The sequence below is a fragment of the Streptomyces sp. NPDC091280 genome, assembly GCF_044768565.1.
Lineage (GTDB): Bacteria > Actinomycetota > Actinomycetes > Streptomycetales > Streptomycetaceae > Streptomyces.
In genome coordinates, this window is sequence record NZ_JBIVUZ010000015.1 from 227,029 (window position 1) to 283,481 (window position 56,453).

General features: G+C 71.7%; 50 protein-coding genes (1 of these 50 running past the window's edge). 23 read left to right on the plus strand and 27 right to left on the minus strand.

The genetic code is table 11. The annotated features are described in order from the left end of the window. Nucleotides 1-699, minus strand: partial view of a type III polyketide synthase gene (locus tag ACIQPR_RS38950; RefSeq protein ID WP_403658722.1) — the 5' portion only. The gene continues 366 nt to the left of window position 1, outside the view; the window shows 699 of its 1,065 coding nt (coding positions 1-699); it begins with the start codon at nt 697-699; its stop codon lies off the left edge, out of view. Nucleotides 700-881: 182 nt separating this feature from the next. On the opposite strand from ACIQPR_RS38950, the gene ACIQPR_RS38955 reads away from it, so the two are divergent. Then, a complete protein-coding gene (locus ACIQPR_RS38955) occupies nt 882-1,478 on the plus strand; it encodes a transcriptional regulator (RefSeq protein ID WP_403658724.1) in 597 nt (198 codons plus the stop codon). A 21-nt stretch (nt 1,479-1,499) separates the two neighbouring features. Here ACIQPR_RS38955 and ACIQPR_RS38960 read toward each other — a convergent pair whose 3' ends face one another. From ACIQPR_RS38960 to ACIQPR_RS38980, 5 genes are all read right to left on the minus strand, one after another. Beyond that, nucleotides 1,500-1,736 (minus strand): DUF6213 family protein, encoded by a 237-nt coding sequence (locus ACIQPR_RS38960; protein ID WP_019070910.1) that lies wholly within the window; start codon nt 1,734-1,736, stop codon nt 1,500-1,502. A gap of 25 nt (nt 1,737-1,761) precedes the next feature. Then, complete coding sequence (locus ACIQPR_RS38965; RefSeq protein ID WP_403658727.1) at nt 1,762-3,147, minus strand: NADP-dependent succinic semialdehyde dehydrogenase; 1,386 nt, start codon at nt 3,145-3,147, stop codon at nt 1,762-1,764. A gap of 74 nt (nt 3,148-3,221) precedes the next feature. Next, nucleotides 3,222-3,692: an NUDIX domain-containing protein gene (locus tag ACIQPR_RS38970; protein WP_403658730.1), complete on the minus strand. Its 471-nt coding sequence runs from the start codon at nt 3,690-3,692 to the stop codon at nt 3,222-3,224. Next, complete coding sequence (locus ACIQPR_RS38975; protein ID WP_403658733.1) at nt 3,689-5,227, minus strand: ATP-dependent DNA ligase; 1,539 nt, start codon at nt 5,225-5,227, stop codon at nt 3,689-3,691. Before ACIQPR_RS38975 ends, ACIQPR_RS38970 begins: the two co-directional genes overlap by 4 nt. Nucleotides 5,228-5,256: 29 nt before the next feature. Further along, a complete protein-coding gene (locus tag ACIQPR_RS38980) occupies nt 5,257-6,192 on the minus strand; it encodes an NAD(P)/FAD-dependent oxidoreductase (RefSeq protein ID WP_403658736.1) in 936 nt (311 codons plus the stop codon). Nucleotides 6,193-6,270: 78 nt separating this feature from the next. Between ACIQPR_RS38980 and ACIQPR_RS38985 the strand changes: the two genes are divergently transcribed. The 6 genes from ACIQPR_RS38985 to ACIQPR_RS39010 all read left to right on the plus strand — a co-directional run bounded on the left by ACIQPR_RS38985 (nt 6,271) and on the right by ACIQPR_RS39010 (nt 11,561). Further along, nucleotides 6,271-6,852 carry a helix-turn-helix domain-containing protein gene (locus ACIQPR_RS38985; RefSeq protein ID WP_403658739.1) on the plus strand — a complete coding sequence of 194 codons (582 nt, stop codon included), beginning with the start codon at nt 6,271-6,273 and terminating at the stop codon, nt 6,850-6,852. A gap of 84 nt (nt 6,853-6,936) precedes the next feature. Beyond that, entirely contained in the window at nt 6,937-7,914 is a 978-nt protein-coding gene (locus ACIQPR_RS38990) for an NADPH:quinone oxidoreductase family protein (protein ID WP_403658742.1), read from the plus strand. Further along, nucleotides 7,911-9,098, plus strand: a complete 1,188-nt coding sequence (locus ACIQPR_RS38995; RefSeq protein WP_403658745.1) for an acyl-CoA dehydrogenase family protein — start codon at nt 7,911-7,913, stop codon at nt 9,096-9,098. The genes ACIQPR_RS38990 and ACIQPR_RS38995 overlap by 4 nt, the downstream gene beginning before the upstream one ends. After that, the gene (locus ACIQPR_RS39000; protein WP_403658748.1) at nt 9,095-10,168 is read left to right on the plus strand and encodes an acyl-CoA dehydrogenase family protein; all 1,074 of its coding nucleotides are present in this window, start codon (nt 9,095-9,097) and stop codon (nt 10,166-10,168) included. Before ACIQPR_RS38995 ends, ACIQPR_RS39000 begins: the two co-directional genes overlap by 4 nt. A 179-nt stretch (nt 10,169-10,347) precedes the next feature. Beyond that, a complete protein-coding gene (locus ACIQPR_RS39005) occupies nt 10,348-11,211 on the plus strand; it encodes a phosphatidylinositol-specific phospholipase C/glycerophosphodiester phosphodiesterase family protein (protein ID WP_403658750.1) in 864 nt (287 codons plus the stop codon). A gap of 155 nt (nt 11,212-11,366) precedes the next feature. Further along, nucleotides 11,367-11,561, plus strand: a complete 195-nt coding sequence (locus ACIQPR_RS39010; RefSeq protein ID WP_403658753.1) for a hypothetical protein — start codon at nt 11,367-11,369, stop codon at nt 11,559-11,561. Nucleotides 11,562-11,563: 2 nt separating this feature from the next. Here ACIQPR_RS39010 and ACIQPR_RS39015 read toward each other — a convergent pair whose 3' ends face one another. From ACIQPR_RS39015 to ACIQPR_RS39030, 4 genes are all read right to left on the minus strand, one after another. Further along, entirely contained in the window at nt 11,564-12,730 is a 1,167-nt protein-coding gene (locus ACIQPR_RS39015; RefSeq protein ID WP_403658932.1) for a phosphodiester glycosidase family protein, read from the minus strand. A 192-nt stretch (nt 12,731-12,922) separates the two neighbouring features. After that, entirely contained in the window at nt 12,923-13,282 is a 360-nt protein-coding gene (locus ACIQPR_RS39020) for a DUF779 domain-containing protein (RefSeq protein WP_403658756.1), read from the minus strand. Between the two features lie 109 nt (nt 13,283-13,391). Next, the gene (locus ACIQPR_RS39025) at nt 13,392-14,393 is read right to left on the minus strand and encodes a MerR family transcriptional regulator (protein WP_403658759.1); all 1,002 of its coding nucleotides are present in this window, start codon (nt 14,391-14,393) and stop codon (nt 13,392-13,394) included. After that, nucleotides 14,380-15,069, minus strand: a complete 690-nt coding sequence (locus tag ACIQPR_RS39030) for a HEAT repeat domain-containing protein (protein ID WP_403658762.1) — start codon at nt 15,067-15,069, stop codon at nt 14,380-14,382. The genes ACIQPR_RS39025 and ACIQPR_RS39030 overlap by 14 nt, the downstream gene beginning before the upstream one ends. Nucleotides 15,070-15,281: 212 nt before the next feature. Here ACIQPR_RS39030 and betA point away from each other — a divergent pair, with 212 nt between their 5' ends. Together betA and ACIQPR_RS39040 are read left to right on the plus strand one after the other, a co-directional pair. Continuing rightward, nucleotides 15,282-16,949: a choline dehydrogenase gene (gene betA / locus ACIQPR_RS39035; RefSeq protein ID WP_403658765.1), complete on the plus strand. Its 1,668-nt coding sequence runs from the start codon at nt 15,282-15,284 to the stop codon at nt 16,947-16,949. Nucleotides 16,950-16,955: 6 nt separating this feature from the next. Continuing rightward, on the plus strand, nt 16,956-17,792 hold the full coding sequence (locus tag ACIQPR_RS39040; RefSeq protein WP_403658768.1) for a 5,10-methylenetetrahydrofolate reductase: 837 nt from the start codon (nt 16,956-16,958) through the stop codon (nt 17,790-17,792). A 28-nt stretch (nt 17,793-17,820) separates the two neighbouring features. On the opposite strand, the gene purU is transcribed toward ACIQPR_RS39040, so the two are convergent. Next, nucleotides 17,821-18,693 carry a formyltetrahydrofolate deformylase gene (gene purU, locus ACIQPR_RS39045; RefSeq protein WP_403658771.1) on the minus strand — a complete coding sequence of 291 codons (873 nt, stop codon included), beginning with the start codon at nt 18,691-18,693 and terminating at the stop codon, nt 17,821-17,823. Between the two features lie 220 nt (nt 18,694-18,913). Between purU and ACIQPR_RS39050 the strand changes: the two genes are divergently transcribed. The 9 genes from ACIQPR_RS39050 (at nt 18,914) to ACIQPR_RS39090 (ending at nt 33,751) form a co-directional block, all read left to right on the plus strand. Next, entirely contained in the window at nt 18,914-20,383 is a 1,470-nt protein-coding gene (locus ACIQPR_RS39050; protein WP_403658774.1) for an aldehyde dehydrogenase family protein, read from the plus strand. A gap of 20 nt (nt 20,384-20,403) precedes the next feature. Further along, entirely contained in the window at nt 20,404-21,492 is a 1,089-nt protein-coding gene (locus tag ACIQPR_RS39055; RefSeq protein WP_403658777.1) for a glycine betaine/L-proline ABC transporter ATP-binding protein, read from the plus strand. Next, nucleotides 21,492-23,498: an ABC transporter permease gene (locus ACIQPR_RS39060; RefSeq protein ID WP_403658780.1), complete on the plus strand. Its 2,007-nt coding sequence runs from the start codon at nt 21,492-21,494 to the stop codon at nt 23,496-23,498. The genes ACIQPR_RS39055 and ACIQPR_RS39060 overlap by 1 nt, the downstream gene beginning before the upstream one ends. Before the next feature lie 14 nt (nt 23,499-23,512). Further along, nucleotides 23,513-24,490, plus strand: coding sequence for an ABC transporter substrate-binding protein (locus ACIQPR_RS39065; RefSeq protein WP_403658783.1), 978 nt, complete (start codon nt 23,513-23,515; stop codon nt 24,488-24,490). Between the two features lie 216 nt (nt 24,491-24,706). Beyond that, on the plus strand, nt 24,707-27,145 hold the full coding sequence (locus ACIQPR_RS39070) for an FAD-dependent oxidoreductase (RefSeq protein WP_403658786.1): 2,439 nt from the start codon (nt 24,707-24,709) through the stop codon (nt 27,143-27,145). A 207-nt stretch (nt 27,146-27,352) separates the two neighbouring features. Then, nucleotides 27,353-28,636, plus strand: a complete 1,284-nt coding sequence (gene glyA, locus ACIQPR_RS39075; RefSeq protein WP_403658789.1) for a serine hydroxymethyltransferase — start codon at nt 27,353-27,355, stop codon at nt 28,634-28,636. Continuing rightward, the gene (locus tag ACIQPR_RS39080; RefSeq protein ID WP_403658792.1) at nt 28,633-29,865 is read left to right on the plus strand and encodes a sarcosine oxidase subunit beta family protein; all 1,233 of its coding nucleotides are present in this window, start codon (nt 28,633-28,635) and stop codon (nt 29,863-29,865) included. Before glyA ends, ACIQPR_RS39080 begins: the two co-directional genes overlap by 4 nt. Nucleotides 29,866-29,877: 12 nt before the next feature. Then, a complete protein-coding gene (locus ACIQPR_RS39085; protein WP_403658795.1) occupies nt 29,878-33,147 on the plus strand; it encodes a sarcosine oxidase subunit alpha family protein in 3,270 nt (1,089 codons plus the stop codon). Further along, the gene (locus tag ACIQPR_RS39090; protein ID WP_403658798.1) at nt 33,140-33,751 is read left to right on the plus strand and encodes a sarcosine oxidase subunit gamma; all 612 of its coding nucleotides are present in this window, start codon (nt 33,140-33,142) and stop codon (nt 33,749-33,751) included. The genes ACIQPR_RS39085 and ACIQPR_RS39090 overlap by 8 nt, the downstream gene beginning before the upstream one ends. A gap of 64 nt (nt 33,752-33,815) precedes the next feature. On the opposite strand, the gene ACIQPR_RS39095 is transcribed toward ACIQPR_RS39090, so the two are convergent. Next, on the minus strand, nt 33,816-35,276 hold the full coding sequence (locus ACIQPR_RS39095; protein ID WP_403658801.1) for an MFS transporter: 1,461 nt from the start codon (nt 35,274-35,276) through the stop codon (nt 33,816-33,818). 334 nt (nt 35,277-35,610) lie between these two features. Between ACIQPR_RS39095 and ACIQPR_RS39100 the strand changes: the two genes are divergently transcribed. Continuing rightward, on the plus strand, nt 35,611-35,943 hold the full coding sequence (locus ACIQPR_RS39100) for a DUF2218 domain-containing protein (RefSeq protein ID WP_403658804.1): 333 nt from the start codon (nt 35,611-35,613) through the stop codon (nt 35,941-35,943). A 19-nt stretch (nt 35,944-35,962) separates the two neighbouring features. Here ACIQPR_RS39100 and ACIQPR_RS39105 read toward each other — a convergent pair whose 3' ends face one another. From ACIQPR_RS39105 to ACIQPR_RS39130, 6 genes are all read right to left on the minus strand, one after another. Continuing rightward, nucleotides 35,963-36,490 (minus strand): NUDIX hydrolase family protein, encoded by a 528-nt coding sequence (locus tag ACIQPR_RS39105; RefSeq protein ID WP_200691501.1) that lies wholly within the window; start codon nt 36,488-36,490, stop codon nt 35,963-35,965. A 24-nt stretch (nt 36,491-36,514) separates the two neighbouring features. After that, nucleotides 36,515-37,654, minus strand: coding sequence for an amidohydrolase family protein (locus ACIQPR_RS39110; protein WP_403658807.1), 1,140 nt, complete (start codon nt 37,652-37,654; stop codon nt 36,515-36,517). Nucleotides 37,655-37,656: 2 nt separating this feature from the next. Then, nucleotides 37,657-39,060: a glutamine synthetase gene (locus ACIQPR_RS39115; protein WP_403658810.1), complete on the minus strand. Its 1,404-nt coding sequence runs from the start codon at nt 39,058-39,060 to the stop codon at nt 37,657-37,659. 36 nt (nt 39,061-39,096) lie between these two features. Continuing rightward, a complete protein-coding gene (locus tag ACIQPR_RS39120) occupies nt 39,097-39,909 on the minus strand; it encodes an SAM-dependent methyltransferase (RefSeq protein ID WP_403658813.1) in 813 nt (270 codons plus the stop codon). Between the two features lie 93 nt (nt 39,910-40,002). After that, nucleotides 40,003-40,848, minus strand: a complete 846-nt coding sequence (locus ACIQPR_RS39125) for a hypothetical protein (protein ID WP_403658816.1) — start codon at nt 40,846-40,848, stop codon at nt 40,003-40,005. Nucleotides 40,849-40,943: 95 nt separating this feature from the next. After that, nucleotides 40,944-41,330, minus strand: a complete 387-nt coding sequence (locus tag ACIQPR_RS39130) for a hypothetical protein (RefSeq protein WP_403658819.1) — start codon at nt 41,328-41,330, stop codon at nt 40,944-40,946. Nucleotides 41,331-41,456: 126 nt separating this feature from the next. On the opposite strand from ACIQPR_RS39130, the gene ACIQPR_RS39135 reads away from it, so the two are divergent. After that, on the plus strand, nt 41,457-41,924 hold the full coding sequence (locus ACIQPR_RS39135) for an ion channel (RefSeq protein ID WP_403658822.1): 468 nt from the start codon (nt 41,457-41,459) through the stop codon (nt 41,922-41,924). A 19-nt stretch (nt 41,925-41,943) separates the two neighbouring features. Here the strand turns inward: ACIQPR_RS39135 and ACIQPR_RS39140 are convergent, their stop codons facing one another. From ACIQPR_RS39140 to ACIQPR_RS39155, 4 genes are all read right to left on the minus strand, one after another. Further along, the gene (locus tag ACIQPR_RS39140) at nt 41,944-43,497 is read right to left on the minus strand and encodes a carboxylesterase/lipase family protein (protein ID WP_403658825.1); all 1,554 of its coding nucleotides are present in this window, start codon (nt 43,495-43,497) and stop codon (nt 41,944-41,946) included. Nucleotides 43,498-43,613: 116 nt separating this feature from the next. After that, on the minus strand, nt 43,614-45,095 hold the full coding sequence (locus tag ACIQPR_RS39145) for an MFS transporter (protein WP_403658828.1): 1,482 nt from the start codon (nt 45,093-45,095) through the stop codon (nt 43,614-43,616). An 83-nt stretch (nt 45,096-45,178) separates the two neighbouring features. Further along, nucleotides 45,179-46,390 (minus strand): sensor histidine kinase, encoded by a 1,212-nt coding sequence (locus tag ACIQPR_RS39150; RefSeq protein WP_403658831.1) that lies wholly within the window; start codon nt 46,388-46,390, stop codon nt 45,179-45,181. Nucleotides 46,391-46,473: 83 nt separating this feature from the next. Further along, nucleotides 46,474-47,511, minus strand: coding sequence for a zinc-binding dehydrogenase (locus tag ACIQPR_RS39155; protein WP_403658935.1), 1,038 nt, complete (start codon nt 47,509-47,511; stop codon nt 46,474-46,476). 249 nt (nt 47,512-47,760) lie between these two features. Here ACIQPR_RS39155 and ACIQPR_RS39160 point away from each other — a divergent pair, with 249 nt between their 5' ends. Further along, the gene (locus ACIQPR_RS39160; RefSeq protein WP_403658834.1) at nt 47,761-48,264 is read left to right on the plus strand and encodes a MarR family winged helix-turn-helix transcriptional regulator; all 504 of its coding nucleotides are present in this window, start codon (nt 47,761-47,763) and stop codon (nt 48,262-48,264) included. 113 nt (nt 48,265-48,377) lie between these two features. Here ACIQPR_RS39160 and ACIQPR_RS39165 read toward each other — a convergent pair whose 3' ends face one another. Beyond that, nucleotides 48,378-49,970 carry a hypothetical protein gene (locus ACIQPR_RS39165; RefSeq protein WP_403658837.1) on the minus strand — a complete coding sequence of 531 codons (1,593 nt, stop codon included), beginning with the start codon at nt 49,968-49,970 and terminating at the stop codon, nt 48,378-48,380. A 143-nt stretch (nt 49,971-50,113) separates the two neighbouring features. On the opposite strand from ACIQPR_RS39165, the gene ACIQPR_RS39170 reads away from it, so the two are divergent. Then, nucleotides 50,114-51,277: a hypothetical protein gene (locus tag ACIQPR_RS39170; protein ID WP_403658839.1), complete on the plus strand. Its 1,164-nt coding sequence runs from the start codon at nt 50,114-50,116 to the stop codon at nt 51,275-51,277. A 51-nt stretch (nt 51,278-51,328) separates the two neighbouring features. Here the strand turns inward: ACIQPR_RS39170 and ACIQPR_RS39175 are convergent, their stop codons facing one another. Genes ACIQPR_RS39175 through ACIQPR_RS39190 form a run of 4 tightly spaced genes read right to left on the minus strand, consistent with a single transcriptional unit; the run spans nt 51,329 to nt 55,121 of the window. Then, a complete protein-coding gene (locus ACIQPR_RS39175) occupies nt 51,329-52,018 on the minus strand; it encodes a response regulator (RefSeq protein ID WP_403658842.1) in 690 nt (229 codons plus the stop codon). 37 nt (nt 52,019-52,055) lie between these two features. Then, complete coding sequence (locus ACIQPR_RS39180; protein ID WP_403658844.1) at nt 52,056-54,053, minus strand: FtsX-like permease family protein; 1,998 nt, start codon at nt 54,051-54,053, stop codon at nt 52,056-52,058. A gap of 16 nt (nt 54,054-54,069) precedes the next feature. After that, nucleotides 54,070-54,753, minus strand: coding sequence for an ABC transporter ATP-binding protein (locus ACIQPR_RS39185; RefSeq protein ID WP_403658938.1), 684 nt, complete (start codon nt 54,751-54,753; stop codon nt 54,070-54,072). Continuing rightward, the gene (locus tag ACIQPR_RS39190; RefSeq protein ID WP_403658847.1) at nt 54,750-55,121 is read right to left on the minus strand and encodes a DUF4333 domain-containing protein; all 372 of its coding nucleotides are present in this window, start codon (nt 55,119-55,121) and stop codon (nt 54,750-54,752) included. The genes ACIQPR_RS39185 and ACIQPR_RS39190 overlap by 4 nt, the downstream gene beginning before the upstream one ends. Nucleotides 55,122-55,274: 153 nt before the next feature. Between ACIQPR_RS39190 and ACIQPR_RS39195 the strand changes: the two genes are divergently transcribed. Further along, nucleotides 55,275-56,438, plus strand: a complete 1,164-nt coding sequence (locus ACIQPR_RS39195) for a sensor histidine kinase (RefSeq protein ID WP_403658850.1) — start codon at nt 55,275-55,277, stop codon at nt 56,436-56,438. Nucleotides 56,439-56,453 lie beyond the last annotated feature (15 nt).

Below are 56,453 nucleotides of genomic sequence, written 5' to 3' on the forward strand. Positions count from 1 at the left end.
GAAGTGGAACCCGGTGGCCCGCACGTCGTACATGATCCACTCTTCGGTCTTGGGGATCAGGTACGAGCCGTTGCGCTCCAGCTGGATGCCCGTCCCGCCGCGCCCGCGCACGACCGCGGCGGCGATGCCGTCGCCGAACAGGCCGTTGGAGAGCAGGGAGCCGATGCCGAGGTCGGTCGGCTGGTAGCACAGCGAGCAGAACTCGCAGGCCACGATGAGCGCGTTGGCGTCCGGGTACGCCGTGCAGAAGTCGTGCGCGCGGTTGATCGCCGCGCCGCCGGCCGCGCAGCCGAGCTGGGCGATCGGGATCTGCCGGGTGGTGGACTCGAAGGCCATCTCGTTGATCAGCCAGGCCGTGAGCGAGGGCATCATGAAGCCCGTGCACGAGACGTAGATGATCACGTCGATGTCGGTGGTGAGAAGTTCGGCCTCGTCGAGCGCGCGCTGCACGACCGCCGGGACCCGGGCCTTCGCCTCGGCCGTGTAGATCTTGTTGCGGTCCTCGAACCCGGGGTGCTTCAGCGTCTCCTCGATGGGCTGCACGATGTGCCGGGTGCGCACACCGGTGTTCTCGATCAGCCGGAGGGCCAGCGGCAGGTTGGGGTGGTCCGCGTGACGGGAGCGCGCCAGCTCCAGCGTCTCCTCCATCGTGATCACGTGCTCGGGAACCGACACCGAGGGCTTGCACAAAGTCGCCATGAACCGTCCCTGCTTTCGCCTTCCGGAAGGCCTTCGCCCGCCGGTCAGAAGGTGGTTCACCTCAGAGGGTGGTGCACCCACGATCACCCGGGAGGGCGACGATCTCTCGGTGGACTACTCCAATTCAGGGACCCTGTGTAAAGGTCGGATCAGTATCCGGACCCCGGCCGAAGAAGGACGCGATGACCACGAACCCCCTCGTAGCGCGGATCGGGAACGGCACCGCCCCCCGGGAGACCCTCGCGACCCTCGCCCTGGAACAGCACCGCGTGATCCCGGCCGACCGCCGCGCCTTCCTGCATCTGGCGCAACGCGAGACGGCCACCCCGGAGGCGACCGCCTTCTTCGAGTTCCTGGCGGAGGGCGAGGCGCTGGCGGGGGAACGGCTCGTCGCCTTCGCGCGGGCATGCGGGGTGGACGAGACACGGTCGCGTACGTATGAGCCGCTGGCGGGCTGCCAGGCCTATCCGGCCTACGTCGCCTGGCTGGCCCTGAACGCCGAACCGACCGACGTGGTAAGGGCGTTGACAGCCAACTTCGCGGAATGGGGCGGCTATTGCGCGACGATCGCGGGCGCGCTGCGCGAGCACTACGGCTTCACGGACGAGGCCTGCGGCTTCTTCGACCTCTTCGCGCGGCCGTCACCCGAGCTGGAGGACAGGGCGACGGCGGCGATCCGGGCGGGCCGGTCGGACGAGCGCGCGGTGACGACGTACAGCACCCTGCTCAAGGCCTATGAGGCGGACTTCTGGTCCACGCTCGGTGAGCTCACCCGGTGATCCCGTCCCGGGGGCGCGGGGTCAGCCCGAACCCCCGCTGCTGTGGGCGATGCACGCCACGTCGATACGGTCCGCGAGCTTCGCGAGCTCGATCGTCAGGGCGGCCACCGTGTCCTCGTCGAGCCCGTCTTCCCCGGCCTCGACGAGGTGCAGCCACCTGCCGCCCACGGTACGGAGAAGCTTGCTCACATCGGCGGCAGCCACCTGCAAGGTCCCGCGGTCGTCGACGATCAGAGGCAGAGTCACTTCGCGGTTCACACAGGGGATCGTAGCCGCGGAACGCTCACGCTCCGTGCCATACCGTGGTGATGTTGCAGAACTCCCGGATTCCGTGCCCCGACAGCTCCCGCCCGTACCCGGACCGCTTGACCCCGCCGAAGGGGAACGCCGGATGGGACGCGGTCATCCCGTTGAAGAAGACCCCGCCGGCCTCCAGATCCCGTACGAACCGGTCGACCTCGCCCTCGTCCCGGGTCCACACGTTGGAACTCAGCCCGAACGGCGAGTCGTTGGCGACGAGGACGGCCTCGTCGAGGTCGGCGACCCGGTACAGCGTGGCGACCGGCCCGAACGTCTCCTCGCGGTGGACGCGCATCCTGCGGGTGATGCCGGCGAGGACGGTCGGCGGGTAGTACCAGCCGGGCCCCTCGGGCCGCTGTCCGCCGCACAGCACGGTCGCGCCGCTGCGCACGGCGTCGTCGACGAGCTCCTCCAGATCGCTGCGGCCCTGTTCGGTGGCGAGCGGTCCGACCTCGGTCTCCTCCGCCAGTGGATCACCGACAGTGAGCGCCTTCATGCCGGCCACGAACCGTTCGGCGAACGCGTCGAAGACGTCCGTGTGCACGATGAACCGCTTGGCGGCGATGCACGACTGCCCGTTGTTCTGCACCCGCGCCGTCACCGCGATCCGCGCCGCCCGGTCGATGTCGGCGGACGGCATCACGACGTAGGGGTCGCTGCCGCCCAGCTCCAGCACCGTCTTCTTGACCATGTCCCCGGCGACGGACGCGACGGCCCGGCCGGCCGGTTCGCTGCCGGTGAGCGTGGCCGCCCTGACCCGTTCGTCGCGCAGGATCTCCTCGACCGCGCCGGAGCCGACGAGCAGGGTCTGGAAGGCGCCCTCGGGGAAGCCCGCGCGGTGGAACAGGTCCTCCAGGTAGAGCGCGGTCCCCGGTACGTTCGAGGCGTGCTTGAGGAGGCCGACGTTGCCGGCCATCAGCGCGGGCGCGGCGAAGCGGATCACCTGCCACAGCGGGAAGTTCCACGGCATCACCGCGAGCACGGGGCCGAGCGGCCGGTAGCGCACCAGCGCCCGGGAGGCACCGGAGTCCTTCACGTCGGCGGCGGCGGGCTCCTCGTCGGCGAGCAGCTCCGGCGCGTGGTCGGCGTACCAGCGCATCGACCTCGCGCACTTGGCGGCCTCCGCGCGGGCCTGCTTGACCGGCTTGCCCATCTCGGTGGTCATGATCCGGGCGATGTCCCGCTGGTCCTCGTCGAGCAGGTCGGCGGCCCGGTGCATGAGCCGGGCGCGCTCGGCGAACGCGGACGTCCGGTAGGTGCGGAAGGTGGCCTCCGCGAGCCGGAGCCGGCGCTCGATCTCCTCGTCGCCCATGGCCTCGTACGTCTTGAGCGTCTCGCCGTTGGCCGGGTTGACCGTCGCGATGGGCATGGCTGACCTCCTGGAGCGGACCGTGCTTCGACCTTCCCGCGCGGCGCGGGGCACCGCAACGCGTGCGCGGCCCCTCAGCCCGTGTGCTGCGCCAACCGGTCGAGGAACGCGGCCTGCGCCCCGACGACGACGGCCCGCGCCCGGTCCAGGCCCATCCACTCGACCCGGTCCAGCTCCGGGAACTCCCGCATCCGCCCGGACTTCGGCGGCCACTCCATCCGGAAGGTGCCCGGCACCATGGCGGCCGGGTCGAGGTCGGCCTCGATCGCCCACACGGTGACGAGCTTCCCGTTGGCCTGCCGCACCTCGCCCAGTGCGATCGCCTCGCCCTCGGGCGGCGCGAGTCCCAGTTCCTCCTGGAACTCGCGCCGGGCCGCGTCCCAGGCGGGCTCGTCCGGCTCGTACTCGCCCTTGGGCACACTCCAGGCCCCCGCGTCCCGGTGTGCGAAGAACGGGCCGCCCATGTGCCCGAGCAGCACCTCCGGCCCCCGCTCGGTGCGCCGGAACAACAGCAGCCCGGCGCTCCGCCTCCCCGTCCCGCTCACGGCCGCACCTCCGGGTGCGCGGCCAGCAGTGTCTCCACGGTGTCGGCCTCCTCCGGCCGTTTGTCCTCCCGATAGCGCACGACCCGCGCGAAGCGGAGTGTGACGCCGGCCGGGTAGCGGGTCGACCTCTGAAGACCGTCGTACGCGATCTCCACGACGAGTTCGGGCCGTACGGTCACCACATGGCCGTCGCTCTTGACGGCCAGCTCCTGGAGCCGCTCGGTCTGCCAGGTCAGCACGGCGTCGGTCATGCCTTTGAAGGTCTTGCCGAGCATCGCGAAGGTACCGTCCGGATTGCGGGCGCCGAGGTGGAGGTTGGAGAGCCGGCCGGTGCGGCGGCCGTGACCCCATTCGGCGGCCAATACGACCAGGTCGAGGGTGTGCACGGGCTTCACCTTCAGCCAGGAGGCGCCCCGGCGGCCCGCGCTGTAGGGGGCGTCGAGCCCTTTGACGACGACGCCCTCGTGGCCGCGCCCCAGGGTCTCGGCGAGGAAGGCCTCGGCGGCGGGGACGTCCTGCGGACCGGACACGAGCGCGCGGCGGACGCGCATCGGCTCGGGCACCAGCCGGGCCAGTTCCGCGTGCCGTTCGGCGAACGGCAGGTCCAGCAGGTCGCGGCCGTCGACGGACAGCACGTCGAAGAACACGGGGGAGACGGGGACGCTCCCGGCGGCCGTCGCCACGTCCACCCGGGAGCCGACCCGGCCCGCCGTCTCCTGGAAGGAACGGGGGCGTCCGTCCGCGTCGAAGGAGATCACCTCGCCGTCCAGGATGAACCGCTCGCCGTTCAACTCCCGCGCGGCGGCGGTGAGTTCGGGGAGCCGGTCGGTGATGTCGTCGAGGGTGCGGGTGTAGAGCCGTACGACCTCGCCGTCGCGGTGGACCTGGATGCGGATGCCGTCGAGTTTCTCCTCGACCGCGCACTCGCCGAGTTTCCCCACCGCCTCGGCGACCGACGCGGCGGTGTGCGCGAGCATCGGCAGGACCGGGCGGCCCACGGTCAGCCGGAAGCGGTCGAGGGAGGCGGGGCCCTCGGCGAGCAGGGCCTCGGCCACCGTCTGGAGCGAACCGGCCAGCATCACCGCCCGCCGTACGTCCGCCGCAGCGGTGCCGGTCGCCGCCGCCAGGCCCTCCACGGCGACCGCGTCCAGCGCGCCCTGCCGGACCTCGCCGGTGATCAGGCCGAACAGGAAGCGCTGTTCGTCGGCGGTGGCCGCACCCATCAACTCGCCCACCAGCCGCACCCGTTCGGCCTGCGAGCCGGCGCCCGACAGCCGGCCGAGAGCGGTGAGCCGGGCGTCCACCTCACGCACGGTCAGGGTGGGTTCCCCGGCCGGCGCCACGGGCCGGCTCAGCACCTTCCAGCCGATGCCGAGCCGGCCCTGCGGCAGGCGGCCCGCCAGATACGGGATGACGATCGGGACGTCGTCGGCCTCCGCGTCCCGGAAGAGCTCCGCGAGCAGAGCGGTCTTCCGGGACCGCGCCGAGGTGGCGGCGACCTCCTGGGACACATGCGCGAGCCGGGTCAGCAGCATGCAGCCATCGTGCAACGGAGACGGCCGGTCTACACCCGGGCGTCGGCGTCGAGGTCGGCCATCAGCAGCTCCCCATTCACGGTGGCGCCCGCTCGGTACCCGGCGGAGGCCGCGTTCACGACCTGTTCGCCGAAGCCCGCCGCGTTGCCGACCGCCCACACCCCGGGCACGGTCGTCAGGCCCGTCGCGTCGACCACGGGGTAGGCGCCGAACGGCGTCTCCCGCAGCTCCGCGCCCAGCTTCTCCAGCAGCCCGGTCCGCGGGATCGCCCGGGGCGCCACGAACACGGCCTCGCGGGGGTGCGTGGTGCCGTCCGCCAGACGGACACCGGTGAGCCGGTCCTCCTCGACGACGAGTCCCGCGACCTCGCCGGGCACCGCGGCGACCCCGGCCGCCGCCAGTCTGCGCCGGTCCTCGTCCGTGAGTTCGGACTCGGCGACCGTGTGCAGGAACAGCGTCACGTCCTTGGACCACTGCGAGACCATCAGCGCCTGGTGCACGCTCAGCGGTGTCGTCGCGAGCACACCGAAGGCCTGGTCGCGGACCTCCCAGCCGTGGCAGTACGGGCAGTGGAGCACATCACGCCCGAAGCGCTCGGCGACTCCGGGGACGGCCGGCAGCTCGTCCTTGAGGCCGGTCGCGATCACCAGCCGCCGGGCGCGTACGGTCGCCCCGCCGGCCAGCGTGAGCGCGAAGCCGCCGGTGACGTCCACCACCCGGTCCCGGACCAGCTCCACGCCGTAGCGCGCGATCTCCTCGCGGCCCCGGGCCAGGAACTCGGCGGGGGACATGCCGTCCCGGGTCAGATAGCCCTGCATGTGTGCGGCGGGGGCGTTGCGCGGCCCGCCCGCGTCGACGACGAGTGTGCGGCGCCGGGACCGGCCCAGGACCAGCGCGGCGGACAGCCCGGCCGCGCCGCCGCCGACGACGGCCACTTCGTAGGTCCCGCTGTGTGTCTCGGTCATGGTGACCACCTCCACCCCGAAGGTCGCCCCACCGCTGCCGTATTGACAAACGCGTTTGCCGAAACTGCAATACCGGTCATGAGCGACGACACGGACGAGGTCCTGGCGGAGGTCGGTCCGCGGCTGCGGCGGATCCGCAAGGAGCGGGGCGCGACCCTCGCCGGACTCTCGGAGGCGACCGGGATCTCGGTGAGCACGCTGTCCCGGCTGGAGTCCGGGCTGCGCAGACCCAGCCTGGAGCTGCTGCTGCCGATCGCGCGGGCCCACCAGGTGCCGTTGGACGAACTGGTGGGGACACCGCCGGTGGGCGATCCCCGGGTGCGGTCCGAGCCGATCCGGCGGCACGGGCGCACCTACTGGCCGCTCACCCGCCAGCCGGGCGGGCTCCAGGCCTTCAAGGTGCTGGTGCCACGACGGCAGGAGGAGCCCGAGCCGCGGACGCACGAGGGCTACGAGTGGCTCTACGTCCTGTCCGGACGGCTGCGGCTGGTGCTCGCCGAGCACGACGTGGTGCTCGGGACGGGCGAGGCCGTCGAGTTCGACACCCGGGTGCCGCACTGGTTCGGGTCGACGGGGGAGGGACCCGCGGAGTTCCTGAGCCTGTTCGGCCCGCAGGGCGAGCGCATGCACGTGCGGGCCAGGCCCCAGCGCGGCCGGTGACGAACCCGACGCTTCCCGATGTGCAAGCGACCGCTTAGTATGCGATCGAGCCCGGTAAGACAGAGCAGTCCGTGGAGGCCCCGCATGCAGGCATGGCAAGTGCACGAGAACGGCGAGCCGAGTGAGGCGATGCGCCTGGCGGAGGTGCCACGACCCACGCCGGGCGACGGCCAGGTCCTGCTCAAGGTGCGCGCCGCGAACATCAACTTCCCGGACGTGCTGATGTGCCGCGGCCACTACCAGGTCAGGCCGCCGCTCCCGTTCACGCCCGGCGTGGAGATCTGCGGCGAGACCGAGGACGGCCGCCGCGTGATCGCCAACCCCGCGCTGCCGTACGGCGGTTTCGCCGAGTACGCCGTCGCGGACGCCGCCGGACTACTGCCCGCGCCCGAGTCGCTGGACGACGCGGAGGCCGCCGCGCTCCACATCGGCTACCAGACGGGCTGGTTCGGCCTCCACCGCCGCGCCCGCCTGGAGGCCGGCGAGACCCTGCTCGTGCACGCCGCCGCCGGCGGGGTCGGCAGCGCGGCCGTACAGCTCGGCAAGGCCGCCGGTGCCACCGTCATCGGTGTCGTCGGCGGTGCCGACAAGGCCGCCGTGGCAAGGGAGTTGGGCTGCGATGTCGTGATCGACCGGCGGACCGAGGACGTCGTCGCGGCCGTCAAGGAGGCCACCGGCGGACGCGGCGCGGACGTGATCTACGACCCGGTCGGCGGGGACGCCTACACCCAGTCCACCAAGGTCGTCGCCTTCGAGGGGCGGATCGTGGTCGTCGGCTTCGCGAGCGGCACGATCCCCAGCCCCGGTCTCAACCACGCGCTGGTGAAGAACTACTCGATCCAGGGCCTGCACTGGGGCCTGTACGCCACCAAGAACCCGAAGCTGATCGCGCACTGCCACGAGCAGCTCACCGACCTCGCCGCCCGGGGTGTCGTCAAGCCCCTGGTCAGCGAGCGCGTGCCGCTGAGCGATGCGGCAGCCGCCGTGCAGCGGGTCGCCGACGGCGTCACGACCGGCCGGGTCACCATCCTTCCGTCGCCGGTGAACGGAGCCGCCGCATGACCATCGACGCAGCCGAACTCAGGCGTCGGACCGCCGAGTTGCTGACCGCGCACCCACCGCTGGAGACCGACCGCACCACCTTCCTCAAGGCCCGCTTCGACGCGGGACTGGCCTGGATCCACTATCCGGAAGGCCTCGGCGGCCTCAACGCCCCCCGCGCCCTCCAGGCCGTCGTGGACGCCGAGCTGGCGGCGGCCGGCGCCCCCGACAACGACCCGCGCCGGATCGGCATCGGCCTCGGCATGGCCGCCCCGACGATCCTCAAGTACGGCACGGAGGAACAGAAGCAGCGGTTCCTGCGACCCCTCTGGGTCGGCGAGGAGGTCTGGTGCCAGCTGTTCAGCGAACCGGGCGCCGGGTCCGACCTGGCCGCGCTCGGCACCCGCGCCGTCCGCGAGGGCGAGGGGGACTGGATCGTCAACGGGCAGAAGGTGTGGACGTCCAGCGCCCATCTCGCCCGCTGGGCCATCCTCATCGCGCGCACCGACCCGGACGTCCCCAAGCACGCGGGCATCACCTACTTCGTCTGCGACATGACCGACCCCGGCGTCGACGTCCGGCCGCTGCGCCAGATCACCGGCGAGGCCGAGTTCAACGAGGTCTTCCTCACCGACGTCCGCGTCCCCGACGCCCACCGCCTCGGCGAGGTCGGCGACGGCTGGCGGGTCGCGCAGACCACGCTGATGAACGAGCGCGTCTCCATCGGCGGCATGCGCATCCCCCGCGAGGGCGGGATGATCGGCATGACCAGCGAAACCTGGCGCACCCGGCCGGAGTTGCGCACCCACGACCTCCATCAGCGGCTGCTCGGGCTCTGGGTCGAGGCCGAGGTCGCCAGGCTCTCCGGCGAGCGGCTGCGCCAGCAGCTGGCGGCGGGCCAGCCCGGTCACGAGGGCGCCGGCATGAAGCTGTCCTTCGCCCGCCTCAACCAGGAGATCAGCGGCCTGGAGGTGGAACTCCTGGGCGAGGAAGGCCTGTTGTACGAGGACTGGACCATGCGCCGCCCGGAACTGGTGGACTTCACCGGCCGTGACGCCGGCTACCGCTACCTCCGCTCCAAGGGCAACAGCATCGAGGGCGGGACCAGCGAGGTCCTGCTGAACATCGTCGCCGAACGCGTCCTGGGCCTGCCGGCCGAGCCGCGCACCGACAAGGACGTCGCCTGGAAGGACCTGGCCCGATGACAGATCTTCTCTACTCGGAGGAGGAAGAGGCGCTGCGCGCCGTCGTCCGGGACCTGCTCACCGACCACTGCGACGCGGCGGGCGTCATCGCGCGCACCGAGTCGGACGCCCCGCACGACCTGGCCCTGTGGAAGTCCCTCGCCGACGGCATCGGCCTCGCCGGACTCCTGGTGCCCGAGGCACAGGGCGGACAGGGCGCCACCCACCGCGAAGTCGCCGTCGTACTGGAGGAGTTGGGCCGCGCGGTCGCTCCGGTCCCGTACCTCACGAGCGCGGTCGTCGCCACCGAGGCGCTGCTGGAGTGCGGGGCCGAGGACCTGCTCGCCGAGCTGGCCGCCGGCCGGAGGATCGGCGTCCTCGCCGTCTCCCTGAGCGTCGCGCCGGGCGCCGCCCACCAGGCCGTACGGCACGAGAACGGCTCCCTGCACGGGGAGTTGACCGGCATCGCGGACGCCGCCGCGGCCGATGTGCTGCTGGTGCCGGCCGAGGACGGCGGGCTGTACGCCGTCGAGGCGGGCGCCGTGACCGTCGTACCGCAGGTGTCGCTGGACCTGACCAGGCCGCTGGCGCGGGTGGTGCTCGACGGCGCCGCGGGGCGCCGCGTCGGGGACGCGGCACCCGCCGTACGGCGTGCGCTGCGGGCCGGGGCCGGGCTGCTCGCCTCCGAGCAACTCGGGCTCGCCGACTGGACGTTGACGGAGACGGTCCGGTACCTGAAGGAGCGCAAGCAGTTCAACCGGCCCGTGGGCGGGTTCCAGGCGCTCAAGCACCGGCTCGCGCAGCTGTGGCTCGAGGTGGTCGGCCTGCGGGCCGCCGCCCGGAACGCGGCCGACGCCCTCACGACCGGTGAGGACACCGAGGTGGCGGTCGCCGTCGCCCAGGCCTACGCGGCGACCGTGGCCGTCCACGCGGCCGAGGAGGCCGTCCAGTTGCACGGCGGGATCGGCATGACGTGGGAGCACCCGGCCCACCTCTACCTGAAGCGCGCCAAGGCCGACTCCATCGCCTACGGCACGGCGGGTGCCCATCGCGAGGCGCTGGCGGAACTGGTCGATCTGCGCGCCCCCTGACCGCCCTCCGGCCGTCCGGTGAAGCCCGTCCCACCCGGGGCGGGCTTTTCCGTGCCGCCCGGCCGAAGGAGTGAACAAGCGAGGGCGGTCCGGCCAACTCCTGCCCCGCACAGGTTCATCGGGGGTCGGACAGCCCCATACTCCCTGTGGTTCGCACCCGCCCCACAGGGAGGAACACCATGGCCCTCATCACCCGTCGCAGAGCCCTCACCGCGTTCGGCGCCACCCTCGCGGTCGTGCTCGCCCCGCCCGCCGGCAGCGCGTTCGCCGCCGAACAGGGGCACCACCGACGCCCGTTGTGGCGCGCCCACGCCCACAACGACTACGAGCACCCCCGGCCCCTCCACGACGCCCTCGACCACCGGTTCGGCAGCGTCGAGGCCGACATCTTCCTCGTCGGCGACCAACTCCTCATCGGACACGACGCGTCCGAACTCGATCCGAGCCGCACCCTCGAATCCCTCTACCTCGACCCGCTGTCCGCCCTCGTGAAGGCCAACCACGGCTCCGTGTACCGGGGTTGGCGCAGGCCCTTGCAGCTCCTGATCGACATCAAGACCGAGGGCTCCTCGACCTACCTCGAACTCGACCGCCATCTCCAGCGCTACCCGCACCTGTTCACCACCTACGACCACGGACGCGTCCACCCGGGCGCGGTCACCAACGTCATCTCCGGCGACCGCGCGGCCCGTGTCCCGATGGCGGCGCAGACCGTGCGCCGCGCCTTCTACGACGGCCGGCTCGACGACCTCGGCACCTCGGCGCCCGCCTCCTTCATCTCGCTCATCAGCGACAACTGGCAGACCAACTTCACCTGGCTCGGCGACGGCGCCTTCCCCGACGCGGAGCGGCGGAAGCTGCGTGACATCGTGCGGCGCGCGCACGCGGCCGGGCAGACCGTCCGCTTCTGGAACACCCCGGACCTGGCGGGCACCGCCCGTCAGGCGCTGTGGGAGGAACTGTTCGCCGCCGGAGTGGACTTCCTCAACACCGACGACCTCGCCGGCCTCGAAGCCTTCCTGGACGCCCACCGCACGGCGTGACATCACACGGCGTGACATCACACGGAGTGACACCGCGCCGCGTGACACCACACGTTCGGGGGACACGTCAGTAGCCCGGATGAACCCTCCGCTACGCCACACTTGCGGCCGAACGCCGCGAACCAGACACGACGGCGTGGCGGAGGAGGGTGACGATGGCCATTTCCATCTCTGTGGTGCTGCTGCTCCTGATCCTTGCGGTGATCTTCATGCGCAGCGGCGGGCTGAAGCTCTCCCACGCGCTGATCTGCGCACTGCTCGGGTTCTTCATGGCCGGGACCAGCATGGCGCCCACGATCCACAGCGGCCTCACGGCCACCGCGGACCTGGTGAGCGGACTCCATCCCTGAGGTCAGCGGGTCGAGAAGATCCCGACACCGTTCGGTACGGGCCGCTCGGCGCCGCCGCTGGGGTGGTTGCGTACCGTGACGGCGCTCGCGCCGGGCGCGCGGGCGACCAGGGTCGTCGAGCCGCCGCCGTCCAGGCTGAACGCGTCGACCGAGCCCAACTTCCGCATCTCGGCGGCGACTTCGGCGATCGTCAGACCGCTGCGGTACGCGACCGCGCCGTCCGTCGCGAACAGCAGCAGGCGGTGGCCGCCCTGAGCGATGCCCACGGCGGTGCGCACGGCCGAGGTCGTGTTGTCCAGGCCGGCCTGCGGCTGTCCGCCCCGCAGCACCGGGTAGCCGCCCACGGCGAAGCGGAACGGCACCCCGGACCGCGCCGCCACCAGCCGGTGCAGCACCTGCACCCGCTCGCCGACCGACAGCTTCCGCAGCCACCGCGCGCCCGCCTCCCGCCCGACGAGGACGGTGGTGCCCGCGGCGATGGCACCGCGGCCCGGAGCGCGGGACACCGACACGACCCGCGCGTGGCGCACGGTGACCTCGTAGGTGTCGGTGCTGCACGCGGCGGCCCGGTCGGTGTCCGTGCCGCAGGTGGCCCGCACCCGGGAGGCGCTGCCCCAGCGCGCCGTGAACGCGCCGACGGAGTTCACCGGCAGCGCGAACTGGTTGAACCCGCCGAGCGGCATCCGGCTCCGCGCGGCGGCGACCGTCCCCTTCAGGGTGAGGCTGTCCAGCCGGGCCACGCGGTCGACGCCGACGCCGAGCACGTTCCGCGTGTTGGTGCCCGGCGGCAGGACGGGTCCGAAGCGCTGGCCGTCCGGCACGGCCCCCTTGAGCGCCGTACCGCTCGCGACGGCCGGTCCGTCGGTGGCACCCGTGGCCTCGACGCCCGGGTGCTGGGCCTCGCTGATGTCGAAGAAGTCGCCGTTGACGCCCGCGACGGCACCCGCCGAGTCCGCCAGCTCGGAGACGGGCTCACGGGCCGCCACCGCGCCCGGGTACAGCAGGTCGACGCGCACATGGGGATTGCGCAGGTCCACCACGACCACATGCGCGCGGGTCACCCCCCTGGCCGCCGCGATGTCGAACTGCCGGTAGGTGACCCCCGGCGCGAGCGAAGTGCCGGCCGGTACGGTGCCGCCCGGGACGGCGTCGGCCGGTGCCGCCCCGATCAGGGCCGCACCGGCCAGCGCGCCGAACGCCGTACGGAACGCGATTGTCCGTCTGCCCGCTCTTGCCCGTCCGGCTCTGAACCGCGCCGCTCCGGAACGCCTTTGACGGTGCGTCACAGTGCCCCCTGATGTCTCGTCAACTCCTCCAGGACTCAGGGGAAGTGCATCAGAAGACGGTGACCGGCGGGGCTCCTAGGCGCCGACTACACGGGAACGGGTGAGAAAACGCACCCCCTCGGGTGCTTCCAGCGAGAAACCGCTGCCGCGACCCGCTACGACGTCCACGATCAGCCGCGTGTGGCTCCAGACCTCGAACTGGCTGCGCGAGATCCAGAACGTCACGGGCTCCGGCACGCCCTCCACGGCCAGTTCGGCGAGCAGTACGTCCGAGCCGCCGGTACGGAACTCGCCCTCCGGGTAGCACATGGGCGCGCTGCCGTCGCAGCAGCCGCCGGACTGATGGAACATCAGCGGGCCGTGCTGCGCGTGCAGTTGACGCAGCAGGTCGGCCGCGGAGGGGGTGAGTTCGACGCGCGGGCCGTTGTCGTCCATGTCTGCCGTCCCCAGTAGGCGGGTGTGATGCCGCCTCATCGCAGCAGACCCGAGGTTGCAACAAGGTTGCGGGCTTCTTCGGCTCGTGGGGGGGTGACCGACTCGGCGGTCACCGCGCGTCGCGGAGCCGAAGCAGGTACGCGGCGGTCAGCGCGACCGCGCGGTCCTCGTCCTTCGCCAGTGCCCTGAGGGCGTGTTCCGCCGTCGTACCCGGGATGTCGGCCAGTGCCTGGGTGAGCCGTCCGCGTGCGGGTGCCCTCGTGGTGTCGTCGGCGATCCGGTCGACGAGCCCGGTCGCGATCCGGTCCGCCGTCGCGGTGTCCGCGGCCAGCACGCTCAGCGCGTCGGCCGCGTCCGTGTCGTTCCGTCCCGCCACGACCATGTCGATGAGCTCCGGGACCGCGTCGGCGACACCCCGCGCGCCGAGCGCGAGGGCCGCGGACGCGCGGACCACGGGGTCGGGGTGCGTGAGGGCGTCCCGCAGCGGCGCGGCGGCTTCGGTGCCGGGCAGTTCGACGAGGGCTCGAACGGCACGTTCCCGCACCGCGGCGACCGGGGAGCCGAGGGCGTCCGCCAGCAGGGCCGGGGCAGCGCCGTCCGCCGACCGCGCGAGCGCCCAGCGCAGGGCGCCCGCCACGTTCGGCTCCGGCTCGCCGAGTACCGCTTCCACCAGTGCCTCCGCCGGCACCTCCGCGCCCGAGGCGAGGACCGCGCGCTGACGCGCGTCGGGGTTCTTCGACCCCAGTGCCTGGAGGAGCGCCACGGTCCGCAGCACGTCCTGCCAGTCGCCGGGGTCCGCGGCCTCGATCCGGCCGAGCCGGGTCAGCAACTCGGTCTCGGCGGCGATGCGTTCGCGCGTCCGGGAGACGAGGTCGCCGACGAGCGCCGAGGGCGTGAAGGCGGGGTCGTCCAGCGCGCGCCCGATCTCACGCAGCGACAGCCCCAGCGAGCGCAGGCTCTCGATGTGGAAGATCCGCCGGACGTCCCGCGCGGAGTACTCCCGATAACCCGATCCGGTACGGCCCGAGGGCCGCACCAGGCCGAGGGACTCGTAGTGCCGGAGCATGCGGGCACTGACCCCGGACCGTCTCGCCACCTCACCGATCAGCACGGTCGTCATCGTCCGTGGTGGGCGCCCCGGTGAGCGCCACGACGCGCTTGGCCTCCTCGATCGCCGACTCGAACCCGGCGTCCGGGTCCGCCAGCAGCCGCCGCGTGGCCAGCGCGTGCGTCCGTACCCGTGGGTCGGGGTCCGCGGCGGCGGCGCTCAGCGCGGGCCCGCTCGCCTCGCCGAGCGCGACCAGGGCCCGGCTCAGGCTCATCCGGGTCTCCCGTCCGCCGCGCCCGAGCCGGGTCGCCAGCACGGCCGCCAGGGCGGGTTCCTCGCCGGCCGGCACCAGCGCGACCGCGGCCCGCCAGGCGCTCCGCGCCACCTCGTCGTCGGCGTCCGACAGCAGCTCCTCGGTGATCGCCGGCCACGCCTGCCGGTCGCCGATCTTGGACAGCGTGTGCAGCGCCTGACCGCGTGCCCGCGCGTGCTCCGAGCGGACCTCGCGCATCAGCGCGGGGAGCGTCAGGGACGTCGGGTGGCGGGTGAGCGCCCAGGTCAGCATCTCCCGGACGAGCAACTCCGGCTCGACCGCGCAGCACTCGACGAGCCTGCCGACGTAGCGCGGGTCGGGTGCCGTCCCGGCCGCCAGGGCCGTGCGCAGCCGTACGGACGGACGCGGGTCCGTCAGTCCGTCGAGCGCCCGGAGCGCGTCCGTGTCCTGCTTCGTCATGGTCATCACGACCACCTCCTGGGGAAGCAGTGAAGACCTTGTCACGGTGTCAAGGTCAAACGACCCCGACCGGCCCCGGGCCGCCGCCGTCGCTGTCGCCACCGGTAACAACACCGAAACCCGGACCTTGCAAGTTGCGTTGCTCGCAACCTGGTGCGTATGGCGATACCCGTATTAGCATGCCTCGCGTATCTACGGCGCGAGCGAGACGAGAGATCATGGCTCCCCTGCAATACGACTTCGTCATCGTCGGCGGTGGATCCGCCGGCAGCGCACTGGCGAACCGGCTCTCCGCGGACCCGGGCAACAAGGTGCTCGTCCTGGAGGCCGGCCGGCCCGACTACCCGTGGGACGTCTTCATCCACATGCCGGCCGCGCTGACCTACCCGATCGGCAGCCGTTTCTACGACTGGAAGTACGAGTCGGAACCCGAGCCGCACATGAACGGCCGGCGCGTCTACCACGCGCGCGGCAAGGTGCTGGGCGGTTCCAGCAGCATCAACGGCATGATCTTCCAGCGCGGCAACCCCATGGACTACGAGCGCTGGGCCGCCGACGCCGGTATGGAGAACTGGGACTACGCGCACTGTCTGCCGTACTTCCGGCGGATGGAGAACTGTCTCGCGGCCGATCCCGACGACGAGTTCCGCGGCCACGACGGCCCGCTCGTCCTCGAACGCGGGCCCGCCGCCAACCCGTTGTTCGGCGCCTTCCTCGACGCCGTTCAGGAAGCCGGCTATCCGCGCACCGACGACGTCAACGGCTATCAGCAGGAGGGCTTCGCGCCCTTCGACCGCAACGTCAGCCGGGGCCGTCGGCTCTCCGCCTCCAAGGCGTACCTGAAGCCCGTCCGCAAGCGGCCCAACCTCACCGTCACCACCCGCGCGATGGTCGACCGCGTCCTCTTCGAGGGCAAGAAGGCCGTCGGCGTCGAGTACCGGCGCCGGGGCAAGGTCCACCAGGTGCGCGCCCGCGAGGTCATCCTCTGCGGCGGCGCCATCAACTCCCCCCAGCTGCTTCAGCTTTCGGGCATCGGCAACGCGCGGGAGCTGAGCGCGCTCGGCATCGACGTCGTCCACGACCTGCCGGGCGTCGGCGAGAACATGCAGGACCACCTGGAGGTGTACATCCAGTACGCCTGCAAGCAACCCGTCTCCATGCAGCCGTACATGGCGAAGTGGCGCGCCCCCTTCATCGGCCTCCAGTGGCTCTTCCGCAAGGGCCCCGCGGCCACCAACCACTTCGAGGCGGGCGGGTTCGCCCGCAGCAACGAGGACGTGGACTACCCCAACCTGATGTTCCACTTCCTGCCCATCGCGGTCCGCTACGACGGCTCGTCGCCGGCCGGCGGGCACGGCTACCAGGTGCACGTCGGGCCCATGTACTCCGACGCCATCGGCTCGGTGAAGATCAAGAGCAAGGACCCGCTGGAGCACCCGGCGCTGCGCTTCAACTACCTCTCCACGGAACAGGACCGGCGCGAGTGGGTCGAGTCGGTCCGGGTCGCCCGCCAACTCCTCAACCAGCCCGCGCTGGCCCCATACAACGACGGCGAGATCTCGCCGGGGCCGTCCGTCGAGACCGACGAGGAGATCCTCGCCTGGGTGGCCAAGGAGGGCGAGACCGCCCTGCATCCCTCCTGCACCTGCAAGATGGGCACCGACGAGATGTCGGTCGTGGACCCGAACAGCATGCGGGTGCACGGAGTCGAGGGGCTGCGGGTCGTCGACGCGTCGGTGATGCCGTACGTCACCAACGGCAACATCTACGCGCCCGTCATGATGATCGCCGAGAAGGCGGCCGACCTGATCCTCGGCAAGGAGCCGCTGGCTCCCTCCAAGGCCGTGTACTACCGCCACCGCGACGCCCAACAGCAGGCCGGGTAGGCCGGGTTGGGCGGCGAGCGTCTCAAGGCGCTGCTGTCGAGCGTCCGTTACGAGGTGCTGCCCGCCGGGGCGACCGAGGAGAAGGTCCTCGCCCATGTGCCGCGCGATGTCGTCGTCACCGTGACGGCGTCGCCGGTCAAGGGGCTGGAACCCACCCTCGACCTCGTCGGACGGCTCGCGGCACACGGTTACCGCGTGGTCCCGCACGTGCCCGCGCGGCTGCTGCGGGACGACGCGCACCTCAAGGACGTCGTCGACCGGCTCCGGCAGGCCGGTGTCGACGACGTGTTCGTCCCGGCCGGCGACGCCGATCCGCCGGCCGGGGTCTACGACGGGGCGCTGCCGGTGCTCCGCAGGCTCGGCGAGCTGGGAAGCCCGTTCACCCGCGTCGGTATCACCGGCTATCCCGAGAGCCACCCCCTCATCCACGACGACCTCACCATCCAGGCCATGTGGGACAAGCGCGCCCACGCCACGTACATCGTCAGCAACCTGTGCTTCGACGCGCGCGTGCTGGGGGAGTGGGCCGGCCGCATCCGCCGCCGGGGTGTGACGCTGCCGCTGTACGTGGGCGTCGCGGGGCCGGTGCAGCGTACGAAGCTGCTGGCCATGGCGACGAAGATCGGCGTGGGGGAGTCGACCCGCTTCCTCACGAAGCACGCGTCCTGGTTCCTGCGGTTCGCCGCGCCCGGCGGCTACTCGCCCGACCGCCTGCTCACCGGCACCGCGGGCGCCCTGACCGGGCCCTCGGCGGGGGTGGCGGGCCTGCACGTCTTCACCTTCAACCAGCTCGCCGAGACGGAGCGCTGGCGCCGAGCGGCACTGGACCGGCTGGGCGGCTAGCCCAGCCGGTCCCGTATACGACCCTCGCTCACCGGAACACCACTGTCCGGTTCCCGTCCACCATCACCCGGCTCTCGCTGTGCCACTTCACCGCGTGGGCCAGGACCTGTGCCTCCACGTCACGCCCGACCGTGACCAGCTCCTCCGGGTCGAGGGAGTGGTCGACCCGGACCACGTCCTGGTCGATGATCTGGCCCTCGTCCAGCTCCGGTGTGACGTAGTGCGCGGTCGCGCCCACGAGCTTGACTCCCCGGTCGTACGCCTGCTGGTAGGGGCGGGCGCCCTTGAAGCTGGGCAGGAAGGAGTGGTGGATGTTGATGGCGCGGCCCTCCAGCTCCTTGCACAGGTCGTCGGAGAGGACCTGCATGTAGCGCGCCAGCACCACCAGCTCGATGTCCAGGTCGCGCACCAGCTCCAGCAGCCGCGCCTCGGCCCCCGCCTTCGTGTCCCTGGTGACCGGGACGTGGTGGAAGGGGATGCCGTAGGTGTCCGCGAGGCCCTCGAAGTCGCGGTGGTTGGAGACGATCGCGGGGATCTCGATGTTGAGGGCGCCGGTGCGGCTGCGGAACAGCAGGTCGTTCAGGCAGTGGCCGAATCTGGACACCATGATCAGGGTCCTGGTCGGCGTCGAGGCGTCCCGCAGGGTCCAGGAGATGCGATAGGCCTCGGCGACCGGACCGAATCGGTAACGCAGTGTTTTCAGGTCGGCGTTTGGATCGGAAACGTCGAAGTGGACCCTCATGAAGAAGCGGCCCTTGAGCCGATCATCGAATTGCCGGCTCTCCAGGATGTTGCCGGAGTTCCGGACGAGGAAGCCGCTCACCGCGTGGACCAGTCCGGTGGTGTCCGGGCACGAGAGGGTGAGGACGAATTCGCGGCCAGGGTGCGGTCGAGGGGACATGTGCGGCCTCCGTCGGTGCGTATTGCACAACAAGGTGAGCGATACGCAACATGGTTGGGCCGCGCGCGGCTCGCGGTCAAGAGGCGGCCGGGCAATGGGGAGCATGGCGAAATCGTCATCTGCCAACCCCTTGACGTATGTCTGCACATTCGCCATGGTGTTCCACCACAAGCAATACGGTGCACAATGCGCAACGGAATTCGCTCGAAGGGCTCCACACGTGGCAGACCTGTATGTGGACGGAGAATGGCGCGACGCGGTGGCCGGCGGTCACCGCGAGATCCGCTGTCCCGCCGACGGCACACTGAGCGCGACCGTGTCCGAGGGAACGCGTTCCGACACCGAGGCCGCGATCGCCGCCGCCCGCCGTGCCTTCGACGAGGGCCCCTGGCCGCGCACTCCCGAGCGGGAACGCGCCGCCGTCCTCTCGCGCACCGCCGACATCCTTGAGCGCGACGCCAAGGAGTTCGCCCGCGCCGAGTCCCTGGACACCGGCAAGCGGCTGGTGGAGAGCGAGTACGACATCGCCGACGTCGTCTCCTGCTTCCGCTACTACGCCGGGATCGGCGGCACCGACGCCGGGCGGGTCATCGACACCGGACGCGACGACGCCGTCAGCCGGGTCGTCTACGAGCCGGTCGGCGTGTGCGGGCTCATCACCCCCTGGAACTACCCGCTGCTTCAAGCCAGTTGGAAGGTCGCTCCGGCGCTCCTGGCGGGCAACACGTTCGTCCTCAAGCCCAGCGAGCTGACCCCCTCCACCTCCATCCTGCTGATGAAGGCGCTGGCGGAGGCGGGACTGCCCGCCGGTGCCGCCAATCTCGTCCTGGGGGCCGGGCCCGAGGTCGGCGCGCCGCTCTCCGAGGACCCCGCCGTCGACCTGGTCTCCTTCACCGGGGGCCTGGAGACCGGCAAACGCATCATGGCCACCGCCGCCGCGACCGTGAAGAAGGTGGCGCTGGAGCTGGGCGGCAAGAACCCCAACGTCGTCTTCGCCGACGCCGACTTCGAGACGGCCGTGGACTTCGCGCTCACGGCCGTCTTCCTGCACTCCGGCCAAGTCTGCTCCGCCGGTGCCCGGTTGATCGTCGAGGACTCGCTGCACGACCGCTTCGTGGACGAACTCGTGCGCCGCGCGCGGCAGATCAGGCTCGGCGGGCCCTTCGACCCCGAGGCCGAGACCGGGGCACTGATCTCCGCGGGGCACCGCGACAAGGTCGAGGCGTATGTCGCGGCCGGGATCGCGGAGGGCGCCGTGCTGCGCTGCGGCGGCGAGCGGCCGACCGAACCCGCCCTCGCCCAGGGCCACTTCTACCCGCCGACCGTCCTCGACGGCTGCACGCAGGACATGCGGGTGGTGCACGAGGAGTCCTTCGGACCCGTGCTCACCGTCGAGCGCTTCACCGACGAGGACGACGCCGTACGCATCGCCAACGACACCGAGTACGGGCTCGCCGGCGCCGTCTGGACCCAGGACGCGGGCCGGGCCCAGCGGGTCGCCCGGCGGCTGCGGCACGGCACGGTGTGGATCAACGACTACCACCCCTATGTGCCGCAAGCGGAATGGGGTGGCTTCGGGCACTCGGGCGTGGGCCGGGAGCTGGGACCGACCGGCCTGGACGAGTACCGAGAGCCCAAGCACATCTGGCAGAACATCCAACCCCGGCCGCAGCACTGGTTCCGCGGCTGAACGCCGAAAAGAGGTCGATCGTGACCCCAGCACAGACCGAGGTGCCGCAGCGGCGCGGCACGCCCCAGGACTCGGGCCCCACCCCGGTCATCTCCGTGCGCAAGCTGTGGAAGGTGTTCGGGCCGAAGGCGGACCAGGTACCCGACTCAGAGGAACTGTGCGGGCTCACCCGACGCGAGCTGATGGACCGCACCGGCTGCACCGCCGCCGTACGCGATGTGAACTTCGAGGTCTCGCCCGGCGAGGTCTTCGTCGTCATGGGCCTGTCCGGCTCCGGGAAGTCCACCCTGGTGCGATGTCTGACCCGGCTGATCGAACCCACCGCCGGGGAGATCGTCTTCGAGGGCGAGGACATCCGGGACGCGGACGCCAAGCGGCTGCGCGAGCTGCGCCGCCGCAAGTTCTCCATGGTCTTCCAGCACTTCGGGCTGCTGCCGCACCGCCGGGTCGTCGACAACGTGTCGTTCGGCCTGGAGATCCGCGGCACGAGCAAGGCCGAGCGCACCCGACGGGCCCTGGAGGTCGTGGAGTTGGTGGGGCTGGCCGGATACGAGAACTCCTACCCCGACCAGCTCTCCGGCGGTATGCAGCAACGCGTGGGCCTGGCACGGGCGTTGGCGGGTGACCCGGACGTCCTCCTCTTCGACGAACCGTTCTCCGCGCTCGACCCGCTGATCCGCCGCGACATGCAGAACGAGGTCATCCGGCTGCACCACGAGGTCGGCAAGACCATGGTGTTCATCACCCACGACCTGTCCGAGGCCCTCAAGCTGGGCGACCGCATCCTCATCATGCGCGACGGCAAGATGGTGCAGTGCGGGACGGGCGACGAGCTCGTGGGCGCTCCCGCCGACGACTACGTGCGCGAGTTCGTGAAGGACGTACCGCGCGGTGACGTCCTGACCCTGCGCTGGATCATGCGGCCCGCCGTCGACGACGACCCCCTGGACGGACCGGAGTTGGGCCCGGACGTCGTGGTGCGCGAGGCCACGCGCGCGGTGCTCGCGGCCGACCGGCCGGTCAAGGTCGTGGAGAACGGCAAGCTCCTCGGCATCGTCGGCGACGAGGAGATCCTCGCGGTCGTCGCCGGTCGGGAAGGCGACGCGTGATGACCGTCGCCGTGGAGAAACCGGAGCCCGCGCAGCAAGTCGGCCGTTCCGAGCCGGACTTGAGGCGCCCGCGCCGCAGGATCACCCGCTCCATGATGGTGGGCGCGATCCTCGTCGTATGGCTGGTGCTGTTCGCCGTGCTGCGCGGGAAGCAGACGCTGACGCTCGCGGCGGCCGATCTCACCGGGCTGCACCGGTGGTTCAACGACCTCAACGACTCGGTCGGCGCCAACCGCAACTCCAACCCGCTCTTCCTCTACTTCTTCAACGAGATCCGGCTGGTCATCGACAACCTGGTGACCTTCGTGCAGGACCTGATCTCGCAGCCGAGCGGCGACCGGCCGGTGCCGCAGATCGGCTGGCTCGGGGTCGTCGGCATCGCCGGCTTCGTGTCCTGGGCCGTCGGCAACTGGCGGGTCGCGCTCCTCGCCGTGGCCGGCTTCGCCTTCTTCGGGCTCCAGGGCCTGTGGCAGGAGAGCATGGACACCCTGGCGCTCACCCTCTCCGCGGTCCTCGTGGCGCTGGTGTTCGCGATCCCGCTGGGGGTGTGGGCGGGGCTGTCGGACCGCTTCAACCGGATCATCACGCCCTTCCTCGACTTCATGCAGACGATGCCGACCTTCGTCTACCTCGCGCCGCTGACCCTGATCTTCCTCATCGGCCCGGCCTCCGCCGTGATCGCCACGGTCATCTACGCGGCCCCGCCCGCGATCCGCATCACCGCGCACGGCATCCGCAACGTCCCGGAGACGACCGTGGAGGCGGCCGACTCGATGGGCTCGACCCGCTGGCAGTCCCTGCTGAAGGTGCTGCTGCCGATGGCCAAGCGGACCGTGGTGATGGGCGTCAACCAGACCATCATGGCCGCCCTCGCCATGGTCACCATCGCCGCCCTGATCGACGCGCCCGGCCTCGGCAAGACCGTCATGCAGGCCCTCCAGTCGCTCGACGTCGGTACGGCCTTCAACGCGGGCCTCGCGATCGTCATCATGGCGATCGTCCTGGACCGGGTCACCACCGCCTCCAGCACCAGGGCGGAACAGGCCCGCAACTCCACCGGCCGCTTCCTCAAGTGGCGCCGCCCGCTGCTCGGTTCGGGCGCCGCGGCCGTCGTCGTACTGATCTATCTGTCGCACACCTACCTCTGGGCGGCGCAGTTCCCCGGCGACGGCACCACCGGCACCCACATCGCCGACGCGGCGGACAGCGTGACGACCTGGGCGCAGGACAACCTCTCCGGCGTCACCAACGCCTTCCGGGACGCGATCACCAACGGTCTGCTCAACCCGTTCCAGTCGCTGCTCACCGACTCCCCGTGGTGGCTGGTCGGCGCGGCCCTCGTCGGGATCGGCGTGGTGGTCGGCGGCTGGCGCTCCGGGGTCACGACCGCCGTCTGCGTGGGGCTGCTGGTGGGCACCGGAGTGTGGTCGGACGCGATGACGACACTGGCCTCGACCGTCGTGGCCACCGTGATCGTGATGGTGTTCGGCGTCGTGCTCGGCGTATGGATGGGGCGCAGCACGCTGGTGGACCGGCTGTTGCGGCCCACACTGGACGCGGCGCAGGTCATGCCGCCGTTCGTCTATCTGGTGCCGTTCCTGGCGCTGTTCGGCGCGACCCGCTTCACCGCGATCGTCGCCGCCGTCGTGTACGCCGTACCGGTCGCCATCAAGATTACCGCCGACGGAGTGCGGGACGTGCCCGAGACCACCGTCGAGGCGGCCACGGCCGCCGGGTGCAACACCTGGCAGATCATCACCAAGGTTCAACTGCCGATGGCACGCAGCGCCCTGACTCTCGCGACCAACCAGGGCCTGATCTACGTGCTGTCGATGGTTGTTGTGGGCGGCCTGGTGGGAGCCGGCGCCCTCGGCTACGACGTCGTGGCCGGCTTCTCGCAGAGCGAGCTGTACGGCAAGGGCCTGGCGGCGGGGCTGGCCATCGTACTGCTCGGAGTCATGTTCGACCGGATCACGCAGGCGGCGGCGCGCCGAACCAGCGCTTAAAGGAGCTCGACACCATGGCAAGACACTGGCGAACCGGCGCGGCCGGCCTGGCCGTTCTCGGCCTCACCCTGACCGCCTGCGGCGGCGCGAAGGTCGGCGACACGTCGTCCGGCTCCGGCTCCGGCAGCAGCTCGGGCAGCTCGGCCAAGTGCGGGACCTTCAACCTCGCGGTCAACCCGTGGGTGGGCTACGAGGCGGACGCGGCGGTCGTCGCGTACGTCGCCCAGCACCAACTCGGCTGTACGGTCAACAAGAAGGACCTGAAAGAGGAGATCGCCTGGCAGGGCTTCGGGACCGGCGAGGTCGACGCGGTCCTGGAGAACTGGGGCCACGACGACCTCAAGAAGAAGTACATCACCGGCCAGAAGACCGCCGTCGAGGCCGGCCAGACCGGCAACAAAGGCATCATCGGCTGGTACGTGCCGCCGTGGCTGGCCAAGGCGCACCCCGACATCCTGAACTACGAGAACCTCAACAAGTACGCGTCCAAGTTCAAGACCTCCGAGTCGGGCGGCAAGGGCCAACTCCTCGACGGCGACCCGTCGTACGTCACCAACGACGCCGCGCTGGTGAAGAACCTGAAGCTCGACTTCAAGGTGGTGTACGCGGGCAGCGAGACCGCCCTCATCCAGGCCTTCCGCACCGCCGAGAAGAACAAGCAGTGGGTCATCGGCTACTTCTACGAGCCGCAGTGGTTCCTCTCCGAGGTCGCGCTCAAGAAGGTCGCCCTGCCCGCGTACAAGGCGGGCTGCGACGCCGACGCGGCGAAGATCGCCTGCGACTACCCGGTCTACGACCTCGACAAGATCGTCAGCGCGAAGTTCGCCAAGTCGGGCAGCCCCGCCTACAACCTGGTGAAGAACTTCAACTGGACCAACGACGACCAGAACACCGTCGCCAAGTACATCGCCCAGGACAAGCTGTCCGACGACGCGGCGGCGAAGAAGTGGGTCGACGCCAACCAGTCCAAGGTGGACGCCTGGCTCAAGTAGCCGGAGCGGAAAGCCGGTTGTCCCTGCCCGGTGGGCGGTGCGCGCGGATGCGCACCGCCCACCGGGCATCGGCGTTTTCCGGCCGGTGATCAGGGGTGTCGCCCGGCGTCCCGGGCCTCTTGACACCCGCTCCTCGCGCCGGGCACATTGAGTTGCGCAACCTGAAGCATGTTGCGCAGACAGCAACCGGATTGCTTTCTAGCCGGAGGTGCGGCGATGGCGGGACCCCGAGTGGTCATCATCGGAGCGGGCGTCGTGGGGGCGGCGCTCGCGGACGAGATCTCCGCGCGAGGCTGGACCGAAGTGACCGTGGTCGACCAGGGCCCGCTGCCCGCCACCGGGGGGTCGTCCTCGCACGCGCCCGGACTGGTCTTCCAGACCAACTCCTCCAAGACCATGACCGAGTTGGCCCGCTACACCGTCGAGAAGTTCTGCTCCCTCGACGTCGACGGCAAGCCCTGCTTCCTCCAGGTCGGCGGCCTCGAAGTCGCCACCACCCCCGAGCGCGTCGCCGAACTCCACCGCCGCCACGGCTGGATCACCGCCTGGGGCATCGAGGCCCGCCTGCTCACCCCCGAGGAGTGCGTCGCACAGCACCCGCTCCTCAACGCGGACAAGGTCCTCGGCGGCCTCCTGGTCCCCACCGACGGCCTCGCCAAGGCCGTTCTCGCGGTGGAGGCCCAGATCCGCCGCGCCACCGGGCGCGGAGTGCGCTTCCTCGCCCGCCACGAGGTCCTGGACGTCCAGCGCGCCGACGGCCGCGTCACCGGCGTCCGCACCGACCAGGGCGAGATCCCCGCCGACATTGTCGTGTGCTGCGCCGGCATCTGGGGCCCGCGGATCGCCCGCATGGTCGGCATGAACCTCCCGCTGACCCCGCTCGGCCACCAGCTCGCCTGGACCGGCCCGGTCCCCGCCCTCGCCGGCCAGACCGAGGAGGCGGTCCGCCCGATCCTGCGCCACCAGGACGCCGACCTCTACTACCGCGACCGCTTCGACGCCATCGGCATCGGCTACTACGGCCACCGCCCGATGCCGATCTCCGCCGACGACATCCTCTCCGTCGACGAGGCCGACACCATGCCGTCCGTCCTCAAGTTCACCGAGGACGACTTCGCCGAGGCCTGGACGCAGACGCAGTCGCTCCTCCCCGCCACGAAGGACGCGAAGGTCGAGGAGGGCATCAACGGCCTCTTCTCCTTCACCACCGACAACTTCCCGCTCCTCGGCGAGTCCCCGGACGTCAAGGGCTTCTGGGTCGCCGAGGCCGTCTGGGTCACGCACTCGGCGGGCGTCGGCCGCGCCATGGCCGAGTGGCTGGTCGACGGCCACTGCTCGTCCTTCGACCTCCACGAGTGCGACGTCAACCGCTTCGAACCGCACCAACTCGCCCCGGAATACGTCCTGGCGCGCGACTGCCAGAACTTCGTCGAGGTCTACGACATCCTCCACCCGCTCCAGCCGTCCGGGAAGCCGCGCCCGATCCGCACCAGCCCCTTCCACACCCGCCAGCGGGAACACGGCGCGTTCTTCCTGGAGGCCAACGGCTGGGAACGCCCGCAGTGGTACGAGGCCAACGCGGGCCTGGTGGAAGGCCGTTCGATCCCGACCCCGAACGACTGGGCCGCCCAGTACTGGTCGCCCATCGTCGGCGCCGAGGCCCAGGCCACCCGCGAGACCGTCGCGCTGTACGACATGACGGCCCTCAAACGCCTCGAAGTGACCGGCCCCGGCGCCGCCGACCTCCTGGAGGGCCTGGTCACCGGCAAGGTCGCCAAGTCGGTCGGCTCCGTGACGTACACCCTCCTGCTCGACGAGGACGGCGGCATCCGCAGCGACATCACCGTCGCCCGGCTGGCCCGCGACCGCTTCCAGGTGGGCGCCAACGGCAACCTCGACCTCGACTGGTTCACCCGCCACCTCCCCGCCGACGGCACGGTCCAGGTCCGCGACATCACCCCCGGCACCTGCTGCATCGGCCTGTGGGGACCGCTGGCCCGCAAGGTCCTCCAGCCCCTGACCGACGAGGACTTCACCAACGAGGGCCTCAAGTACTTCCGCGCCAAGCAGGCCTACATCGGCACGGTCCCCGTCACCGCCATGCGCCTGTCCTACGTCGGCGAACTCGGCTGGGAGCTGTACACCACCGCCGACCAGGGCCAGAAACTCTGGGACACCCTGTGGCAGGCGGCCAAGCCCCTCGGCGGTGTCATCGCGGGCCGCGGCGCCTTCAACAGCCTCCGCCTGGAGAAGGGCTACCGCTCCTTCGGCACCGACATGACCTACGAACACGACCCCTACGAGGCCGGCGTCGGCTTCGCCGTCAAGCTCGACAAGGGAGACTTCGTCGGCAAGGCGGCCCTGGAACGCCGAAAGGCCGACGTAAAAAGGCAGTTGACCTGCCTCACCATCGACGACCCCCGCTCGGTCGTCATGGGCAAGGAGCCGGTCTACGACGGCGAGCGCGCGGTCGGCTACGTCACCAGCGCGGCCTACGGCTACACGATCGGCAAGGGCATCGCCTACGCCTGGCTGCCGACCGAACTCACCACCCCCGGAACGACGTTGCACATCGGCTACTTCGACGAACGCGTCGAGGCGGTCGTCGCGGCGGAGCCCCTGTTCGACCCGACGATGTCCCGCCTCCGCGGGTAGGGCCTGTCCGGCGGATCATGCCGCAGACGCGGGGCGTGGCACGCACATCTGCCGCGTTGTCGTCACTCGCCGACGCTCCGCGTCGACTCCCTCCTCCGCCTTGCAGCTGCACGCACCACGCCCCGCTCACCGGCGTCGATCAGGCGCCCTGGTTTTCCTGCGACCTGCTCCGCCGGACAGGCCCAGCCGGAAGGACACGAACGCCGAATGAACGCGCTCAACACCCCCCTCGCCGAACTGGACCCCGAGGTCCACGCCGCGCTCCGCGCCGAACTCCACCGCCAGCAGGACACGCTGGAGATGATCGCCTCCGAGAACTTCGCGCCCTCCGCCGTACTGGAGGCACAGGGCTCGGTCCTCACCAACAAGTACGCGGAGGGCTACCCCGGCCGCCGCTACTACGGCGGCTGCGAACACGTCGACGTCACCGAGCGGTTGGCGATCGAGCGGATCAAGTCGCTCTTCGGCGCGGGCTTCGCCAACGTCCAGCCGCACTCGGGGGCCCAGGCCAACACGGCCGTGTTCTTCGCCCTGTTGAAGCCCGGCGACACCGTCCTCGGCCTCGACCTCGCGCACGGCGGCCACCTCACCCACGGCATGCGCCTCAACTACAGCGGCAAGATGCTGAACGTGGTGCCCTACCACGTCTCCGAGACCGACAACCTGGTCGACATGGACGAGGTGGAGCGCCTCGCCAAGGAGCACCGCCCCAAGATGATCATCGCGGGCTGGTCGGCGTACCCACGGCAGCTGGACTTCGCGGAATTCCGGCGGATCGCCGACGAGGTGGGCGCGCTCCTGATGGTCGACATGGCGCACTTCGCGGGCCTGGTGGCGGCGGGCCTGCACCCCAGCCCCGTCCCGCACGCCCATGTGACCACGACGACCACCCACAAGACACTCGGCGGCCCGCGCGGCGGAGTCGTCCTCACCGACGACGCCGACCTCGCCAAGAAGATCAACTCGGCGGTGTTCCCCGGCATGCAGGGCGGCCCCCTGGAGCATGTCATCGCCGCGAAGGCGGTCTCCTTCAAGGTCGCGGCCTCACCCGAGTTCGCCGAACGCCAGGCCCGCACCCTCGCCGGCTCCCGCATCCTCGCCGAACGCCTCACCCGCGCCGACGTGGCCGCCGCCGGAGTGAAGGTCCTCACCGGCGGCACGGACGTCCACCTCGTCCTCGTCGACCTGCGCGACGCGGAACTGGACGGCAGGCAGGCCGAGGACCTCCTCCACGAGATCGGCATCACCGTCAACCGCAACGCCGTCCCCTTCGACCCGCGCCCGCCCATGGTCACGTCCGGGCTGCGCATCGGCACCCCGGCGCTGGCGACACGCGGCTTCACGGAGGAGGACTTCGCCGAGGTCTCCGACGTGATCGCGCTCGCCCTCCAACCCGCCCCGGACCTGGGCGCGTTGCGCGCCCGCACCGAGGCGCTGGCGGCCAAGCACCCGCTCTACCCGCACCTGTCCGAGGAGGCCGACCCCCGATGACCCCGCGCACCCCGGGCGCCGACCTCCCCGAACACCCCGACTGGCTCTGGCGCACCCCCGAGCCGAAACGCTCCTACGACGTGATCGTGGTCGGCGGCGGCGGCCACGGCCTGGCCACCGCCCACTACCTGGCGAAGAACCACGGCATCACGAACGTGGCGGTCCTGGAGAAGGGCTGGCTCGCGGGCGGCAACATGGCCCGCAACACAACGATCATCCGCTCCAACTACCTGTGGGACGAGAGCGCGGGCATCTACGAGCACGCGCTGAAGCTGTGGGAGGGACTGGAGGAGGAACTCGACTACCCGATCCTCTTCTCCCAGCGAGGAGTGCTGAACCTCGCCCACAGCCTTCAGGACGTCCGCGACAGCGTGCGCCGGGTCGAGGCGAACAGGCTCAACGGCGTGGACGCCGAATGGCTGGACGAACGGCAGGTCAAGGAGGTCTGCCCGATCGTCAACACCGCACCGGACGTGCGCTATCCGGTCCTGGGCGGCACCTACCAGCCGCGCGCGGGCATCGCCAAGCACGACCACGTCGCCTGGGGCCTGGCCCGCTCGGCGGACGCCGCGGGCATCGACATCATCCAGAGCTGCGAAGTCACCGGACTCGACATCGAGGCCGGCCGGGTGGTCGGCGTCCAGACCACCCTCGGCCCGATCGCGGCGGGCAAGGTGGCCCTCTGCTCGGCCGGCCACAGCTCCGTCCTCGCGGCCATGGCGGGCATCCAACTCCCGCTCCAGAGCCACCCGTTGCAGGCGCTGGTGTCCGAGCTGCTGGAACCGGTCCACCCCACGGTCGTCATGTCCAACGCGGTCCACGTGTACGTCAGCCAGGCCCACAAGGGCGAGTTGGTGATGGGCGCGGGCATCGACTCGTACAACTCGTACACGCAACGCGGCGCGTTCCACATCATCGAGGAGCAGATGGCGGCGGCGCTGGAGCTGTTCCCGGTCTTCGCGCGGGCCCACGTCCTGCGCACCTGGGGCGGCATCGTCGACGTCACCCCCGACGCCTCACCCATCGTGGGCCTCACCCCGGTCGACAACCTCTACCTGAACTGCGGTTGGGGAACGGGCGGTTTCAAGGCCACCCCCGGTGTCGGCTGGGTCTACGCCCACACCATCGCCCACGACACCCCCCACCCCCTCAACGCCCCCTTCTCGCTCGACCGTTTCACCACCGGCGCGCTCGTCGACGAGCACGGTGCCGCCGCGGTGGCCCACTAGGGAGCCCGAACCATGCTGCTGATCCCCTGCCCCTGGTGCGGGCCCCGCGACGAAGCCGAGTTCCACTACGGCGGCCAGGCCCACGTGGCCTACCCGGAGAACCCGGCCGACCTGACCGACGAGGAATGGGCGCGCTACCTCTTCTTCCGCGCCAACCCGAAGGGCCCGTTCGCGGAACGCTGGAGCCACGCGGCGGGCTGCCGCCGCTGGTTCAACGCGGTACGGGACACCTCGACGAACGAGATCCTGACGGTGTACCGCGCGGGGGAGCCGCGACCGGAGGCCGGTGATTTCGGGACCGCCTTTCAGAGCGGGCCCGCACCATCAGCCCGTCCGGCGTTCGAGGACGAGGCCCCTTCAGGGCCGACGGGGGTCCAGGGGGCGCAGTCCCCTGGGAACGGGGTCGAAGGGGCAGCGCCCCTGGAGGACGGGACGGGCAGGGGCGGCGGGGGCGACACTCCTCCGTTCCGCCACCCCACCCGCGGCCGGATCCATCGAGACACCCCCCTCACCTTCACCTTCGACGGAACCGAATACACGGGCCACCAAGGCGACACCCTCGCCTCCGCCCTCCTCGCCAACGGCGTCGTCCAGACCGGCACCAGCATCAAACTCGGCCGCCCCCGAGGCATCTTCAGCGCCGGCGTCGAAGAACCGAACGCCGTCATCCAGATCGAGGCCCCGTTCCCCGAGCCGATGCTCCCGGCCACGACCGTCGAGCTCTACGACGGCCTGGTGGCGAGCAGCCTCCCGGGCCAGGGCCGCCTCGCCACCGAACCGGACCCGGCCCGCTACGACGCCGTCCACGCCCACTGCGACCTGCTCGTCGTGGGCGCGGGCCCGGCCGGCCTCGCGGCGGCTGCCGCCGCCGCCCGCAGCGGAGCCCGCGTCATCCTCGCCGACGACCGCCCCGAACTCGGCGGCAGCCTCCTGGACACAGCCCAACTCCAGGACTGGGTAGCGGAGTTGACCGAAGAACTGGCCACCGCCCCCGACGTGCGCGTACTGCCGCGCACCACCGTCTTCGGCTACTACGACGACAACCACCTCCTCGCCGTCGAACGCCGCACCAACCACCTCGGGGCCGCCGCCCCCGCGCACGTCTCCCGCGAACGCGTCTGGCGCATCCGGGCCCGCCGCGTCGTCCTCGCCACGGGCGCGCACGAACGCTCGCTGGCCTTCGCGGACAACGACCGCCCCGGCGTGATGCTCGCCGCCTCGGCCCGCGCCTACGTCAACCGGTTCGGCGTCCTCCCCGGCCGCCACGCCGTCGTCCTCACCACCAACGACAGCGCCTACGCGGCGGCCCTGGACCTGGCGGCGGCGGGTGTGCGGGTCGCCGCCGTCGTGGACACCCGCCCGGCCGTACCCGCCGAGTGGGCGCGCCGAGCCCGCGAGGCCGGCATCGAGGTGCTGGCCGGACACGCCGTCGTCACCACCGAGGGCACCCCGCGCCTCACCGCCGTGACGGTCGCCCCGTACGCCGAAACCACCGGCACGACACGGCACTTCGCGGCCGACCTGCTCCTGGTGTCCGGCGGCTGGAACCCCGTCGCCCACCTCTTCAGCCAGGCGGGCGGCAGGCTGCGCCACGACGACACCCTCGGCTCCTTCGTCCCCGACACCTGCCGGCAGGCCGTCGAGGTCGCGGGCAGCGCGAACGGTGTCCTAGACCTGGCCGGAGTCCTCGCGCAGGGCGCGGCCGCGGGCGCCCGCGCGGTCGAGGCCGAGGGCTACACCGCCGGGACACCGAACCTGCCCCGGCCGCCCGCCGAACCTCCCGCCACCCCCGCCATGCAGGTCTTCCTCGTCCCCTCCGCCGGCGACGCCCCCCGCTTCGTCGACCTCCAACGCGACGTCACCGTGGGCGACTTGGCCCGCGCCACCGCCGCAGGCCTCCACTCGGTCGAGCACACCAAGCGCTACACGACCGCGGGCACCGCCAACGACCAGGGCAAGACCTCCGGCATCCTGGCCGGCGGCGTGGTCGCCGAACTCCTCGGCGTGGACGTGTCGTCGCTCGGCACCACCACGTTCCGCCCGCCCTACACCCCCGTCTCCTTCGCCGCCCTCGCGGGCCGCGACCGGGGCCCGCTGCACGACCCGGTCCGCACGACCGCGCTGCACGACTGGCACGTCATGCAGGGCGCGCTGTTCGAGAACGTCGGCCAGTGGAAGCGTCCTTGGTACTACCCGCTGGACGGCGAGGACATGGAGAGCGCGGTGCTGCGCGAGTGCGCGGCGGCCCGCGAGGGCGTCGCGTTCATGGACGGCTCCACCCTCGGCAAGATCGACGTGCAGGGCCCGGACGCACCCGTCTTCCTCGACCGGCTCTACACCAACATGATGAGCAACCTGAAGGTCGGCATGATCCGTTACGGCGTCATGTGCCGCCCGGACGGCATGGTCTTCGACGACGGCACCGCCATCCGCCTCGCCCCGGACCGCTACCTGGTCACCACGACCACGGGCAACGCCGCCGCCGTACTGGACTGGATGGAGGAGTGGCACCAGACCGAGTGGCCCGAACTCCGCGTCCACTGCGCCTCGGTGACCGAACAGTGGGCCACCGTCGCCCTGGTCGGCCCCCGCTCCCGCGAGGTGCTCGGCTCGCTCGCGCCTCAACTGGCCGTCGCCAACGACGACTTCCCGTTCATGGCCTGGCGGGACACCACCGTCGCGGGCATCGCCGCCAGGGTGTGCCGGATCAGCTTCTCCGGTGAACTCGCCTACGAGATCAACGTGTCACCGTGGGAGGCACTCGCCCTGTGGGAGGCGCTGTACGAGGCCGGTGCCCCCTTCGGCATCACCCCGTACGGCACCGAGACCATGCACGTCCTGCGCGCCGAGAAGGGCTACCCGATCATCGGCCAGGACACCGACGGCACGGTGACTCCCCAGGATCTGGGCATGAGTTGGGCGGTGTCCAAGAAGAAGCCCGACTTCGTCGGGAAGCGCTCCTTCGCCCGCGCCGACGCCGTCCGCCCCGACCGCAAGCACCTGGTCGGCCTGCTCCCCGACGACCCGGCCGCCTTCCTCCCCGAGGGCACCCAGCTCGTCGCCGACAGCGTCCTGCCGGCCCCGCCCGTCCCGATGCTCGGCCATGTCACCTCCAGCTACCGCAGCGCCGCCCTCGGCCGCACCTTCGCCCTCGCCCTGATCAAGGGCGGCCGGGACCGCATCGGCGAACGCCTCTACGCCCCGGTCGGCGACCGGCTGATCCCGGTCACCGTCGCGAGCCCCGTCCTCTACGACCCCGAAGGAGCCCGCCGCGATGGCTGACACCGCCCTCTCCGTGCCGCGCCGCAGCCCCCTCGCGGGTGCCGCGGGCCGGCTGGCCGCCGCGACCCGTGCCTCCGGCGGCGCGGTCCGGCTGGCCGAACTGCCGTTCCTGGCCCAGGTGAACGTCCGCCTGGACGCGAAGGGCGCGGCGGCCGACGCCGTAGGACTCTCGCTCGGTCTGTCGCTGCCGCTGGAGCCGGACACCGTGGTGCGGGCCGGGGAGTCGGCCGTGCTGTGGCTCGGTCCGGACGAGTGGCTGGTGGTGGGGCCGCCGGACACGCAGCGGGAGCTGGAGGACCGGATCCGGGCGGCGGGCGGTGCCGAGCACGTGGCCGTCACCGATGTGTCCGCCCAGCGCACCACCCTGCTCGTCTCGGGCGCCCGGGCCCGTGATCTGCTCGCGCACGGCTGCGCCCTGGACCTGCATCCGCGTGCCTTCGGTCCCGGCCGCTGCGCCCAGACCACGCTGGCCCGCGCGCAGGTCGTGCTGGTCGCCCGGGACGAGGTCGCGGCCGGATTCTGGGTGCTGGTGCGTTCGTCCTTCGCCGGGTACCTGACGGACTGGCTGCTGGACGCGGCGGCCGAGTACGTGCACAACGACTGAACCGGCCGCAGCCCGAAGGCCGTTCGCCCGTCGCCGGGGGAACGGCCTTCGTGGTGGAGCGACTTCAGGCCGCCTGCCCGACCTCCGCCTCGTCGAGGCGCCTGCCCTTGGGGATCAGGGCGACGAGCAGCGCGCCCACGGCGACGCAACCGACCACCAGCCAGAGCCCGTTGGTGAATCCGGCGTCGAGGTAGAACTGGGTGCCCTTGAGGACCGCGCCGTGCTGGGCCATCACGACGAAGGCGATCTGGGAGACGACGATCTGGGCGACGCCCTGGCCGAGGGTCTGGACGCCGTTGGCGAGCGCCTGTTCCTCGGGGGTGACCACCTGGATGATCATGATGGGCACGATCGCCATCACGATGCCCGTGCCGAGGCCCGCGATCACGCCCATCTCGATGATCTGCGGGGCGCTGTGGTGCAGATGGGTGCCGATGCCGTAGCCAAGGACCGCGAGCGCGGCGCCGGTGCCCAGCAGGATGCGGGCGTCCACCCGGCGGGAGACCAGACCGGTGCCGACGGCCCCGATGATGATCATGGCGCTGATCGGGCTGGTGACGATGGCGTTGTGGGTGCCGGACCAGCCCAGGCCCTCGGAGATGGTGGGTATCTTCGGCATCAGGATCAGCAGCTGGATCACCACGCCCACGGCGCTGAGCGACCCGGCCGCGATGGACGTGGCCAGCAGGACCGTCCACACCGGGCGGCGGCGGGTCATGGAGAGCGGGAAGAGGGGTTCGGCGACCTTGCGCTCCACGAGGACGAACGCGATCAGCGCGAGCGCCGCCCCGACGACGTAGCCGATGAACTTGCCGCTGCCCCAGCCCCAGTGCGTGCCCTGGCCCACGGCATAGATGAGCGCCGTGACGCCGCCGCCGAGGAGCAGGCCGCCGGCCCAGTCCATCCGGCCGGCCGCCGCGCGGATCGGGCTCTCCGGCACGAAGGCCAGGACCAGCAGGAAGCTGACGGCGGTGCTGATGGCCATGAACCACAGGACACCGCGGAAGCCGTAGTCGTCGAGCAGCCAGCCGGACAGGAACGGGCCGCCGAAGGCGACGAGACCGACACCGCCGGCCAGGATGCCGCTGGCGAGTCCGACCCACTTGCGGGGGAAGATGTCGCGGGTGATGGCGTAGGCGAGCGGTGCGCTGGCGGCGTAGATGCCCGCGATGCCGCGGCCGATCAGCAGGGTGCGGTAGTCGGTGGCGACGGCGGCGATCAGGTCGCCGGTGAACCCGAGGCCGGTGGCGACGAGCAGCACGCGCTTCTTGCCGAAGATGGCCGCGGCCTTGACCGCGAAGGGCAGGAAGAACGTCCCGGTCAGCAGGGTCATCAGGGTGAACCACGCGATCTCCGTGGTCCTGAAGTGGATCGCGATGTCGGCCTGCGCGATGCCGGACAACGCGGCGATGAGCGCGACCAGTTGGACGGTCCACACGAGAGCGACGATCACGAGGACGTTGCGGGTCGTCGAGGGCGATCTCTCGTCGTCCCGTGGGGGAGTGAGCTGAGTCTGGGAGGACATCGGCGGCCTTCCGTAAGTGAGCGGAGCGGAGGTCCAGTGAGGCGATAAATTAGACCTAACGGTCGGTACAATCAATGGACCGCGCAGAAAAAAGAGACCGGACGATCTCGGTGGTGCTCGCGGCGGTCCCCGCTCCATGAATCTCGGGCAAAATCGTCAACAATCAGGTTGACGCTGATGCCCGCGAATTGCCGGCCCCGCGAAGGTGACCGGGAAGGCGACCGGGAAGGCATCCATACGTTGCGGATCGTGCCGGGTGTCGTGGCCGTGCGGGTGGGGAGACTCTCCGGCACCATCGAGTCGTCGCGCACCTCACGTCACCCTGGAGCCGTCCATGTCCCGGTCCGAAGCACGCGTCGTCACCGACCGACCGCAGCGCTACGCCAAGCAGCTCGCCTCCCACCTGGGCCGGCGCAGCGAGACGAGTTGGGACGAGGAGAGCGGGCAGGGGCGGCTCGTCTTCCAGGACGGCACAGGATCGCTGACCGCCACCGAGGGGGCGCTGCTGCTCGCGGTCGAGGCGGAGCCCGAGTTCCTCGATCGACTGGAGGACGTGGTGGGCCGGCATCTGGTCCGCTTCGGGACCAAGGACGAGTTGGTCGTCGAGTGGCGGCGCGACAACGGCGAGCCCGGCACCAGCCAGCGCAGCCCGGGCGAGTCAGTCTGAGCCGGCGGGGCCGCCCCGGTCAGGACACGCAGCCCACATGGGCCAGCGCCTGCTTGAGCAACACCCCGTGCCCGCCCGGCATTTCGCTGCGCAGGGCCTCCGAGGCGGCCTCCTCCGGGCTGAACCACACCAGGTCCAGCGCGTCCTGCCGGGGCCGGCAGTCACCGGTGACCGGCACGACGTAGGCCAGCGACACCGCGTGCTGCCGGGGGTCGTGGTACGGCGTGACCCCGTGCGTCGGGAAGTACTCGGCGACCGTGAACGGCTGGAGCGAGGACGGGATGCGGGGCAGCGCGACCGGGCCGAGGTCCTTCTCCAGGTGACGCAGCAGGGCGTCGCGGACCCGCTCGTGGTGCAGCACGCGGCCGGAGACGAGGGTGCGGTTGACGGTGCCGTCGGGGCCGATGCGCAGCAGGAGGCCGATGCTGGTCACCTCGCCGCTGTCGTCGACGCGGACGGGCACCGCCTCGACGTACAGGATCGGCATGCGGGCGCGTGCCTGTTCGAGGTCGTCGGCGGACAGCCAACCGGGCGTGGTATCGGTCATGTCAGACATTGCTTGATCATACTTTCAGTGTCCGTCGGAGAGCCGGTAGACCCGGCGGGCGTTGTCCGCTCCCGCCCAGCGCGCCAGTCGCAGCGCGTCGGGCAGGCCCAGTTCGTCGGCGTCCACCCGGTCCTGGAGAAGATCCCCCAGACCCCGGCGGAACGCCAGCGCGCCGAGCCCGTAGAACTCGGCCGGACCATAGGCGTCGGAGCTGTACAGCAGTTTGCGGAACGGTGTGATCTCCAGCGCCTCCGCCAGCACCGCCCGAGCCCGGACCGGACCTACATGATGCAGGGTGAGCCCCACATCCAGGTACACCCGCTCGAAGACGGCGGCCAGGTAGCCGGCCTGACGCTGGTACGGCCAGCAGTGCAGGAACAGCACCGGGATCGTGCCGGAGACCAGGTGCAGCCAGTCCGTGAGGAGGCTCGGGTCCGTGCGGTGCAGCCGGATGTCGTTGTCGCCGAACCCGGTGTGGAGCTGGAGGGGCAGTCCCAGGTCGACCGCCGTCCACAGCAACTCCCGTGTCAGCACCGGGTCTTCGAGGCGTCCGCCGCGAGCCAGCCAGCTACGCGCCGCCCGGGTCACCGCCGCCTCCGAGGGCCGGGCGGGGTCGAGGTCGAACCCGGTCCGGTACGCGGCCACCGACTTCACCCCCACCACCCCCGGCCGCCGCACCGCGTCGCGGGCGGCGGCCCGGAAGGCGTCGGCGTAGCCGTCCGGTTCGACACCCCGCGCGAGCACCCCCTCCGCGACGGTTTCGAGTCGTACGACCTCATGGGCCACCGCGCCCGCGAGCCCGGCGAGTTGCGCGGGCGTGGTCACGGCGTGCGGGGCGAACCCGGTGTCGACGCAGAACACTCCGGTCCCGGCCGCGGCGAGGAAACGCCGGTTGACCTCGGCCGCGCCCAACTCGGCACGCCGGGCGAGGTACACGTCGGCGGGCGCGTGCCGCTCCAGGTCCAACAGGGGCGCGCAGTACCGGCGTACGGCGATGCCGACCGGGCTGTCGAAGGCGGAGATCCCGCTGCCGGGCCAGCCGTCGCCCTCGGTGAGCAGTGACTCGAAGACCGTCCGGTCCAGGTCCTCGGTGACCACGCCGTGGCAGTGGTGGTCCACCAACTCCAGCGCGGCGAGCGCCTCGTGGACCGGTCCGCTGCCCATGGTCAGTACCTCCAGCGGTAGGCCGCCGCGATCCGCTCGTCGTCCAGACCGGCCACGGCCGCGATCTCGCCCTCGCGCACGGCGATCACCGCGTCCGCGAGCACCGGGTCCAGCGCGGCCCGCAGCAGCGCGTCCCCGCGGAACTCGGCGACGGCCTCGGCCAGCGAGGTCGGAAGTCGCCGTACCCCGCGGGCTGTTGCCGTCGCGGTGTCGAGGTGGGCGGGGTCCTTGGTGGTCTCCTCGGGCAGGGCGGCGGCCGAGGTGAGGCCGTCGAGTCCCGCGGTGATCAGACAGCCGAGGGCGAGGTAGGGGTTGGCGGCCAGGTCGACCGGCTTCACCTCCAGGTTCGCGGCCTCGGCGCGCAGCCCGGCCGTACCGGTGACGACACGCACCGCCGCCTCGCGGGTCTCCCGGCCCCACGCGGTGAACACCCCGGCCCACTGGGAGGGTTGCAGGCGGAGGTAGCTGGCCGGGCTCGGCGCGGTGACGGCGGTGAGAGCCGGGAGGCGGGCGAGGAGACCGGCCGCGAACGACTCGGCGTCGGCCGTCATGCCGTAGCGCCCCTCGCCCCCGGTGTGCAGGTTCGCGCCGGCGCGCCAGGCCGAGAGATGGATGTGGCCGCCGTTGCCCACGCCCCGCGCTAGCACGGCCGGGGTGAACGAGGCGCGCAGGCCGTGCCGTTCGGAGACGGCCCGCACGGTCTGCCGTACCAGGACACTGAGGTCGGCCGCCGCGACCGGGTCGAGCGCGCCGGTCGACAGCTCGAACTGACCGGCCGCGTACTCCGGGTGGAACTGGTCCACGGCCACGCCCTGCGCCGCCAGCGCGGCCAGCAACTCGGCGCCGTAGTCGCTGAGTTCGACCTGCCGGGCGGCGCTGTACGCCGGGGCCGTCGTGGCGGGGACGAACGCGCCGTCGGCCGCCGTGCCGAGGCCGAGGACCCACTCGATCTCGATGCCCGCCCGGAAGGTGAGCCCGTGCCGCCGCCGCGCGTCCGTGACCACCCGGCGCAGGAACGTGCGGCTGCACCCGGGGTGCCGCTCGCCCTCCTGGGTGATCCGGTCGACCGGGGCCCAGGCCCAGCCGGGCTGCCCGGCCAGGACGGCGAGCCGGTCGAGGTCCGGGTACAGGCGCAGATCGCCGTCCGGTGAGCCGAGGACGTCGGTGGTGACGATGGAGTCGTCGGCCAGGAAGGTGTCGAACACCGGGGACATGCCGACGCCCCAGGCCGCCGCGGCGGCGAGCTTCGAGGTCGGGACCGTCTTGACCCGGCCCACGCCCGCGGTGTCGACATAGGCCAGGACGATCCCGTGCACCCCTCGCCCGGTCAGCTCCGCGGCCAGCGCGGTGGCGCGCTCGACCTCGCCGGGGCGCCCGCCGGGCAGTGGGTCGGCAAGGGTGGTCATACGTCCTCCACGGTCGCGTCCTGGTCGGCTGCGCCGTCAGGGTTTCACGGCCACCGCCCCGAACTGCGGTACCACGGCCGGGGAGTCGGAGTCCGGGCGCCAGCGCGAGCACGGGACCAGACCGGGGTCGAGGAGGTCGAGGCCCGCGAAGAAGGCGGCGACGTCGGCGCGGCTGCGGGCGGTGATCGGGGGAGTGGCGTTCTCGTTCCAGAACTCCATCGCCGGGACGTTGCCCTCGCCGCCGAGGTCGGCGTCGAACGTGGGGTGGGTGAGGACCAGGAAACTCCCCGAGGGGACCGCGGCCATGACGTTGCGCACGACCTCGCGGGCTGCCTCGGTGTCGAGGATGAAGTTCAGGATGCCCAGCATCATCACCGCGACGGGACGCTCGAAGTCGAGGGTGTCCGCGGCCCGTTCGACGATCGACGCCGGGTCGTGCACATCCGCGTCGATGTAGTCGGTGACGCCCTCGGGAGTGCTCGTGAGCAGGGTCCGGGCGTGGATCAGCACCAGCGGGTCGTTGTCGACGTACACGATCCGCGCGTCCGGTGCGACGCGCTGGGCGATCTCGTGCGTGTTGTCGACCGTCGGCAGTCCGGTGCCGATGTCGAGGAACTGCCGTACCCCGCGCTCGCCGGCCAGGTACCGCACCGCCCGGCCGAGGAAGTCCCGGTCGGCGCGGGCCACTTCGCGGATCACCGGGAACAGGCCGGCCACGTGCTCGCCGACCCGCTGGTCGATCTCGTAGTTGTCCTTGCCGCCGATCCAGTAGTTCCACACGCGCGCGTTGTGCGCCACACCGGTGTTGAGCCGGGTCGGTCCCTCTGCCGGGGTGTCGCTGTCACTCACGTTCTGACTCCTTGTCGCCCGCGTCGCCGTCCCCGCCATTGTGCCGTGAGTTGATCACCCGGCCCAAGGGTTCGCGACGATCGGACCGAACTCTCAGTCCAGGTTGCCGGGTTGGGCCGGCGGAGTCTTCCCCGCCAGTACGTCCTTCAGATGCGAGGTGCCCTGCCGTACGGCTGCCTCGGTCGTGCCGGACGCGGTGCCCTCAAGTCCGCCGGACGTGACGGTGATCGCGTCGCTACCGACCCGGACGACGGCCAACTGCAAGGTGAGCGTGGTGGGTTGGGCGGCGCCGGTGCTGGTCACGGTCACCTGGAGACCCTGGCGGGCGTCGCCCACGGCGGGCACGGAGTCCTCGATGACCTGGACCGTGCGCCGGCCGCCCTTGGAGTCGGTCGCGGAGAACTGGTCGCACTTCACCGGAAGAGTCTTCAGCCAGCTCAGGGAGGCGTCGAGCTTGGCGCGGTCGTAGGCGGCGACCTGGTAGAGCAGCCGGGACTCGCTCTGCTCGAACCCGGTCAGCGCGGACGCGCCGGACGGCTTGCCGAGGAGATCGTCGCCGTAGAGCGCGTCGAGGAGCTTCTGGCAGTCGGCGGCGTTCGTCTTCGCGGTGAGCAGGGCGTCGACGTCCACCGTGCCGATGGCCAGTTTGTCGCCCCAGGTCGCGGCGTCCTTGACCTGGGTCCAGTTGTCCTCCAGGTCGGCCTCGGTGATCAGCGCGGCCTTGGCCCCCGCCTCGGTGAGGCCGGGGGCGGCGGACTTCCCGGTGCGGGGGGAGGTGAGCGGGGACCTCGCGGCGAGCGGGGAGGCGGCGATGTCCGAGGCGCTGTCACCGCCCGCCCCACCGCCGCCACCGGAGCAGGCCGCGCAGGTCAGCAGCGTGCCCGCCGCCAGGGCGGCGGCGAGGACACGGACGGGGCGGGAGGACGGGCGACGGTGCATGACGGGGCCTCCAGGGGGAGTGGCGGTCCCCCTCAGGGCACCATCGGGCCGCCCGGCGCTCCAGCGCAGGGGGCCGTTCGGGTGAGCGGCGGATGTCAGGGGGCGCCGTCCGTGGGCTGCCCGTCCGGGCCGGAATGCCGGTGCGGGAGATGGAGCCGGTGCTCGTGGTGCTGCCGGGGTTCGTGTTCCGCGCGGCGGGCCCGTTCGGCGAGCCCGGCCTCCAGCACCCGCACCCGGCGACCGCCGCACTTCGGGCAGACCGCGTCGGCGAGCGGCGACCGCATGGCCCTGCCCTCCTCGTCGACGTACTCCTGCGTCCTCAGCCCGCAGGCGTCGGTCGGGTCGGTGAAGAACATCACCTGGAAGGTGGCCTCCCAGGAGTGCCCGCAGTCACCACAGGTGAACGCGAAGGTCTCCGGAACGGCTCGGGGCTCCGCCGTCATGGCACGGTCCTCCGTCTTGTCGGCGGGCGGGTCGGCCACCCGTGCACTCCAGCGCACAACGCCCCACGTCGTACGGCAACTCGAACGCCCCGCCCGGCATGCCCCCGACCGCCCCCGCCCCGACACTGGCCAAAGGCCCCGGCACCGTGACGCGAAGGAGTGGCCATGCTGCCCGGATTCCTCACCAGGGCGGTCGAGTTGCTGCTCGGCCGGGAGGGCCGCTCGCTCCATCTCAAGGCGGCGGGCGCGGCGACGGCGGTCCTCGGCGTGGTCATGCTCGTCGGCTCGTGGGCCGTGGTCGCCGCCGAACACGGAGCCCGCGGCGCCAACCTGACGACGTACCCCAGGGCCCTGTGGTGGTCGATCGAGACGGCGACGACGGTCGGGTACGGCGATTTCTTCCCGGTCACCTTCTGGGGCCGGGTCGTCGGCGCGGTGGTGATGGTCGTCGGCATCACCACCTACGGCCTGGTCACCGCGGCCCTCGCCACCTGGTTCGTCGGGCGTGAACAGCGCCGCCGCCACCATCTCGCCCACGGCGCGCAGGAGTTGGGCGAGGAGGCCGCCCGCGCCCTGTACGAACGCTTCGACCGGCTGGAGCGGTTGCTCGCCGGGAAGGGCGAGAACCCGTGACGGTGGGTCTTCTCCTCGGCTAGGCCGTCAGCGGCAGCGCGCCGAAGGTGACGCCCTCCCAGAGCCGCCGTGTCGTCTCCTCCGGGTAGGCGGTGACCACGGGGTCGGTGTCGAGGAGCTGGGTCGACCGGTGCTCGGTGTCGTAGGCGGGCCAGCCCGGGTCGCCCGTTCGCGCGAACTGCGTCCAGGACGAACGGAATCGGGACGACAGCGCCAGCGCCTCGGGGGAGGGCTCGACGTTGGCGAACAGCAGATTCCCCAGGTCGGCGGTGAACGTGCCGAACAGCAACGGGATGTCGAGGCCGTGGCAGGCGCCCAGCATTCCGCCCAACCCCGGTGCGTTCCAGGCGAGTTCGTAGACGTGGACGCGTCCGCCGGCCGCCGACTGGGCCTCGGCCAGGTGCAGCGAGGGCATGCTGAACAGCCAGTCCGTCTGGACCAGTTCGTACAGCTCCTCGGCCGAACGGTCCGGGAAGGCGTCGCGGTACGCGGCCTCGGGGTCGGCGCCCGGACCGAACCGCCGCAGCGCCGCACTGGCGTCCGCCTCGCCCAACGTCCCGGCCCGCCCGGACAGCACATGGAACAGCCGGTACTCGTCCCGGTTGTGACCGACCACCAGCTCCACGTGCCGGGCCGCGCCGGCGGCCAGCCCCTCCCAGGGCGTGACGGGCAGCACCTCGCCGTCCACGACCGGCGAGAACGGGGTCGCCGTGTGCACGAGCGCACCCCACCGGTCCTCGTACTGGTGCATCTTGGGCACCAACGCCTCACCCGCGTCGGTGAGTTGACGCGGGTCCACGGTGGCCAGGTCGGCGGCCGTGGGGCGCAGCCCCGCCTCGGCGGCGATCGAGGCCGCGATGTCCCTGGCCAGCGGGTCGGAGAAGAAGGTGCCGGGCACGCTCTGCGCGATCGCCCGCCGGAACAGCCCGGACGCCCTGGGCATGACCAGCAGCGAGGCCGCCGACCCGGCACCGGCCGACTCGCCGAAGACGGTGACCTGCTCCGGATCACCGCCGAACGCCGTGATGTTGTCGCGCACCCACTCCAGCGCGGCGACCTGGTCGAGCAGGCCCCGGTTGGCGGGTGCTCCGTCGATGCGCGCGAACCCCTCGATGCCGACACGGTAGTTGAAGGTCACGACCACGATGTCGCCGTCGCGCGCGATGTGCCGCGCGTCGTAGCCGGGGCTGCCCGCGTGCCCCAGTTTGTAGGCGCCGCCGTAGATCCACACCATGACCGGGCGGCGGGTGGCCGGATCGGGTTCGGGTGTCCACACGTTGACGGTCAGCCAGTCGTCGCCGGTCGGTCCCGTCGGCGCGCCCCGGCGGCCCTGGATGCCGGACTCCTGCGGGGGCGGCGGCCCGAAGGCGAGGGCGTCGCGCACCCCGTCCCAGCCGGGTGCCGGGCGCGGGGCCTGGAACCGGGCGTCGCCGACCGGCGGTTGGGCGAACGGGATGCCGCGGAAGACGGCGAGCCCGTCCTCCAGCCGCCCGCGCACCGCGCCGGCGGTCAGCCGCACCACCGGTTCGGCGGCCGAACCGGGCTCTTGGCCAAGGGAGTTGGGTGTCGTCATGGTGAACTCCTCGCTGTGTGCCGGACAACGACGGGGCGGGCGCGGAAAACCGCGGGCGGTCACCGTCCCGCGAAACGCGGGACGGTGACCGCCGTGGTCCCGATGGTCAGGATGCCTTACGCCTTGGCCTCGGAGACCTCTTCGACCAGGGCCGGTGCCGGGGTCGGGGCGTCGGTGGCCGCGGGGCGCCGGGCCGGGATGAGGGTGGCCAGGAAGAAGGCCAGCAGGGCGGCGCCCGCACCGATCGCCATGACCACCTTGAAGCCGTTCTCCGACGGGAGGGCGGCGCCGCCGAAGTCGGTGGTCATCTGGGCCAGGATCACACCGGCGATGGCGCTGGCGAAGCTGGTGCCCAGGGACCGCATCAGGGTGTTGAGGCTGTTGGCGGCACCGGTCTGGGACGGGTCGACCGCGCCCATGATCAGGGCGGGCAGTGCGCCGTAGGTGAAGCCGACGCCCGCGCCGATGACGCAGGAGACCAGGATGAGGTGCCAGACCTCGGACATCAGCAGGATGTTCAGGGCGTAGCCGGAGGCCACGATCAGCGCGCCGATCATCAGGGTGACCTTGGGGCCCTTGGCCTTGGTGACACCGGCGGACACCGCGGACATGGCCATCATGACCAGGCCCTGCGGGGCGAGCACCAGGCCGACCGTCAGCATCGACTTGCCCAGGCCGTAGCCGGTCTGCGCGGGCAGCTGGAGCAGCTGGGGGATGACCAGGGACATCGCGAACATCGAGAAGCCGAGGGCGATGGAGGCCAGGTTGGTGAAGAGCACCTGCGGCTTGGCGGTCGTGCGCAGGTCGACCAGCGGCTGCGGGCTGCGCAGCTCGTACCAGCCCCAGGAGAGCAGGATCACGACGGCGGCGGCACCGAGGACGAGGGTGGTCGCGCTGGTCCAGCCCCAGTCGGAGCCCTTGGAGATGGCGAGCAGCAGCGAGATCAGTCCGGCGGACAGGCCGAGCGAGCCGACCAGGTCGAAGCGGCCTCCGGTGCGGACCTTGGACTCGGGCACCAGCACCATGACCAGCAGGAAGGACAGCACACCGAGGGCGGCGGAGATCCAGAAGAGGGAGTGCCAGTTGTAGTGGTCCGCGATGAAGGCGGCCGAGGGCAGACCCAGGGCACCGCCGACGCCGAGCGAGGCGCTCATCAGGGCGGTGGAGCCGGCCAGCCGCTCGCTGGGCAGCACGTCCCGCATGATGCTGATGCCGAGCGGGACGACCGCGGCGGCCAGCCCCTGGAGCGCGCGGCCGACGACCATCGGGACCAGCGAGTCGGCCAGGGCGCACACGACCGAGCCGGACACCAGGAGCACGATGCTGGTGAGCAGCATCCGGCGCTTGCCGAACATGTCGCCGAGCCGGCCCACGACCGGGGTGGCCACGGCGGCGGCCAACAGGGTGGCGGTGACCGCCCACGCGGTGTTCGACGCGGAGGCGTCCAGGTACTTCGGCAGCTCCGGGATGATCGGGATGACCAGCGTCTGCATCAGCGAGACGACGATTCCCGCGAAGGCCAGCACCGCGACCACGGCGTTCGACCTCGGCGGAGCGGAGGAACCCGCTTCGGCGGGTCGGGCAAGGGCGTCGGACATGGCAGTGCCTCCATCGGGAACGAGCGACGGTCAGGGACAAGCTGACTTGCTTGACTCACTCAACCATAATGAGATTGATTGAGTTAAGCAAGTGCATTCTGGTTGTGCGTCGGTGAACGGGGGAGCAACGGCAGTTCGGTGACCACCTCGAACCCGCCTTCCGGGCGGTGTCCCGCCCGCAGCCGGCCGCCGGCCGAGAGCGCCCGCTCCCGCATGCCGATGACGCCGTAGCCGCCGCCCGTGCCGGGGGAGGGGGCCGGTGCCGCGCCCCCCTGGTCGGTGACGGTGATGCCCAGCCGGTCGTGCGCGTAGCTGAGCCGCACCTCGGCGAAGCCGGTGCCCGCGTGCTTGGTCACATTGGTGAGGGCTTCCTGCACGATCCGGTACGCCGTGAGGTCCGTACCGGCCGACAGCGGCTGCGGCCTGCCTTCGGTGCTGACGGTGACGGTGAGCCCGGCGGGCTCGAACGACGCGGCCAGCTCGGCGAGCCGGGCCAGTCCGGGCGCGGGCCCCGACGTGGTCTCCGAGTCGTCGGCGTGCCGCAACAGGCCCACCGTGGCCTTGAGTTCGCGGACCGCCGACTGGGTGGTGCCCGCCAGTTCGGCGGCGATCCGCTCGGCCTCCTCGGGCCGACTGCGCATCAGCCGTACGACGGTGCCGGCCTGGAGGTTGGCCAGGACGAGGTGATGGGCGACGACGTCGTGCAGATCGCGGGCGATCCGCATGCGCTCCTCGGTGACGCGGTGCCGGGCCTCCTGCTCGCGGGTGCGTTCCGCGTGCTCGGCACGGGCCCGCACCGCCTCCAGATAGGCCGCGCGGAGCCGGGTCGAGGTGCCCAGCGAGGTGGGCAGCAGCAGCCAGAACACCGGGCCGAGCAGCTTCAGGACCAGCGGTTCGCCGTGGGGGCCCGAGACCAGGCCCGTGGCGACCAGCAGGACGATGCCGGCGGCGGTGAAGAGGTTCGCGGTGGTCCGCTCGGAGCGCAGGGCCAGCGCGTACAGCGCGACCATGAGCGGCCCGATCACCAGGACCGTGACGACGTAGCCGAGACCGGCCACCACCATGGCGCAGCAGAGGGTGACCACCACGGTGGCGCGCGGCAGGGCGCGTCGCCACAGCAGGGTGAGAGAGGCGAGACCCGAGATCAACACACCGGGCCACCAAGGGACTTCGAGCTCGCGGCCGGGGATCGTCAGCATGCTGCCGGGAACGGCGCAGGCGAGGAGCGCGACGGCGAGGACCAGGTCGACGGTACGGGTACGGCAGCGCGGCACCCGCTGTGGGCGGTGGATCATGGTGTGGGGGTCCTGTCCGGGGCGGGCCGGGCGCGCGGGTGGCCGCCGGGGCGGTGGGGACCGGCGCGCCGTCCGCCGCTCGTCTACTCGTCGAAGGTGACGACGATCTTCTCCGCCGCGCCGGGTGTCAGCGCGAGCTCGAAGGCCTCCTCGACCTCCGTGAAGGGCACCCGGTGGCTGATCAGCTTCGCGAACCGCTCGTGGTGCTCGACGATCTCCTGGGTGACCTCGAAGATCTCCGTGGGGTAGCCCTGCGAGGCGATCAGCGTCAGCTCGCTGCGCAGCATCCCGCCGAGGTCGATGTCGGCGCCCTTCTTCTGGACGGCGACCATGACCAGCTTGGCGCCCCACTTCGCGGACTCGACCGTGGTGTTGACGACGGCCGCGACACCGGCGGCGTCGATGTAGATGTCGGTGCCGGGCCGGGGCTGGCCGAGCGCGTTGGCGGCCTGGCCGTGCAGTTCGGTCAGCCGGGCGGTCACGTCCTCCTCGGCGGAGTTGATCACCGCGTCCGCGCCGACGGCGAGCGCCGTCTCCAGGCGCGAGGCGAGCACATCGGCGACGACGACGTGCTCGACGCCGCGCAGCTTCAGCCAGATCGCCGCGCCGAGGCCGATCGGCCCGGCGCCGAAGATGACGACCTTGTCGCCGGGCTTGGCCTCGGAGCGGTTGACCGCGTGCCGGGCCACGGCCATCGGCTCGTTGAGCGAGGCGACCTCGAAGGGCACGGTGTCGGGGAAGGCGGCGACCGTCCGGCCGATCTCGCAGTTCTCCAGGAGCAGGTACTCGCTCAGCGCGCCGTGCTCGCCGCCGCAGCCGATGATGCCCGAGGGCACGCCCTGCGGATTGACGACCACGCGGTCGCCGACCTTGAGGTCCGCGACCTCGGAGCCGATCTCGACGATCTCGCCGGCCGGTTCGTGGCCGAGGGGGAGGGAACGGATCGACCCGTTGCCGCCCAGCGGCGTGCCGCCCATGTGGAGGAAGAAGGTGTCGGTGCCGCAGATCCCGCAGGCGCGGATCTTCATGAGGACGTCCTTGGGACCGGGTGCCGGACGCTCGACGTCCACCACCTCGATCTTGTTGACGGCACCGGTCTGCACGGACTTCATCGTGGCCATGAGGGGCTCGCTTTCCATGTGCGTGAGGGTTGTCACCGGCCCGGCGGCGGACGGGGGGAGTGCTCCGCCGCCGGGCCCGGTGACAGCGCCATACTCCGTCCCCACGGTGTACGGCGCGACGGGGACACCTCCGCTTCGGTGACCCCGGCTCTTGACTTGCTTGAGTTAGGCAAGCATATGCCCATTACTTAAGTCAAGCAACCGTCTCGATCTTGCTTAACTCAGGCAAGTACCTGTTACGGTGGACGCATGTCCACACCGTCACCCGCGACAGCGCCCGTCCCGGCGGACGTAGTCGAGATCGAACGGGTCCTGACCCGCATCGCCTATCTGGCCGGGCGGGCCCGGCAGCACGAGCGTCTGATGGCGCTGGCCGGGCTGCCGCTGGACCGGGCCGCCGTGGCGATCCTGCGCTACATCGCCGAGAGCGAGCCGCTGCGCCCGGGCATCCTCGCGGTCCGGATGTCGGTGGAGGCCTCCCATGTCACCCGCCAGCTACGACAGTTGGAGCAACTCGGCCATGTCGTGCGGATCCCGGACCCCGACGACGGCCGCGCCCAGCGCATCCAGCTCACCGACAGCGGACTCGCCGCCGTCAACCGCATCCGGGACGTGAGCCGCAGAGGCATGGAGATGGCACTCGCCGACTGGTCCTCCGAGGACCTGCGCCACCTCGCGGCGCTCTTCCACCGCCTGGTCGACGACTTCGTCACCCACGCGGAGGCGAGCGTGGACATGGACGCCCCCGTGTGAGTGCTCGGAAGCCGTGCCGCGACCGGTGGTCCTGTGACGCTCGACGAGCCGAGGCCTCGCGGGCCGAGGGTCGGTGAGCGATCCCTCGGCCCGCTGCCGTCAGGCTGTCACTCTCACGCGGCCGGTGAGGTGAAGGTCCACTTCTGCTTGGGGTCGGTGTGGTCGCACTTCACCACCGAGGCGACGTCGGTGGTGACGTTGGTGGCGGGTTCGGCGCTGACGCACATCGTCCCGCGGCGCAGGTAGAGGGTGTCTTCGCCGTCGGTGTGGTCGGCGTAGTCCAGTGACCACCGCTGGTCGGGGACGGCGTGGGGCTTGCCCTGGTTGTTGTCGCAACCGCTGGTGTACAGGCGGCCCTTGACGTCGACCTGGGTGTCGTTCGGGTCGTAGTACGGGCAGCTGTGGGCCGGACGGAAGCTCTTGACGATCCGCAGTGCCCACTTCAGGGAATCGTCGGTGCGCTGGATCTCGATGGTGTCCGGGTTGTTCTCCCGCAGCCTCATGAGGCTGCCCATGTTGGTGCGGGCGGGGGCGGAGTAGAGGCCCATCGTGCCGCTCGTGAGTACACCGGTGCGGCCTGCGCCCCAGCCGGGCAGGTCGTTCGGGTCGATGTCGTCGCCGGTCAGATCGGCGTCGGTGATGTACAGCTCGCCCTCGCAGGCGCCCTCGATGTCGAACTCGCACTTGCCGCGCACGTACTGGGCCTGGAAGTTGAGGTACAGCGACGCCTCGGAGCCGCCGTCGTCGTTCAACCCGGTGAGGTGCAGACAGGTGCCCCGGGGCAGGGCGCCGTCCACCTGGACCCAGTCGCCGTCCTCGTCGCGGCGGTAGACCTTGGCCGCGTCGACCTTGACCGACGCGTCGCACACGGCGGTCGGGGTCCTGGGCGTCTCGGCGACCAGGCCATGGCCCTTGGAGCGGGGCAGGGACAGAGTCGCGAAGTACCCGGTGCGGTAGCAGCCCTCCGCCGGGACGGTGACATAGCGGGCGACCGCGTCGGCGTCGTCGCCCGCGAACACCTTCGCCCCCTTCGCGAGCCACTGGCCGGTCCAGGGCCGCTCCTGGGTGACGTATACGTCGCGGTAGACGCCGTAGGCGTAGTCCTGGTTGTGGTTGGGGGTGTTGTTGGTGACGCTGTCCTCTTCGCCCTCGGTGAGGCTGATCTGCTTCTCGTACCGGAAGCCGTACTCGGCGCTGATCTTGGCCACCAGCGACGACAGCTCTCCGGACTCGACGGTGATCTTGATGCTGTGTTCCCAGGTCTCCGTGTCGGTGCGCTGGGAGGTGACGGTGCGGCTGGCGCCGGGCACGAGGGTGACGACCTCGCCCTTGGGCTCGAACACCTGCTCCTGGCGCGGGCTGGTGCGTGCCGCGAGGGCGTCGGCGTTCTGCTCGAACGGGTCGATGTCCTGCTTGGGCCAGCGGCTCTGCACGGCGGTGCAGGTGGCCTCGTCCTTGACCGCCTTAAGGTGGTAGACCATGCCGTACAGGCCCTCGCGGGCCAGGTCCTTGTTGTCGTAGCCGTCGAAGATGAGGGTGCCGCCGCGGCGGTCGCCGGGCTGTGTCCAGCCGGACGGCGGCGGGGCGGGGGCGGTCGCGACGGCCGCGGACGCGACCGGTGCGGTGGCGGTCAGGGGCAGCAGGCCGGCCGTCGCGGCGAGGGCCGGGGCCAGCAGGCCGAGGCGTCGGACTCGGGTGGGTCTCATGGCGGGGTCCTGTCGTCGTACTTGTTGATCTTGGTGAGGCGGGGTCGATCTAACCGGGTACGGTGACAAACCATCAGTTACGCGCGGATGAAGAAGAATTAGTCGCTTTGTCCGACCGAGAAGGTCAAGAAGGTGAGGACTCGATGGCGGCCACCGCTGAAGCCCTGCTCATCGATCCGTCAGGCCCGGCCGCCACCGCCGCGGTCGACCTGACCGCCGACGGACGCATCACCGTGGCCGCCGCCAGCGGTACCCGCGCGGCCGTGCTCCGCCGCACCTTCGACGGCGCCCCGGACACCTCCTTCGGCGACAGGGGCACCGTCTTCACCGCACCCGCCGACATCGGTCTCGCCACGCTCGCCCCGACCGGCCTGGCCGTCGGTGCCGACGGCGCCCCGACCGTCATCGCCACCGCCGACGATCAGGTCGCCGTGCTCCGCCACACCCCCGACGGCACCCTCGATCCGTCCTACGCCGACCGGGGCGTCGCCCTGGCCGCTCCGGGCGCCGGCCCCAGCCCGGTGGACGTGGCCCTGACCGCCGCCGGAGGTGTGGTCGTCGCCGTCAATGTCACGGTCGGCGGCAGGCCTCGTATCGCCGTACTGCGCTTCACTCCCGCAGGAGCCCCGGACCCCGCCTTCGGCGAGAGGGGAATCGCGTTCGTCGAACTCGACGAGGATGCCCAGGCGGTGGCGGTCGACCTGCACGGCGACGGCACCGTCGTCCTGGCCGGTACCGCGACCCGGACCACAGTCGCGCACCCCGAGCTGCTGCTGGCCCAGTTCACTCCTGGCGGCGACCCCGACCCCGCCTTCGGCAGCGGCGGAGTGGCCCTGCACCAGCCCGCCGGCACGCTCGCCACCGGCCTGGCCATGTCCCTGGACGGCGGCGGGAACATCGTTCTCGCCGGAACCAGCGGGGACCGGTTCCTGGCCGCCCGCTACACCTCCACCGGCAAGCCGGACCTCTCCTTCGGCGACCGCGGCGCCGCCACCGGTGTCCTGCTGGCCCACGCCGCCGCGACCACCGTGGCCGTCCGCACCGACGGCAGCCCGGTTGTCGCCGGCACCGCCGACAACGGCTGGGCGGCGGTCCGCTTCACTCCTGACGGCAGACCGGACACCGGCTTCGGTGACCGGGGTGCGGCGGTCGGCTCGTTCACGGGCGGCACCGGTACCACCGCCGACCAGGTCGCCGGGATCGTGCTGTCGGCGGCCGGGGACGTCGTGATCGCCGGCACCGCCACCGATCGCATCGCACTCGTGAGCCTGACCGCCGACGGTGCCCCGAACCCCGTCTTCCGGTGATCGCGGCACCGTCACCCCGTTCGAACCGGGGTGTCGCGGCCACCGCTGGAATCAGGACCCCGGCCGCACCTGACCGTGCTGCCAGGCCCACGCCGCGATCTCCACGCGGTTCCGGGCGGCCAGTTTCAGCTGGACGCTGGAGAGGTGCGTCTTCACCGTGGACAGGGAGACATACAGCTCGGCGGCGATCTCGGCGTTGGTCCGGCCGAGGGCGACCAGCCGGACCACCTCGGCCTCACGGTCGGTGAGGGGTTCGCGCGGCGCCGGTGCGGGCGGGGCCGGTGCGGGTGCCGCCGTCGTGGCGGTGAGATGCCTGAGCAGCCGGACGGTGACCGAGGGCGAGACCAGCGAGTCGCCGGCCGCCGCCGCCCGGACCGCCTCCGCCAGCAGCGTCGGCCCCGAGTCCTTCAGCAGGAACCCGCAGGCACCGCCGCGCAGCGCGCCGTAGACGTACTCGTCCAGGTCGAAGGTGGTCACCACGACCACCCGCAGCGGATCGGCCACCTCCGGCCCCGCCAGCAGCCGGGTCGCCGCCAGACCGTCCAGCTTCGGCATCCGGATGTCCAGCAGACACACGTCCGGCCGCTCGCGCCGGGCCAGCGCCACGGCCTCCTCGCCGTCGACGGCCACGGCGACCACCGTGATGTCGGGCTGCGCGTCCAGGAAGAACCGGAAACCGGTGCGGACCATCTCCTGGTCGTCGGCGATCAGCACACGGATGGGCGGGGCGGGGACGGTCATGGGTCGATCATGCCTCAGGGAGAAGGTGGGGTCGGTGTCAGTCCGTCGTGCGGGCGGGGTCCGCCGTGACCGCGCGCAGCAGCGGACGGCTCGCGCCGATCGAGGCGAGCAGGGCGAGGGCGCCCAGGGCCACGCAGACGGCCAGTTGCACGGCGCCCGAGGCGCTGATCGTGCTGCCCGTCGCCTTGTTGACCTGGACGGCTGCGTACAGACCGGTCGCGGTGGTGCCACCGGCCAGGGCAGCCAGCGGAAGCACCGTCTCACGCACCCTCGCCCGGTCCAGCACCTTCAGCGGGGTGCCGGACAGCCGCAGCAGACCGTACGTACGGCGCCTGTCCAGGACGTTCGCGGCGGCGGTCAGGCCCGCCGAGGCGGTCGCGACGAGGAAGCTCACCGCCAGTGTGGCGGTGCCCAGTTGGGCCAGACGATCGCTGACGGCCGTGTCCTGAGCCTCCGAGTAGGCACCCGTGTACGGCAGTCGGCCCGCGCCGAGCGGCTGGAGGGCGGTGACGGCCGTGTCGAGGGCGGCCGGTCCGCCGGAGACCCGCGCGATCACGCCGTCGCTGCCGCCGAGCAGGAAGCCGTCGTCCCGTGTCCCGACCGTCGCGTCGACGCCCGCCGAGCGCAGCAGCGCACGGGCCTCGCCCACCGCGTGCCGGGCCTCGACGGCGTTCGCGGCCGGTACGGCGATCTGCCCGCGCAGATCGAGACCCACGATGCCGGGCAGACCGACCGTGAAGAACCCGGCGACGAACCCGGCCAGCACCAGACCGCTGACCGTCCGCCAGGCACCCCGCGGATCGTCGCTGAGCCGGCGGGCCGCCAGCAGCGTCGCCGGGCGCCGCGCGAACCGCCCCACCACCCGGCCCAGCCGGTCCACGAGCCACGGCCCGAACATCCAGAACGCGCCGTAGAAGAGCACCATCAGCGCGACCAGCGTGCCGGGCTTCAGGGTGCTGCCGTCCGTACTCGTCCGGATGTAGAGCAGCACCCCGACGAACAGCACCAGCCGGATCAGCCGGGTGCGGCGCGGGTTCGACTGCTGGGCGACACCGAGCGGCGCGGACGCGACCTGACGCAGCGTCGACATCGCGCTCACCGCGATCAGCCCGGCCACCCCCAGCACGACCGCCACCACCCACGGCAGCCCCACCCACAACTGCCCCACGTACCAGGTCCCGATGCCGTACGGCACCTCGGCGAGCGCGGGTACCAGCGCCGTGTAGGCCACCGCACCCGCCAGTGCGCCGGCCGCGCCGACCGCCGCCGCCTCCACGCCGGTCATGGCGAGGATCTGCCGGGGAGTCGCCCCGGCCAGCCGCAGCGCCGCGAGGCGTTGTTCCCGGCGGGCCGCGTCGAGCCGTCCGGCCGCAGCGGCCAGCACGATCACCGGGATCACCAGGAGACCCACACCGAGGAGCACGGCGGCCTGGTCGTCGGTGGTGAACACACTGCGCCGCGTACCGGAGAACTTGGAGACGACCGAGCGCGCGGTCAGTCCCGCGTCGTAAATGCCCTGCCCGTCCGCCGACTTGGCGACCGCCGGGTCCGTGGTGGCCCGGCCGATCACCGCCACCAGCTCGTCGGGCGAGGCGAGCCCGGCGGCGCCGATCGTGCCGCGGGGCGTCGACTTCGGGAAACGGTCGGCCAGTTGGGTCCGGGGGAGGGTGTGGAGGAGCTTGGCGAGGGCGGGGGAGACGTACCACTCGCCCTGCTTCGGGAAGGAATTGAGGCCGGGTGGGGCGGGTGTCCGTGCGCGGTGCGGGAGTTGGGCCAGGGAGACCACGGTGATCGGTTCGTCGCGGACGTAGGTCGTGGCGAGGGCCTGGACCGCGGTGCCGTGGCGGTCCGGGTCGGGGGTGCGCCAGGCGGTGCGGTCGGCACGGGCGCCGGCGCCCGAGTAGGCGGCGAGCAGCGTCAGCAGGACGAGCGAGCCGACGGCGGCGGCAGCGGCGGCGAGCAGGTGGCTCTGCCGGCCGCGCCGGCCGGAGGCCTTGGCGAGATGCCAGGTCAGAGGCAGGACGGGGGAACGCATCTGGGACTCCGGAGGCTCAACTGACGGTGAACTGGCTGTAGTCGCTGATCCGGCCGTCCCGGACCCGCAGCACCCGGTCGCAGTGCGCGGCCACCTCGGCGTCGTGCGTGACCATGACCAGGGCCGCGCCCTGCGCACGGGTCACCGACGTCAGCAGCCGTACGACCTCCGTGCCGGTGGCCTGGTCCAGGGCGCCGGTCGGTTCGTCGGCGAAGACCACGTCCGGCTCCACGGCCAACGCCCGCGCGATGGCGACCCGTTGGGCCTGACCACCGGACAACTGGCCCGGGCGGCGCCGCTCCAGACCGTCCAGACCGAGCGGCGCGAACCAGGCCCGGGCGCGCTCCACCGCCTGGGCCCGGGGCACTCCCTCCAGCATCAGCGGGAGGGCGACGTTCTCCTCGGCGGGCAGTTCGGGCAGCAACTGGCCGGACTGGAAGACGAATCCGAACCTCTCGCGTCTCAGCGCGCTGAGCCGGTTCTCGCCCAGGTCGTCGATCCGGTCCCCGCCCAGCAGCACCTGTCCGCCGTCCGGGCGGACGATCCCCGCCAGCGTGTGCAGCAGCGTGGACTTGCCCGAACCCGACGGCCCCATGATCGCGACGGAGTCCCGCGCACCGACCTCCACGTCCACGCCCGCCAGGGCCGTCGTGGAGCCGTACTTCTTGACCAGGCCGACACCGGCCAGGACGGCGCTCACCGGCGGTCGAACTTCCACGTCACGGAGTCGGCCGAGGCCTTCACCACGTGGACCGGGATGTCGACCTTCTTGCCGTCGCTCGTCCTGCCCGTGCAGGTGACGGTGGCCCCGGCGACGGCCTTCAGACCGGTGGGGCAGCTGACCCCCGAGACCTTGTCGCCGACCCAGGGGAGCGGGTGGTACCGGCTCTGCGTCCGGCCCGCCACGATGCCTGCCGACAGCGCCTTGTGGCCGTCGACCATGACCGTGCTGTGCGCGTCGAGTTCGGTGGTGGACTGCGTGCCGGACAGCAGATGGGTGCCGACCGCCCCGAGGGCGACCGCGGCCGTCGCGCCGCCGATCACGCCGATCACGAACCTGGACTGCATCACGTACTCCTGAGGTGAGGAAGGGGAGGAAGTGGTCCCACTCTCGTCGGCCCGGACCCCGGCCCGCCTCGGCCGAACGGCCAGGGTTCACGCCACCCCCGCTCCACCGTTCGGCCGATCCCGCCCCACCACGCCTCGCATACCGTGGCGGTCATGAGATCCGTCACCGGCCGGGGCTGCGCACGGGGGCTCGCCGTGGGCGCCCTGATCGGTCTCGCGGTCTACGACCTGAGTTTCACCGCCTCCACCGGCCGGTCGCCGTGGCCCGCGGCCGTGGTGCTCGGCACCGGCCTGGCCGCCGTCCTGTGGCCCGTCGCCCGGCGCCCGCGGTGGCTCACCCCGCAGCTGCGCACCGCCGCGCCCGCCGTCCTCTCGCTGCTGTACAGCGCGGGCGCGATCCTCGCCGGGCGCTCGGAGCTGTTCGGCCCCGGCGAGATCGTGATCCTGCTGACCCTGGCCTTCATCGCCGTACGGCACTGCCCGCAGCCCTGGGCCGCGGTGTGCGGCACCCTGGACGGCCTCGCGCTGGTCGCCCTGCCGGCCCGCTACTCCCACTCGGTCACCGACGGCGACCTGCTGCTGGTCACCGCGCTCGGACTGGTCCTCGTCGGCGCCACCGCCGGGTTCGCCGGCTATCTGCGCTCGCTCGACTACCGCCGTACCGTCGCGGTCACCGAGACCCGGCGCGCCGAACGCCTCGCCATCGCCGCCGACCTGCACGACTTCGTCGCCCACCATGTCACCGGCATCCTCGTGCAGACCCAGGTGGCCCGCATGATGGCTGCGAGCCGGCCCGCGGACCTCGACCCCGTGCTCTCCGGCATCGAACGCGCCGCGACCGAGGCCCTGGCGTCCATGCGCCGCACGGTCGGTGTGCTCCGCGACGCCGGACCGGACGCCGCCGACCGCCGCCCGGTCGGCGACCTCGCGGCCGTGGCCGAACTCGTCGACGGCTTCGCGAGCCCGGTCCAGAAGGCCACCCTGCGCCGCGACCCGGCCCTCCCCGACGACCTCCCGCACGAGGTGCAGGCCGCCGCCTTCCGGGTCGTACAGGAAGCCCTGACGAACGTACGACGGCACGCGGCCGACGCCGCCGAGGTCACCGTGGGGCTGCGCCGGGCGGGCCGCCGGCTGGAGGTCACGGTGACGGACGACGGCCGCGGCGGCACCCAGCTCCCGGCCGCCGCGCACGGCGGGGGCTTCGGTCTCGTCGGTCTCACGGAACGGGTGACGGCGCTGGGCGGTGAACTCCGGGCCGGTCCGCGCTCAGGGGGCGGGTGGGAGGTACGGGCGGTGTTCCCGGCGGGGCGGCCCTGAGGGCGGCGCGGTACC

Excerpts from the sequence above, each read along its gene's own strand:
- ACIQPR_RS38955 (WP_403658724.1), top strand. The coding sequence starts at position 882 with ATGACCACGAACCCCCTCGTAGCGCGGATCGGGAACGGCACCGCCCCC.
- ACIQPR_RS38965 (WP_403658727.1), bottom strand. The coding sequence starts at position 3,147 with ATGCCCATCGCGACGGTCAACCCGGCCAACGGCGAGACGCTCAAGACG.
- ACIQPR_RS38975 (WP_403658733.1), bottom strand. The coding sequence starts at position 5,227 with ATGCTGCTGACCCGGCTCGCGCATGTGTCCCAGGAGGTCGCCGCCACC.
- ACIQPR_RS38980 (WP_403658736.1), bottom strand. The coding sequence starts at position 6,192 with ATGACCGAGACACACAGCGGGACCTACGAAGTGGCCGTCGTCGGCGGC.
- ACIQPR_RS38985 (WP_403658739.1), top strand. The coding sequence starts at position 6,271 with ATGAGCGACGACACGGACGAGGTCCTGGCGGAGGTCGGTCCGCGGCTG.
- ACIQPR_RS38990 (WP_403658742.1), top strand. The coding sequence starts at position 6,937 with ATGCAGGCATGGCAAGTGCACGAGAACGGCGAGCCGAGTGAGGCGATG.
- ACIQPR_RS38995 (WP_403658745.1), top strand. The coding sequence starts at position 7,911 with ATGACCATCGACGCAGCCGAACTCAGGCGTCGGACCGCCGAGTTGCTG.
- ACIQPR_RS39000 (WP_403658748.1), top strand. The coding sequence starts at position 9,095 with ATGACAGATCTTCTCTACTCGGAGGAGGAAGAGGCGCTGCGCGCCGTC.
- ACIQPR_RS39005 (WP_403658750.1), top strand. The coding sequence starts at position 10,348 with ATGGCCCTCATCACCCGTCGCAGAGCCCTCACCGCGTTCGGCGCCACC.
- ACIQPR_RS39010 (WP_403658753.1), top strand. The coding sequence starts at position 11,367 with ATGGCCATTTCCATCTCTGTGGTGCTGCTGCTCCTGATCCTTGCGGTG.
- ACIQPR_RS39020 (WP_403658756.1), bottom strand. The coding sequence starts at position 13,282 with ATGGACGACAACGGCCCGCGCGTCGAACTCACCCCCTCCGCGGCCGAC.
- ACIQPR_RS39030 (WP_403658762.1), bottom strand. The coding sequence starts at position 15,069 with ATGACCATGACGAAGCAGGACACGGACGCGCTCCGGGCGCTCGACGGA.
- betA (WP_403658765.1), top strand. The coding sequence starts at position 15,282 with ATGGCTCCCCTGCAATACGACTTCGTCATCGTCGGCGGTGGATCCGCC.
- purU (WP_403658771.1), bottom strand. The coding sequence starts at position 18,693 with ATGTCCCCTCGACCGCACCCTGGCCGCGAATTCGTCCTCACCCTCTCG.
- ACIQPR_RS39060 (WP_403658780.1), top strand. The coding sequence starts at position 21,492 with ATGACCGTCGCCGTGGAGAAACCGGAGCCCGCGCAGCAAGTCGGCCGT.
- ACIQPR_RS39065 (WP_403658783.1), top strand. The coding sequence starts at position 23,513 with ATGGCAAGACACTGGCGAACCGGCGCGGCCGGCCTGGCCGTTCTCGGC.
- ACIQPR_RS39070 (WP_403658786.1), top strand. The coding sequence starts at position 24,707 with ATGGCGGGACCCCGAGTGGTCATCATCGGAGCGGGCGTCGTGGGGGCG.
- glyA (WP_403658789.1), top strand. The coding sequence starts at position 27,353 with ATGAACGCGCTCAACACCCCCCTCGCCGAACTGGACCCCGAGGTCCAC.
- ACIQPR_RS39080 (WP_403658792.1), top strand. The coding sequence starts at position 28,633 with ATGACCCCGCGCACCCCGGGCGCCGACCTCCCCGAACACCCCGACTGG.
- ACIQPR_RS39085 (WP_403658795.1), top strand. The coding sequence starts at position 29,878 with ATGCTGCTGATCCCCTGCCCCTGGTGCGGGCCCCGCGACGAAGCCGAG.
- ACIQPR_RS39090 (WP_403658798.1), top strand. The coding sequence starts at position 33,140 with ATGGCTGACACCGCCCTCTCCGTGCCGCGCCGCAGCCCCCTCGCGGGT.
- ACIQPR_RS39095 (WP_403658801.1), bottom strand. The coding sequence starts at position 35,276 with ATGTCCTCCCAGACTCAGCTCACTCCCCCACGGGACGACGAGAGATCG.
- ACIQPR_RS39100 (WP_403658804.1), top strand. The coding sequence starts at position 35,611 with ATGTCCCGGTCCGAAGCACGCGTCGTCACCGACCGACCGCAGCGCTAC.
- ACIQPR_RS39105 (WP_200691501.1), bottom strand. The coding sequence starts at position 36,490 with ATGACCGATACCACGCCCGGTTGGCTGTCCGCCGACGACCTCGAACAG.
- ACIQPR_RS39110 (WP_403658807.1), bottom strand. The coding sequence starts at position 37,654 with ATGGGCAGCGGACCGGTCCACGAGGCGCTCGCCGCGCTGGAGTTGGTG.
- ACIQPR_RS39115 (WP_403658810.1), bottom strand. The coding sequence starts at position 39,060 with ATGACCACCCTTGCCGACCCACTGCCCGGCGGGCGCCCCGGCGAGGTC.
- ACIQPR_RS39125 (WP_403658816.1), bottom strand. The coding sequence starts at position 40,848 with ATGCACCGTCGCCCGTCCTCCCGCCCCGTCCGTGTCCTCGCCGCCGCC.
- ACIQPR_RS39135 (WP_403658822.1), top strand. The coding sequence starts at position 41,457 with ATGCTGCCCGGATTCCTCACCAGGGCGGTCGAGTTGCTGCTCGGCCGG.
- ACIQPR_RS39140 (WP_403658825.1), bottom strand. The coding sequence starts at position 43,497 with ATGACGACACCCAACTCCCTTGGCCAAGAGCCCGGTTCGGCCGCCGAA.
- ACIQPR_RS39145 (WP_403658828.1), bottom strand. The coding sequence starts at position 45,095 with ATGTCCGACGCCCTTGCCCGACCCGCCGAAGCGGGTTCCTCCGCTCCG.
- ACIQPR_RS39150 (WP_403658831.1), bottom strand. The coding sequence starts at position 46,390 with ATGATCCACCGCCCACAGCGGGTGCCGCGCTGCCGTACCCGTACCGTC.
- ACIQPR_RS39155 (WP_403658935.1), bottom strand. The coding sequence starts at position 47,511 with ATGGCCACGATGAAGTCCGTGCAGACCGGTGCCGTCAACAAGATCGAG.
- ACIQPR_RS39160 (WP_403658834.1), top strand. The coding sequence starts at position 47,761 with ATGTCCACACCGTCACCCGCGACAGCGCCCGTCCCGGCGGACGTAGTC.
- ACIQPR_RS39165 (WP_403658837.1), bottom strand. The coding sequence starts at position 49,970 with ATGAGACCCACCCGAGTCCGACGCCTCGGCCTGCTGGCCCCGGCCCTC.
- ACIQPR_RS39170 (WP_403658839.1), top strand. The coding sequence starts at position 50,114 with ATGGCGGCCACCGCTGAAGCCCTGCTCATCGATCCGTCAGGCCCGGCC.
- ACIQPR_RS39175 (WP_403658842.1), bottom strand. The coding sequence starts at position 52,018 with ATGACCGTCCCCGCCCCGCCCATCCGTGTGCTGATCGCCGACGACCAG.
- ACIQPR_RS39180 (WP_403658844.1), bottom strand. The coding sequence starts at position 54,053 with ATGCGTTCCCCCGTCCTGCCTCTGACCTGGCATCTCGCCAAGGCCTCC.
- ACIQPR_RS39190 (WP_403658847.1), bottom strand. The coding sequence starts at position 55,121 with ATGCAGTCCAGGTTCGTGATCGGCGTGATCGGCGGCGCGACGGCCGCG.
- ACIQPR_RS39195 (WP_403658850.1), top strand. The coding sequence starts at position 55,275 with ATGAGATCCGTCACCGGCCGGGGCTGCGCACGGGGGCTCGCCGTGGGC.